This window comes from Phenylobacterium sp. (assembly GCF_046463815.1).
Taxonomy (GTDB): domain Bacteria; phylum Pseudomonadota; class Alphaproteobacteria; order Caulobacterales; family Caulobacteraceae; genus Phenylobacterium.
Genome location: NZ_JBKBRO010000003.1, coordinates 1 through 53840, shown reverse-complemented (window position 1 = coordinate 53840; position 53840 = coordinate 1). Strand labels below are relative to the sequence as shown.

Sequence of the window (53840 nt, the reverse complement as noted above, 5' to 3'; positions counted from 1 at the left end):
GCGCTTCCGTGGGGTGGAGCTGACGGCGAAGCAGATGTCCCGCCTCAAGGAGCTGCGGGGGCAGATCGTCGTGGACAGCAGCGGGCTCACCTTCGAGGAGCAGCTGCGGGACCTGATCGCCAGCCCTGACTGGCAGGAGATGGACCGGCGGACCCGCATCCGCACCGTCCAGCGCCTGCGCGACGACTACCACGACATCGCCATCGAGGCCCTCCGCGAGGAGGACCCCGAGTTCGACCACGCGGTCGGGGCGGTGAAGCTCCGGCGCAAGCTGGAGAAGCAGGGCTACTCGGAGCCCGAGATCAGTGCCGAGCTGCAACGCTTCAAGGAGGAAGTCCTAGGCCAGTGAGTCTGGTCCCCGCGACCCACGTCTCGTACGTGGCGGCTGCGGATCAACGGGAGTTCGACGTGAGCTTCCCGTACCTGCACGCTGACCACGTCGAGGTCGTGGTCGGTGGGATCGTGCAGCCCCTCTCCGGGTACGAGTGGGTCAGCCCCACCCGTATCCGGCTGAAGGTGCCGCCGGTCGCTGGAACCGCAGTGACTCTGCGGCGGCGCACGCCCATCGACCAAGCCATCGTCACCTTCCGCAACGGCTCTGTCCTCACCGAGGAGGAGCTGAACAAGTCCGTCCTCCAAGTCCTGTATGTACAACAGGAGCTGCTCGACCTCTACACGAACAGCCTGGACCGGGCGAAGGTCCGCCTGGGGGACAACCTGGGCGTCATCGTGGACCCGGACGCCATCATGGACCAGCTGGTCCAGATGGTCCTGGCGGACGAGCTGCTCGCCGAGCTGCGTACCCGGATCGACGACATCAACGGCGTCGCTACTGCCCTGATCGAGGAGCAGCTGCGGACGCACAACCTGAAGCAGGGCGTGAACGTCATCCGCGACGAAGTGCGCGTGGTGAAGGACGCCCAAGGCGAGACCGCATCGGTCCTCGACCTCCTGGTCGTCAAGGCACCTGACGGGAACAGCCTGACCCTTCGGGAGGACAAGGTCTACCGGGGGAACGGGGAGAGCCTCGCCCAGACCTTCAGCGCGGTGCAGACGAACATCGACGCCGTGCAGGCCAGCGTCACCGAGCTGGAGAGCGCCACGGTCGGTCCCGAGGGGGCCGTCACGAAGCTCCAGACCAGCCTCGGTGCGTTCGATGAGGTCGGCGGCGGGTTCATCCTGAATGACCTGCTGGTGAAGCGGTCGAACGGCGAGAGCCTGGCCGAGTCCTTCAACGGCATCACGGCCCGCCTGGGCGACGCTGAGGCTGCCGTGGTTGAGAACCAGGAGGCCATCGCCGACGAGGCCTCTGCGCGGGCGACCGCGATCTCCGGGCTCCAAGCCCAGGTCAACGGGTTCAGCTCCAGCATCACCATCCTGCAACAGGTGGACGCCCAGCTGGGTGCCCGCTGGGGCGTCGCGCTGGACGCCAACGGGAACGTCTCGGGCGTCGTGATGAACAACGGCGGCCAGGGCAAGAGCAGCTTCGACGTGGTGGCCGACAGGTTCGCCATCATCAACCCCGGCGCGCCGAACCAGCGCATCGTCCCGTTCTCGGTGGTGGACGGCTACGCCAACTTCGCCCAGCCGATCTCGGTCTACAAGGTCGGGGCCACCCACAAGGCGGTCCTCGGGCCGGGCTTCGGGGCGTCGGGCAACTGCGTCCTGTGGTTCGGGCCGTCGTGGGTCGCGGTCGCTGCGGCCACCATCGACAACTCGATCTTCTGTCTGACCACGGATGGACAGATCAAGTTCCCGACCAGCGGCGGCGGGGGTATCCCTCCCATCGTCCTGAGCGTCCCCTTCAACCAGACCAGCACGACTAGCCGGTCGGTGACGGTGACTCCGATGAACGGCTCGGCCCCTTACAACTGGCGCTGGACCTTCAACGGCCTCGACAGCAACGCCGCCCAGTGGGGCATCAGCGTCGTGTCCACGTCCGGTGTCGCCTCGGACACCTTCACGGTGACCATCAATCAGCGCCCGCCGCCCGGCGAGTTCGTGAACGCCTACCTGACGGTGTTCTGCGAGGACTCCTCTGGGGCGTACCTGCCGTCCACCCGGTCGGTGACCATCCGCTTTAACGGCTAACCCCCCCAACAAGGAACCCTGATGGCTGAGACCATCCCCAGCGCCACCCCGGCGCTGCTGACCCAGCGCATCTCCAACCTGCTCGACTGGGCTGAGACCCGCGACGGAAAGTGGACCGCCTGGGTCACCGGGACCCCCACCGGGGGACCCAGCGGCGACGGTCGCTACCCACTGCCCTACGACGAGGACGAGGACGTTCTCATCGAGTGCCCGGCCCTGCTGGCCGACATGGTCAGCGGCCCGGCCGCTGCGGCCGAGGCTGCCGTCGCGGCGGCCGAGGCCGCCAGAGACGCGGCCATCGCGGCGTCCACCGGGGTCGTCGCCGAGCGCGAGGCGGCGCAGGCTGCGATGAACGCGGCCATCGCTGCTCGCGACCTGGCGCTTTCCTACCGCGATCAGTCGGGCACCCACGCGGCCAACGCTAACGCGGACCGCCAGGCGGCCGAGCAGGCCCGCGCCGACGCCCAGGAGATCCTGGCGACTATCCAGACGACCGTCGAGCAGGTCCAGGGCGTGGGCGAGCAAGCGGCCCAGGTGGCCGCCCATGCCGCCCAGGTGGCCTCGGACAAGGCCGAGGTGGACGCTGACCGGATCGCCGCCCAGCAGGCCGCCGCAGACGCACAGGCGGCTCTGGCGGGCATCCAAGACGTGGCCGAGGACGCCGCCCAGGTGGCGACCGACCGCGTCGCAGTCGAGGCCGTCCTGACGGACGTGACCGCGAGGCAGGCTGACGTGGCCGACAAGGCCGCCCAGGTCGCCGCCGACGTGGACACCGTAGCCGCCGACAAGGCCCTCGTGGCCGCAGACCGCGCCGCCGCCGAGCAGGCCAAGATCGACGCCCAGGCGGCAGCTGCCAGCGTGGATGGCCCGGCCCTTCAGGCGCAGATCGACACCCTGGACGGTCGCGTGGACGCGCACGACACCCAGCTCGTGGAGCTGGCGTCGTCGGCCTCCGACCCCAAGACGATCATGCGCATCATGCTCGCCATCGCGGAGCTGAAGGCGAACCAGTGGGGCACTCCGAACGGCCTGACGGACGACTTCGTGGACCAGGACGGCGTGGACGCGGCGGCGTCTGTTGGCGAGGTCTACGACAGCACCGGTAAGCTGTTCAAGAACACCCCCGCCGTGCCGGGGGATGCCTCCGTCCAGAACGCCACCAGCGGCGACTCGACCGTTTCGGCGTCGTCTGCATACCCAGGATACGGGGCGTACATGGCCTTCGACGGGAGCTATGTCACGGATAGTGGGGGCAACGCCTGGTTCAGCAACGACGGGAACCTGGGCCACTGGATCAAACGCGACTTCACGGTCCAGAAGGCCTGGACCCGCTATTACATCGCCGTCCTTGGTCCCTCCTTAGCCCCAGCGGCATGGAACCTCCAGGGTTCCAACGACAACTCTACGTGGACGACCGTCGATAGTCGCTCAGACCAGACTGGGTGGGCAGCGGGGTCTGCGGGCGAGCGCGAGTTCACCATCGCGAACCCCGGCGCGTACCGCTACTACCGCCTCGTTATCACCGCCAAGGCTGGCGCGGGCGGTTCTGGCGGTGTCTATAGTGTCCAAGAGCTTCGGTTCAGTACCGAGCCGACGCCCGCAGGAGCCCTGGACCTGCGCTCGGTTGCCTACACGGCCCTCGCGTCTCCCACGAAGGCCAGCGCGCTGGTAATCGCCAAGGCCAGCGCCGCCTTCACGCTCAACAGCGACCTCGCAGCTTACGTGAGTAGGGATAACGGCGCGACGTGGACCAAACTCACCCTGACGGCCCGTGAGGCCATATCCGGCTTCACCGTCTACGAGGCCCTCAACACCGACCTCTCGGCCCAGCCGAGCGGAACGGCGATGAGGTGGCGCGTGGTCGGCGCGTCCGGCTGGTCCTGGGAAGTCGGGGCGGTCGCCTTCCTCTGGAACTAATACACACATGCCCACCATCATCGGAAACGCCTCGCTGGGCGGCCTCACGGCCCCCGGCGGGGTCCGCCGGTACATCCCGAAGGTCGTCTTCATGCAGCGAATGGCGGCCTCAGCGCGGATCGCTGTGCGGCAAGCGGCTAAGACCGACCCCTACATCGAGGACTTCCTCGATCTCCTGGCCGCCACCATCGAGGTTAACCTCGACGACCCAGACACCCTGGCTGGCGTCCAGTACCTCGTCGCGTCCGAACTGCTGACCCAGACGGAGGCCGAGGCTCTCCTGGCGTGAGTAGCTTCACTGCTGCGGCGTGGGAGCCGACCGGCGAGAAGGACGAAGGTCGTCCCCTCTACGCCATCCGTGGCGCGGAAGGGGACGGCTTCGACTTCTACATCGGCTACAAAGGCTCCAGCCTGTGGGTCCACGTCCCCGAGGGCTTCCTGACGGACGGTCCCTCGATCCCCGGCATCGTCCGTTGGGCGATCCCCAAGTCCGTCATCGAGAAGACCCTGAAGTCGGCTGCGGTCCACGACCTCCTGTGCGAGGACCCGCGCTTCGAGCGCCACGAAGCCGACGCCATCTTCCTCACCGCCATGTACGCCGAGGGCACGCCCGCCTTCTGGCGCGAGGTCTTCTTCAATGCGGTGAGGACCAACAAGTCCAAGGCCCGCCGTAACCCCGACGAGCTGGTCTTACCCGCCACCTCAAAAGACCGGACTATCCCGTTGTGAAGACTCAAGAAAATGGCCCGCGCTACATGCTCGGTGTCATCTCTGGGAAGATCGACCTGATCCTCCTGAACCAGGCCGAGGAGAAGCGCCAGAACGAGGCGCGCTTCGCCAAGATCGAGGCCCGCCAGGACGCGACCGAGGAAGACGTGGCCGCGCTGAAGCGGGACCGCGCCTGGGTCCTGGGGGCCGCTGCCACGGTGTCGGCGCTCGGCGCGACCGTCGCTGGCTGGCTGGGGTTCGGTAAGTGACCGGCCGCGCCTCCGAGGCGCTGCTCGACCTCCTGCACGGGCTCGCCGCAGACAGCCTGCGGGAGGAGCTGGAGCGCGCCCTGACCCGCGCCCGCGAGAACCCCGACAACCCCCAATGCGCGGTGAACCCGCAGCTCCTCGACAAGGTGCTGAAGTTCCTGGCGCAGAACGGCGTCAACGCCCCCGCGTCCTCCCCCAAGGTGGACCGCCTGGCTGCCCAGCTGGCCGACCTCGATCTCGATGAGGTCGCCCTGTCTCGGCATTAACCCAGAGGCCGCGTTTTCCCAGCCTTCCAGGCCCCTCACGGGTCCGCAGGTACTACCCTAGCTGCCACCCCCGTTGAGGGGCCTGCACGCCCAGAAAACCGGGCCTCGCAGCCCCATCCGAATGAACTCCAAGGACATCCTCCAGAGGAGCTTCCTGAAGTTCCTCTGGTACGTGTTCACGCACGTCCTGATGCTGCCGCAGCCGACGCGCGTGCAGCTCGACATCGCCCGGTACCTAGAGGGCGGCCCGCTCAAGCGGTTCATCCAGGCCTTCCGGGGCGTCGGCAAGTCCTTCCTGACGTGCTGCTACGTGGTGTGGCGGCTCTGGAAGAACCCCAACCTCAAGATCCTGATCGTCTCGGCGAACGAGAAGCTGGCGCTCGAAAACGCCACGCTCATCAAGCTCATCATCGACCACCCGGCGGGCGACGACCTGTGGCCCGAGCTGCGGACCCAGCGCGGCCAGCGGTCCTCGACCATGGCCTTCGACGTGGGCTGCTGCGTCCCCGACAAGTCGCCCTCGGTGAAGGTGGTCGGCATCACCGGCCAGCTGACCGGCTCGCGCTCCGACATCCTGATCTCGGACGACGTGGAGGTCCCGAAGAACTCCGCGACCGAGGCGATGCGCGACAAGCTCCGCGAGCTGACGGCCGAGTACGCGGCCATCGCCAAGCCCGGCTCCGAGATCATCTGGCTGGGCACCCCGCAGTCCCACGAGTCGATCTACCGGGGCATGCGGGAGCGCGGCTACGACATCCGCATCTGGCCCGCCAGGTACCCCACGGCCGACCGTATGGCCTACTACGGGGGGAACCTCGCGCCGCTCCTGCTGGCCGACCTAGAGGCGGACCCGAAGCTCGCCATCCCGGTCGGCACGAAGACCGGCGGCAAGCCGACCGACCCCGCCCGCTTCTCCGACCTCGATCTTCTGTCGCGGGAGGAGGAGTACCGGGAGGCCGGGTTCCTCCTGCAGTACCAGCTCGACACGTCCCTCTCGGACGCCGACAAGTTCCCCCTGAAGACCCGCAACCTGATCGTCCTCGACGTGGACGTGAAGGTCGCCCCGGTGCGGATGGTGTGGGGCAGCGGCCCTGACCAAGTCCTCAAGGACTACGCCAACGTCGGCTTCGACGGCGACCGCCTCTGCCGCCCGATGTGGGTGTCCCCCGACTTCGTCCCCTTCACCGGGTCGGTGATGTACGTGGACCCCTCGGGCCGGGGCCGGGACGAGACCGGCTACTGCGTGACCAAGTTCCTCAACGGCTACGTCTTCGTCCGCCGCTGGGGCGGCTTCAGGGACGGCTTCGGCGAGGAGACCCTCCGAGCCCTGGCGGACATCGCCGCCGAGGAGGAGGCCAACCTCATCATGTGCGAGGACAACATGGGCGACGGCATGTTCCGCCGCCTGCTGGAGCCGTACGTGACCCGCCGCCGACCCACCCCCATCGAGGGGTATAAGGTCACCGGCCAGAAGGAACTCCGCATCCTCAGCGCGCTGGAGCCCGCCCTGGCCCAGCACCGGGTGGTGATCGACGCCACCGTCGTCCGCACCGACCTGGCTAACCCCGAGGTGATCCGCCGGGGCCTCTACCAGCTGACCCACCTGACCTCCCAGCGGGGAGCCCTCAGGCACGACGACCGGGTCGAAGTCCTGGCCGCCGCAGTCAAGCACTGGGCGGACCACATGAACGCTGACGCCCTCAAGGCCGAGGAGGCCTGGAAGCGGAAGCAGGACGAGGCCTGGGAGAAGGAGTTCTTCAAGGGCACCATCCTCGGCCACCACTACCAGAGCCAGGCCAACGGTCCCCGCCGGGCAGCCGGAAGGCAAGTCCGGAGGACAGCCCGCAGGGGAGCCTCAAGGAGGATCAGCTGGTGACCCTCAGGGGATACTCTGGTGGGAGGATGATGAGGTAGAAACCTCAGGTATAAGACCCTTAGGTATACCTATAGGTATTACGTAGAGAGGGGTGGTCTCTTTTCAAGGGGCCACCCCCTCAATCGTTTGGGGGTCACTCACGCGAAACCCCATACGTGGGGACGAGCGCCCGACTTCCCCCCGTAGGGGGTGGTGGTCTCAGGCCCGCCGGGCCGACCCTCTGGGCGGCCTGGAGGCATACACCCTGGCACGATTGGCGGCCGTGCCGATGCCAACCCATTGGAAAGCCTCAGGTTTGATGGCACAGGCTGTGCCAGTGGAGCCGAGAGGCGAGCCGCTGGGCGGCCTAGTGGGTGCCGCTGGGTGTCCGCTGGGCGGCCGATGAGTGCGAGCGCGCCCTTGGGCTGCCCTGCTTTTTTCGACCTGGGTGCGCCCTGCTGGCCGCCCTTGGGGCCGCCTGCTAGGCTGCCCGCATGCTGACGCTGGGCGAGTGTGTGGAGCGCGGGGGTGCGGTTCCTGATCGGCTGCCGCTGCGGGGCGCAACGCTGGGAGGCTGCGGACGACGTGCTGGGCAACCCTGCGCGGACCATCTAGGAACTGCAGTGGCGTGGGTTCTGGCGCTGCGCTTCGTGCGGCGGGCTACCGGCCGTCATGGTCTACGCTTGGGATGCGGGGATGGACCGCCAGCTTGAGCGATGGGGGCCTGAGGGGCTCACCGACTGACCGCGCGTTCGCGCGTACACGAGTGGCGGCCCTGAGGGGTCTCCTGAGGGCTAAGCCATTGATTTTCCTGCTCACGTTTTCGTGATCGAGTTAGCCCAGATACTGGGTTGACCCCGCCTTCGGCATCCGTATCTTGGGGCCATCGACGGACGGCGACACCGCCACCGCCGAGAGGGCCGGAAGGCCCGACGACTTGGCCCACCGAGCGCCCCTGATTGGCAACGGGCTAGGCGAAGAGCCTGTGAGGCGGAAGCCTCCGAAGGACGGGGACACGCGCCATCCCGCTAGAGCCGTAGCCAACCGCGCCGAACGTCTGGCCAATACCTGCATTAACCCAGCCTTTCGGCTGCCCTTCGGGGCGGCCGGGAGGCTGTCTGCCGAGCCGCCTGCGGGCGGTTCCGCTGACAGTCTCAAGGGGAGCCTGAACATGTCCAACGGGGTGATCCTGTACGAAGGCCCTAGCGCCCTCGACGGCGCGCCCATCGTGGTGATCGCTACCGGCCTCGATGGCCGCACCCGGAACGAAAAGACGGGGGCCATGGTCCAGACTTGGATCATGCGCCAGGACGTGCCGCCGCACGTCGCCGTCAAGACGGGCCAGGACGCGAGCGTCTGTGGCGACTGCATCCACCGCCCGGCCAACGGCGGGTCCTGCTACGTCAAGGTCTTCCAAGCGCCGCTCTCGGTCTGGAACGCCTACCGGCGCGGGGTCTATGCCCGCCCGGCCGCGCCCTTCGCCGACCTGTTCGCTGGCCGCATGGTGCGCCTGGGGTCCTACGGTGACCCGGCCGCCGCGCCGCTGGCGCTCTGGCTGGACGTGACCTTCAAGGCCGCTGGCTGGACCGGCTACACGCACCAATGGCGGGTCGCCGAGCCCGGCTTCCAGCGCCTCTGCATGGCGTCCGCTGACAGCCCCGAGGAAGCCCTGGAGGCTCGCGCTGCGGGCTGGCGCACGTTCCGCGTCCGCGCCGACGCCACGGCCGAACCGCTGGAGCCCAAGCGGGAGTTCGTCTGCCCGGCCTCGAAGGAAGCCGGATACCGGACGGACTGCGCCGCCTGCCGGGCCTGCATGGGGACCGCCGCCAAGGCGAAGGCCTCGCCCGTCATCATCGCCCACGGCGCGATCGCCCGGCGCTTCATCGTGCGCCGCGTGGCCGCCGCCGCCTGAAACCTGCATTAGCCCAGAGGTTCGCCCATGGCTGCCCGCCTGTCCAACCCTGTCCTGTTCTACGGCGATCGCATGGCCGCCGTGGACAACGAAGGCTCGATCCTGGCCCTGGCCGTGCGCGAGCCACACCAATGGACTGTCTACACATGGTCCGAAGCCCACGGCTGGCTTCCGAACGTGGGCTGCCGCCTCAAGCGCGAGGCCGAACGCTGGCTTCGCCGCTTCGACCCCAACGCCTGACAACCTGAGAGCAAGCCGATGCCCCGCTTCCGCATCCGCGAGAACGCGCCCACCCGTGACGCCCATGGCCGCCGCTACGGCCCGACCTTCGATCTCCTGCAGAGCGACGGGCCGGGCTGGCGCTTCGTGGCCGCCTTCGGGGATCGCGAGGCCGCCGAGGCTGCCCGCATCGCCCGCCAGCGCCTGTGGTCGGAGGCCGCCCGCTGGGCGGTGGCTGCCTGATGCGCCGCCCTAGCCAAGCCGCGCCCGGCCGCCGGGTCTACGCCTACCGCAACCTGCACAAGGGGTGCTGGTCGCTCCGCGCCCTGGACGGGCCGGATCGGGGCCGCGTGATCGCGCACGCTGACGACGTGGCGCTCGCCGCCTGCGAGTTCCGGGTCTCCGAGAAGGTGCGCCAGCGCGTCCTGCGGGAGCGCAAGAAGTACGTCCACGCGGGGGTCGTCGGGCACGTCCTGGCCGCCGCGCCTGACTACCAGCGGGCCGGGAAGCGGCTCCGCTACAATCCCTACGAGGGACCCTCTTTCACCGCCGATGGCGCGCCTGTCCGCGCCGCCGATGTCGTCCGCCTGGGTGCGGACGGCCGATGCCAAGCATGGGGAACCGCCCAATGAAGATCGCTGAGAAGCCGCTGCGCGTCCTCGTGGCGTGCGAGTTCTCGGGCACCGTGCGCCGCGCCTTCGCCGCGCTGGGGCACGACGCCTGGAGCTGCGACCTCCTGCCTGCGGAGGATGGCAGCAACAAGCACATCGTGGGCGATGCCCGCGCCTACCTGAACGACGGGTGGGACCTGCTCATGGTCGCTCACCCGCCCTGCACCCGGCTCTGTAACTCGGGTGTCCGCTGGCTGTTCGCGCCCCCGCCCGGCCGCACCAGCGAGGAGATGTGGGCCGAGCTGGAGGAAGGGGCCGCCCTGTTCTCAGCCTTCTGGAACGCTCCCATCGAGCGGGTCTGCGTCGAGAACCCGATCATGCACCGGCATGCGAAGGAGCGGATCGCGAACTACCAGCCGCCCGCGCAGTTCGTGCAGCCCTGGTGGTTCGGCGAGCCGGTCTTCAAGTCCACCGGACTGTACCTACGCGGCCTGCCGCCGCTGGTCCCGACGAACGCCCTGACGCCGCCCGAGCCGGGCACCGAGGAACACAAGCGGTGGTCCCGCATCCACCGCGCCTCGGGCTGGGGCAAGAACGCCGAGACCCGCTGGCGCGAACGCTCGCGCTTCTTCCCAGGCATCGCCCGCGCAATGGCCGAGCAATGGGGCGGGGATGCCGAAGCTGGCCTGATGGAGGCTGCCTGATGGCCCGCTACGCCGAGGACCAGGACCCCACGATCTACGATCTGATCGACGAGGGGATGGACGACAACATCGACCTCATCATGCGCCAGCTGTTCACGGACGAGGACGTGGACGTGATCGTCCGCGCCCTCACGCTCTACGCCATGGCGCTCGCCAAGGAACACCCTCGGCGCGCCCGAGCGGAGGCCGTGCTGGCCGCCATCAAGGGACCGGAGGCATGAGCGCCTTCGACCGCCGAGCGTACGAGGAGGACGGGCACTGGCTCGCCCTCCGCTACGAGTGCGACTGCGGCACCACCTGGCACGACGAGTGGTCCTGCGAGGTGGACGACGAGTGCCCGAGCTGCGGCACCGACTGCAGCCCGACCGACAGCGAGGAGCTGGAGGTCGAGGCCTGATGCAAGACGCCTTGTCGATCCGGCGGGCCACCGACGAGCTGATCGCCCAGGCCCGCACCATGGAGCCGCTGAAGGCGGCCCGAGAACTGCGGGAGCGCGCCCGCCGCGCGCACCGCGCCATGTACCGCTGCAAGGGGGACGCCTTCGCCCTGGCCGAGGCGCGCGAGCGCCTGGACGCCGAGGCCGACCGCCTCCTCGCCACCCTGCACTAGGAGACACCGATGTTCATCGTGACCGACGCCTACGGGCGTTCCCTTGGGCTGCCTGCCTATCGCTCGCGCCGCGCTGCCGCGCAGGCTGCTCGCTCCCTGCGGATGGTCTGCGGGGGCCGGTATGCGGTGCGCGAGGCTGGCCGATGATGGACCGCCACCGCTGGATCTTCCTGGCCCTCGCCCTGGTCGCCTTCGCGGCGGCCCTCTGGATCGCCCTCAACCCGACCGCTACGCCATGACCCTCGCCATCTTCCGCTTCACGCACCACGACCCCGAGCAGCACTTCTTCAACGTGCTGGTGGACCTCGACGTGGTCGGGGCCGACGCGCCGACGCTCCTCGCTCGGGCTCGGGACTACGCCTACGAGCTGAACGACTTCTACACGGCGGACTTCGCCGCCGCCTTCATCCAGGCGAACCGCAACGGGCCGGGCTCGGTCTGCATGCTGCCCTCGGGGAGCTGGCAGGCGAGCGCCCCGGCGGACGTGGAGTTCGTCTTCACGACGGTCCAGCTCAAGACCGGGCACGTTCGCGTCTTCGGGGAGGCCTCGTTCTGGGACCCCGACACTGAGGAGTGGCGCATCGTCAAGTTGTGGGATGCCCCACTCAAGCGTGTAGAACAACGAGACGCAAGGGTGGAAGCTTGACCAATGCTGACGAGGGAGTCAGGTTTCGGGATAAGCCCAGAGGCTGTCTTGACGAGGCTTCTGGGCTAGTGCATCAAACGAGAGTGACTATGGCTACTTCCACGCCGCCGCCCAGAATGGGGGCGATCTTGGTGGCGGCTCTTGCCGCCCTAGGGCTCACAGTAGTGGGCTTGTTCTGGAAGACTTTCGTCTGGGTAGCGGCGGCGCTATCGGCGCTGCTGATCCTGGCGATCATCCTCCGAACGTCTGGCAGGAAATCAGGGCGACTGCCTTAGCGGCTCTCACCTGACTTCGACATTAACCTGCCAACGGGGGGAGGATGGACATCATCTCGCCTGAGGCCATCAGTGAGGTGGCCTTGCAACTGACGACTACGAGTACGACCAAGGGTGTACGGGACAATGGTACTCACCAAGGGCCAAGCGGAAGCTCAAGCCTCGACCGACCAGGGGGGCTCCGACAAGCTTCTCTCGACTTCCGCAGACGCCTTCGAGCACTTGGCGGCGGTGATGCAGATCATCGCTGAAGCGGTGCCCGCACGCTGCTCTACGCGCCAAGTGCTGGCGTTCTGCATCATCGTCTACGCCAACGCGAAGGGTCAGTCCGTGACCCTCTCTCAGGTGCGTGAGACGGCGGGCGAAGGCCTGGGCCAGAGCATCGAGAAGACCATCCAGATGTTCTTCGCACCCTCCAAGCAGCAGCCCGACGCGCTCGGGTGGCTGGAACAGGAGGTCGATGAAGACGACCGCCGCAAGAAGTACCTGAAGCTGACTGCGCGGGGTCGCCACGTCGCGAACGAGATCACTCGCGCGCTCGCCGACTAACCAGCGGCTGACCTAAGGGAGAACCAGATGCAGCTACGCCGGAAGCCCTCCGGCGTCTGGGTCGTCGACTACCTCGACGACAAAGGCAGACGCCGCCGAGTTTCCACCGGGTGCAAGGACAAGCGGGAAGCCCAGAAGCGAGCCCGCGAGATCGTCAACGGCATCGACGTGCCGCCCGCACCGGACGAGCAACCCCCACGTCCCGGCTCGGCCGAAGCGAAGGGCACGACGATGGCACAGCTGTTCGATCTGTGCTGCAAGGGCCAAGGCCCCTGGTCGCCCCGCCGCGCCAAGTCCCAGAGGACCATCGCTTCCAACATCAAGATCCTCTCGGGGCTGATCGGGTCCATGCCGATCACGGAGGTGACCTACCAGCACCTCCGTCAGCTTCAACGGGACCTGTTCGCTCGGGGCTACGCCCCTGCGACCGTGAAGCGGAAGATGGATGCGGTCGGTCGGGCACTCACCTTCGCCGAGGAGGAGGGCCTGATCCCCGTCCGCCCGAAGATGCCGCAGACCGAGGTGGACAACATCCAAGAGCGCATCCTCGACGAGGCCGAGGAGGTGGCGGTGTTCGCCGCCATCGAGAAGCGCGTGAAGGCCGAGCCGTCCCGGCAGTGGCTCCGCTTCAAGCACCTGATCCGGTTCCTGCTGGACACCGGGTGCCGCCTCAGCGAGCCGCTGCAGGCAACCACGGGGTGGATCACTGCCCACCAGGGCGAGCCCGTGATCGAGATACCCGGATGGGCGACGAAGACCGGGAAGGGCCGCACGGTCCCCCTCACCGCAGCCATCGTGGAGAGCCTGCCGTACCTGCGGATCACGGCGGTTAACGACCGCCTGTTCGACATGAAGCCAGCCAACGTCTGGTACATGTGGAACACGATCCGCGAGGACGTGAAGGCGCAGAACCCGAAGCTGAACATCGACGATGTGAAGCTGCACACGCTGCGCCACACCTGCCTGACGCGCCTGCTGCGTGGCGGCTTCCCGCTCCACAAGGTCAGCATCTGGGCTGGCCATGCGGACGTGAAGATCACCATGGACCGCTACACCAAGGTGAACTCGGGCGAGCTGCTGGAGGGGGCGGGCATCCTCAACCGGGCGTCCGCAGGTTCCCATCTTAAGGTGGTGTCTGCATAAGCGCAGATACTGCGCCATCGAGGGTGACAATCTTAGCCCAGCCAATCGTGCCAGATTGGCACCCCAAGGTGCCAAAAAGTGTAATGAAAACAGAGGGGGGATGGCGGTGACGGAGGGATTCGAACCCTCGATACGCTTTCACGTATGACGATTTAGCAAACCGTTGCCTTCAGCCACTCGGCCACGTCACCAGCTCGCCGGGCGGAAGACCGCCCCGCAAGGAGGGGCGTTATTAGCGGACCCGGGCCGATCTGCCTAGACGGTCCGGCAGGGCAAAACACGCTTTCGGGCTCAGCCCTGGCTCAACCCTGGGCCAGCCACTGGCGCGCCTGGCGCTGGGCCTCGGCGACCTCGTCGGACGCCATCTCGTCGGCCAGTTCCTTGCGGTAGACCTTGGCCTCGACCGAGCCGCGCATGGCGGCCAGGTTGAACAGCATGTGGGCCGAGACATAGTCCAGCGGCGCGCCGCCCTGTCCGGTGGAGTAGAGCAGTCCCAGGCGGAACAGCTCGTCGCCCGTCGCGTCCGGCTTCGGGAGCGGCAGGCCTTCGCTCTTCATCTCCATGCTCGCCAGCATGTTTCGCTTCCCTGTCGCGGCCGGAGGACCCGGTTCTCGGGACCCTTCCCCGGCTCTGCGAAGCACAGGAAACCAAGCTTAAGCTGAACGGATGGTTAAACGGGCTGTTGTCGGCGCTTCATCTCAAGACAAGACCACAGAATTCGGCGTCTCGACTGGCGGGTTCCCTCGGCGGCGGCCCGCCGAGGTTCACCATTCTGGGTAACTGGACTACCGCGCCCGCTGGCCGAACAGCACGCGGCGGGCCTCCTCGGCCTCCTTGCCCGAGGCCTGCAGGCCGGGGCCGCGGCGCAGGTGGTCGCCCCTGGCCAGCGCCCGCTTCACCGCATCGCGGGCCAGCACCCGCTCGTGCCAGGCCTTCACGTTCGGAAACTCGTCCAGGTGGATGCCGAGGACCGGCCAGGCGGAGGCCCAGGGCGCGGTCGCCATGTCGGCGATGGAATAGTCGCCGGCCAGGTAGTCACGGCCGGCCAGGCGCTTCTCCAGCACGCCGTAGAGGCGGTGGACCTCGTTGGAATAGCGGTTGGCGCCATAGGCCAGATGGCGCTGGTCCCTGGTGACGGCGGGCGCGTAGTTGCGGAAGTGGTTGGCCTGGCCGCTGTTGGGGCCGAAGTTGGCCATCTGCCACATCAGCCATTCCTCGACGGCGACGCGGCCGCGCTCGTCCGCGCCGTAGAACTGGCCGGTCTTGCGGCCGAGATACTGGAGAATGGCGCCGGATTCGAAGACCGAGATGGGCTGGCCGCCGGGGCCGTCCGGATCGACGATGGCCGGCATGCGGTTGTTCGGGCTGATCGCCAGGAACTCGGGCTTGAACTGGTCGCCACGGCCGATGTTCACCGGCACGATCTCATAGGGCAGCCCCATCTCCTCCAGCGCGATGGTCACCTTGTGCCCGTTGGGCGTGGGCCAGTAGTGGACCTCGATCGGCTGAGCCATGGCGTTCCTTTCGTCTCGTTCTTCCGGAGAGCCCTCGCCGCCTAAGATGGCGGCCCGCACGCCTGTGGCAAGCCGCCGCAGAGATGTTCCCCAGCGTAAGCCGGCTCTCCGCCACGAACGAACTTGCGTTCAGACCCAGTTCAGGCGTTTGCGGAGACAAAGGAGCCTCGAGGACGCCAACTTTGGAAAGTCTGCAGCGATGAGACGCCTGCTCCTGACGCTCGCCGCGCTGGCGGCGACGGCCGGCGCGCCGTTCGCCGTCGACGCCGCGTTCGCCAAAGACAATGGCCCCAGGGGCAGGGGCCACGGCGGCGGAAGCTGGAAGGGCGCCCAGGGCCATGGTCGCGGCCCGGAGGGCCGGCGCTGGGAGCGCCCGGACTACGGCAGCCCGCCGCCGCCCCTACCGCCCCGGACCGTGCGGCCGGGCGGCTACCTGCCGCCGCAATACCGGGGCGCCCCGGTCGAGGACTATCCGCGCTACCGGCTGAGGCCGCCGCCCGAGGGCTACGCCTGGCGGCGGATGGGCGACGCCTTCGTCCTGATGGACCGCAACGGCCGGGTCTTCGACATCATCCCAGACTAGGTTCCCTTCCCATTCACGGGGGGACCGTTCGCCGAGGCGAAACCGAAGAGCGAATAGTGGGAAGGGCGAACCGCAGGCCCTGAATCAGGCGCCGTGCGCACCGCCTTCCCTCTCCCGCGAGCGGGAGAAGATCGGAGGCGTCAGAGGCCCAGCTTCGCCTTCAGGAGCTGGTTGACGGCGCCCGGGTTGGCCTTGCCGCCGGTCGCCTTCATCACCTGCCCCACGAACCAGCCGATGGCCTGGGGCTTGTCCTTCACGGCGGCGGCCTGGCCGGGATTGGCGGCGATCAGATCGTCGACGATCTTCTCCAGCGCGCCGGTGTCGGACACCTGGGTCAGGCCATGCAGCTCAACGATCTCGCGCGCGCCGCCCTCGCCCGCCCACATGCGCTCGAACACGTCCTTGGCGATCTTGGACGAGATCGCGCCCTCCTCGATGAGCTGGACGAGCTCGGCGACGGCGGCGGGGCCGATGGGCGATTCCGCGAAGTCCTGGGCGGTGGCCGAAAGCCTGGCCGCCAGGTCGTTGGTCACCCAGTTGGCCACCAGCTTGGCGTCGCGCCCCCTGGCCGCGGCTTCGTAGAAGTCGGCCTTGGCCCGATCCGAGATCAGCACGCCGGCGTCGTAGGCCGACAGGCCGTACTGCGCCTGGAAGCGGGCCTTCTTGGCGTCGGGCAGCTCGGGCAGCTCGGCCTCGATCTTCTTCACCCAGGCCGGGTCCAACTCCAGCGGCAGCAGGTCGGGATCGGGGAAGTAGCGGTAGTCATGCGCCTCTTCCTTCGAGCGCATGGACCGCGTCTCGCCCTTCGTGGGGTCGAACAGGCGGGTCTCCTGGTCGATCTTGCCGCCGTCTTCCAGGATCTCGATCTGCCGGCGCGCCTCGTACTCGATCGCCTGCTGCATGAAGCGGAACGAGTTGACGTTCTTGATCTCGCAGCGCGTGCCCAGGTGGCTGAAGTCGCCGGTCTGGCGGTACTTCTCGTAGGCGCCGGGCCGGCAGACCGAGACGTTCACGTCGGCCCGCAGATTGCCCTTCTCCATGTCGCCGTCGCACGAGCCAAGGTAGATCAGGATGGTCCGCAGCTTCTTCACATAGGCCGCCGCCTCGTCCGACGAGCGCATGTCGGGCCGCGACACGATCTCCATCAGGGCCGTGCCGGCGCGGTTCAGGTCGACATAGGTGAAGTTCGGATCCTGGTCGTGCAGGCTCTTGCCGGCGTCCTGCTCCAGGTGCAGCCGCTCGATCCGGACGGTGAAGGTGGAGCCGTCGTCGCGCTCGACGATGACCTCGCCCTCGCCCACGATCGGGTGCTCGTACTGGCTGATCTGATAGCCCTGCGGCAGGTCCGGATAGAAGTAGTTCTTCCGGTCGAAGCGGCTCTTCAGGTTGATCTGAGCCTTCAGGCCCAGGCCCGTGCGGATCGCCTGCTCCACGCAGTGACGGTTGATGACCGGCAGCATGCCGGGCATGGCCGCGTCCACCAGGCTGACCTGCTCGTTCGGCCCCGCGCCGAATCCCACTGCCGCACCGGAGAACAGCTTGGCGTGAGAGGCCACCTGGGCGTGGACCTCGAGGCCGAGGACGATTTCCCACGGGCCGGTGCGGCCCTGGATCAGCTTGGCGTTTGCGACTTCGCTCATGGCCGCTTCCCTAGCGCCGCGCGGCCGGAAGGTGAAGGCCGCTCACACAGCCTCTTGCGCAAAGGCCACGAATTGGACTCAAGCTGCGGCGCAGCCTAACGGCGTTCACATACCCCGGGGGAAGGAAGACCCATGAAGACCATCGCTCTCGCCGCCGTCGCCGCGGCCCTGATCGCGGGCCCCGCGCTCGCCCAAGACCATTCGGCCCATGCCGCGGCCCAGGCGACCGCCACGACCGGCGGCCTGTCGGTGGAGAACACCCCCATCGGCGACATCATCAAGAACGAGCAGGCCAAGGCCGCGCTCGAGAAGGCCATCCCGGCCATCGCCCAGTTCTACGACCAGATCAGCGGCATGACGCTGGCCCAGGTGGCGCCGATGAGCCAGGGCGCGCTGGATGACGCAAAGCTCAAGGAAATCCAGGCCGAGTTCGACAAGATCAAATAGGGGCGTCTTCTCCCTCCCCTCGATGGGGAGGGTGGATCCGGCGAAGCCGGAGACGGGTGGGGTGGCTGCACGGCGCCCCACCCCGCTCGCCTCCCGGCGAGTCGCCCTCCCCACAAGGGGGAGGGAAAGCTCAGTTCACCACCACTTGCTGGGCTTGGCCTTGAAGTCGGCGGCCTTCTCGATGGCCGAGCCCAGCGAGAACAGCGTGCCCTCGTCGAGATTGCGGCCGATGAGCTGGAGGCCCAGCGGCAGGCCATTGGCGTCGACGCCCGCCGGAACGCTCATCCCCGGCAAGCCGGCCAGGTTCACCGTCACGGTGAAGATGTCGTTCAGATACATGGCCACCGGATCGTCCGACTTCTGCCCCAGGGCGAAGGCGGCCGACGGCGCGGTCGGGGTCAAAAGGGCGTCCACCTTCTCCCAGGCCTGGTCGAAGTCGTCGGCGATGCGCCGGCGGACTTTCAGCGCCTTCAGGTAGTAGGCGTCGTAGTAGCCGGCCGACAGGACATAGGTGCCGATCAGGATGCGGCGCTTCACCTCGGCGCCGAAGCCCTCGGCGCGGGTGTTCTCGTAGGTCTCGGTGAGGTTGCCGCCCTCGGCGCGCAGGCCGTAGCGCATGCCGTCGTAGCGGGCGAGGTTAGAGGACGCCTCGGCCGGCGCGATGATGTAGTAGGCCGGCAGCGCGTACCTGGTGTGCGGCAGGCTGACCTCGACGATCTCGCAGCCGGCCTCCTTAAGCCAGGCGATCCCCTGCTCCCACAGCTTCTCGATCTCGGGCGGCATGCCGTCGACGCGGTACTCCTTCGGGATGCCGACGCGCAGGCCCTTGACCGACTTGCCGCAGAAGGACGCGAAATCCGGCGTCTCGACCGGCAGGCTGGTGGAGTCCTTCGGGTCGTGGCCGGCCATGGAGTGCAGCAGGATCGCCGCGTCCTCGACCGTGCGGGCCATCGGACCGGCCTGGTCCAGGGACGAGGCGAAGGCGACGACGCCCCAGCGCGAGCAGCGGCCGTAGGTCGGCTTGATGCCCACGGTGCCCGTGAAGGCCGCCGGCTGGCGGATGGACCCCCCGGTATCGGTGGCCGTGGCGCCCAGGCAGAGCTCGGCGGCGACCGCAGCGGCCGATCCGCCCGACGAGCCGCCGGGGGTCAGTTTGGCGTTGCCGCCTTCCGCCCGCCAGGGGTTGACCACCGGCCCCCAGGCCGAGGTCTCGTTGGACGAGCCCATGGCGAACTCGTCCATGTTGAGCTTGCCCAGCATGACCGCCCCGTCGCGCCACAGGTTGGCGGTGACGGTGCTCTCGTAGGTCGGCTTGAAGCCCTTGAGGATCTTGGAAGCCGCCGTGGACTCCACGCCCTCGGTGCAGAAGAGGTCCTTGATGCCCAGCGGCGCGCCATCCAGGCGGCCGGCCTCGCCGCGCGCCCGACGCTCGTCCGAGGCCTTGGCCATGTCGAGCGCGCGGTCCGGCGTCTCCACGACGAAGGCGTTCAGCGCGCGGGCGGCCTCGACGGCCTCGATGTGGGCGCGGGTCAGTTCGACCGAGGAGAAGGACTTCGACGAGAGGCCGTCCAGCGCGGCCTTGAGCGTCAGCGAGGTCAGCTCGGCCATTACTCGACCACCTTGGGCACGACGAAGAAGTTCTTGGCGGACTTGGGCGCGTTGGCGAGCACCTTGGCGGGATCGCCGCCGTCGGTGACCACGTCCTCGCGCATCGGAAGGGTCGTTTCCACCGACGTGGTCATGGGCTCCACGCCGTCGGTGTCCACCTCGGCCAGCTGCTCGATCCAGTTCAGGATGCCCGAGAGCTCCTTCGCAAGCGGCTCCAACCTGTCTTCCGGCTCGGCGATCCGCGCGAGCCTCGCGACCTTGCGCACGGTCGCGGCGTCGATGGCCATGACCATCCCTCCTTGAGTACGAGCGCGTGGGTTAGCCGTGCGGCGCAGCATTTTGCAAGCTAAGAGGGGCCGATGGCCGTCATCGATCTCCTCGAATTGCCCAAAGCCGCGCCGCCGAACACGCCCCTGGTGGGCCTGGACCTGGGCGAGAAGACCATCGGCGTGGCCGTCTCGGACGCCACGCGCATGGTGGCGAGCCCGCTGGAGCTGATCCGCAAGAGCAAGTTCACCGACGACGCGAACGCCCTCTTCAGGCTGATGGATAGCCGGCGGGCCTCGGGGATCGTCATCGGCCTGCCGGTGAACATGGACGGGACCGAGGGGACGCGCTGCCAATCCAACCGCGCCTTCGCCCGCAACCTGCTGCGCCTCAAGCCCGACCTGCCGATCGTCTTCTGGGATGAGCGGATGTCGACCATGGCCGTGAACCGGATGCTGGTGAACGAGGCCGACATGACCCGCGCCCGCCGCGCCGAGGTGGTCGACAAGATGGCCGCCGCCTGGATCCTCCAGGGCGCCCTGGACCGGCTCCGAAACCTCTGACGCCGCTTGGCTTCCGGCCCGGCGCGGCCTATGACGCCGCTTTGATGAGCGGCGCACCCACCGGCCTGAACGAGGTCCTGCAGCGGACCTTCTCCTTCCCCAAGCGCCATTTCCTTTCCGCGACGGACCTGAATGAGGTCGAGGTGAGCAACCTGCTCGACCTCGCCGACGGCTTCGTCAGCCTGAACCGCCAGACCTCGAAGAAGCTCGACCTGCTGAAGGGTCGGACGCTGATGAACCTGTTCTTCGAGAACTCCACCCGGACCCAGAGCTCGTTCGAGCTGGCCGGCAAGCGGCTGGGCGCCGACGTGGTCAACATGAGCCCCCGCTCCTCCTCGATCTCCAAGGGCGAGACCCTGATCGACACGGCGGTGACGCTGAACGCCATGCAGCCGGACCTGCTGGTGATCCGTCATTCGTCGTCGGGCGCGGCCTCCCTGCTCTCCCAGAAGGTGGGCTGCTCGGTGATCAACGCCGGCGACGGCCAGCACGAGCACCCGACCCAGGCCCTGCTGGACGCGCTCTCCATGCGCCGGGCGTTCGGCAGGATCGCGGGGCTGAAGGTGGCGATCTGCGGCGACGTGCTGCACAGCCGGGTCGCCCGCTCCAACATCGCCCTGCTGCAGATGCTGGGCGCCCACGTGCGCCTCGTGGGGCCGCCGACCCTGATCCCGCCCGCCGCCGACCGCTGGAACGTCGAGGTGTTCCACGACATGCGCAGGGGCATCGCCGGCTGCGACGTGGTGATGATGCTGCGCCTGCAACTCGAGCGCATGGACGGCGTCATGGCCCCCTCGCAGCGGGAGTATTTCCGCTTTTACGGCCTGGATCGCGAGAAGCTGGCCCACGCCGCCCCGCACGTGCGCGTCATGCATCCCGGTCCCATGAACCGCGGCGTCGAGATCGACTCCGAGGTGGCCGACGACCTGTCGGTCAGCCTGATCCAGGACCAGGTCGAGATGGGCGTGGCCGCCCGCATGGCCGTGCTGACCTCGCTGGCCGCGCGCCTGGACAACGACCGATGACCGCCGGCCGCCCCATCGCCTTCACGAACGTCCGCCTGCTGGACCCCGCGTCCGGCTATGACGGCCCGGGCGCCGTGGTCGTCACCGAGGGCGTGATCGCCGACATGGCCAAGGGCCAGGACCTGGGCGCCCTGTCCAAGGACGTCGAGGTGGTGGACGGCGCAGGCAAGCTCTTGCTGCCCGGCCTGATCGACATCCGGGTCAAGACCGGCGAGCCGGGCGCCGAGACCAAGGAGACGCTGAAGTCCGCCGGCCGGGCCGCCGCGGCGGGCGGGGTCACCACCATCGTCGTCCAGCCGGACACCCATCCGGTCGTGGACGAGCCCTCGGTGGTGGACTTCATCCTGCGCCGGGCCCGGGACATCGAGCTGGTCAACGTCTATCCGGCGGGCGCCGCGACCAAGGGCGCCCAGGGCGAGCGGATGGCCGAGATCGGCCTGATGCACGAGGCCGGCTGCCTGTACGTGACCGACGCCGACCGGCCGATCGTCAACTCCAAGGTCTTCCAGCGGGTGCTGGCCTACGCCAAGGCCTTCGACACCCCGGTGGCCCACCGCCCGGCCGATCCCTGGCTGTCGCCGGGCGCGGCCGCCACCTCGGGGGAGTTCGCCGCCCGCATGGGCCTGCCCAGCGTCCCGGCCATCGCCGAGAAGATCATGCTGGAGCGCGACCTCGCCCTGGCCGAAGTCACGGGCGCGAAGCTGATCGTCGACCAGCTCACCACCGGCGCGGCGCTGGAGAGCTTCGAGCGGGCGGTGAAGCGGGGGGTGAACGCCACGGCCACCACCTCGATCAACCACCTGTCGTTCAACGAGATCGACATCGGCGACTACCGCACCTTCTGCAAGCTGGACCCGCCCCTGCGGAGCGAGGACGACCGCCAGGCGGTGATCGACGCCGTGGCCTCCGGGCTCATCAAGGTGATCGTCTCGGCCCACGCGCCGGCGCCCGCCGAGGACAAGCGCCTGCCCTACGACGAGGCCGCGCCCGGCGCCGTGGGACTGGAGACCCTGCTGTCGGCCCTGCTCGCCTTCCACCACGAGGGCCGCATCCCGCTGATGGACCTGATCCGCACCGTCACCAGCGCGCCGGCCGAACTCTTGGGCTTGCCCAGTGGCCGGATCGCCAAGGGCGCACCGGCCGACCTCGTGCTCGTGGACCCGAACGCCCCGGTGGTGATCGACGCCGACAAGCTGACGTCCAAGTCCAAGAACTCGCCCTTCGACGGCCGGCGCCTGCAGGGCAAGGTGCTGCGCACGGTGGTGGACGGGCGGACGGTGTTTGGGGGTTAGTCCCACCGCCTTGTTCTCTTTTTGTTCTTGCCCTTGGAGAGCAGCGCTGCTAGTCTGCGTGCTTGGCTCAGGGGGTGAAGATGGCTGGAATGCCTCGGGGTGAAGCGCGGACGGTTCCTGATCCGGACGGCGACCTTTACGATGAGATGTGCCTTGGGCAGCGAGCCTTCAACGATGCTCGGGAGGCGGAACTGTGCCGCCGCTCAACCGCGAGGAAGATCAAGGAGACGGCAGAAACGACAGGAAAGGTCCAGAAGGCTGCGGAGTTGGGCTCCGCGATGTTCGCCGTCCTGTCGGGCGCCGACGACGATCTGAAGGCGGCGGAGGCAATCAGAAAATTCGGGGGCAAGCTTGGCCCGGCCCTCTCGCTGACGGCGGCGACAGCGGGCTATCGTGCGGATCGCCAACGCGGCGTCCCCAAGGACGAGGCGCTTATTCGCAATGGTGGGGGGTTCGTGCTCGGTCAGACACTCGGAAAGCTGGGCGCCGTCAGTTTTGGCGCGGCCGCCCTACCCTTTGCTCGAAGGAATCCGGCGATTGTTCCCGCTGCGGCAGGTGTAGGCGAGTATGTTGGCGGTTGGGATGGCGAAAACATCGCGAAGGACCTCGCGGCTGGCTGGAGCGGCCTGAAATCGACCGCCCGCGACGTCGGCGGGACGACGCTTCGCGGCGTCGCCGCGATGAATGAGCCGGCGCCCCATGTCGGTCGCGGCCGACTGGGAGCGGACCCGCATGGCCGTTGGTGAGCGCGTCGTGATCGGCCGGGTGGCTCCGGTGACCACTTGGCTGATCCTTCTGAGCTCCATAGCCCTCGTCGCGCTGCTGCTCTGGATGGCGCTGGTGCGAGGCTACTATCACCCTCGCTATGAGGGGCGGCAACTCGGCGTCCTTTACTTCCTGCCGGTCCTGATCCCCCTGGGCGGCGTTATTGGATTCTTCGGCCACCGGATTTTCGCGCTGCTCTTCCGGCGGGGCGCGGCGCTCTACATCGACGGGGGCGTTCTGCTTAACCCTCCGAGGACGTCTAAAGGCGTCCCGCTCGAAGACATCTCGCGCATCACGGTGGACCCCGACCAGATCTTCGTCGGGATCGCCGCGAGCTTCGCGATCGTCACGCGGCAGGGCCAGGAGTTTTCGTTCGCAGCTCTCTTCTATCGGGAAACGGCCGAAGCCATGGCGATCGCCCTGAAGGAGGAGCTCAAACGCCGCGGGCTGCAAGTCGGCCCGATTGTACATGAGTGGGATACTGGCCCGACGCCGCAAAGCGGCTAGTTCCCCGTCGGCACGACGCTCGCGGTCTCGACCATCAGCACGACGGTGCGGCCCCGGGCGTGGGGGAAGTGCATGACGCCCTTGGGCACGGTCAGCCCCTGCCCCGGCTCCAGCACCACCGTGCGGCCGTCCTCCAGGTCGATGTCGAGCCGGCCCTCGACCACGTAGAAGAACTCGTCCTCGTTCTCGTGTTTGTGCCAGTGGAAGTCGCCGTCCAGCACGCCCGGCGCACCACGGACCCGTTCACCTGGGTCAGCGTGCGGTTCCACCAGGGCTGGGTCGCCGCCGCCAGCGCCGCCACGTCGATGTGCCGGCCCTGTTCGAACATGACCTCCGTCTGGATGTCGTAGGCCTTGGCGTCCATGGCGGCTCCTTTAGGTTGAGCTTCACAGCTTGGGTGCGGCGGGGGCGAGCGCAAGGGCCGGTCGACCGGCGGCGGCCTCAGCGCGCCTGTTCTCTTTTTGTTCTTGATTATCCGGCCGGATGCCGCTAAGATTGCAATTTGGCGGCGGATCGCGTGCGGCGATCCTGAGGCGGGGGAGAAGCATGGCTGGAAGTTCGAGAACCCAACCGCAGACGGTCCCGGACCCGGACGGCGAGGCTTACGACAGGATGTGCCGCAGGCAGCGGGCCTACAACGAGACCCAGGAGGCCTGCGTCGCGCGGAGGCGTGCAGAAACGCTGGACACCGCCGACAAGGTCAATTCCGTGGCGGGCGCCGTTCCTGCCATCACGCACGATCTGGGAGAGGCCCGCGCGGCCAATGCGGCTCGCAAGGTGACGGGTGTAATAGGAAATGTGACGGCTCCGATCGTCGGGGCAGCCGGCTATGACGCGGATCGCAAGGCGGGGATTCCGGTCGATGAGGCGGCCATTCGAAATTACGGCCCCTGGGCCGCCGAAGCGGTGGTCGGGCTTCTCACCAAGGGTCGGTCGCTTCCGGCGGCCGGAGCCGCCGAACTCGGCGTCTCGGCCCTTTCCTCCCCCGTCTTCGACCGCCTGGCGAACGGTTGGCGGGGACTCAAGGATCACGTCAGGGATGATCCCTATTGGCGAGACCGGGCGATGCGGGCGACCGATCCGTTCTACTTGATGAGAGCCCTGGGTCAGCGCCGATGACAACGCCTCCCGGCGCGATCGTGATTGGCGAGCTGTCCCGCGCCAACATCGTGGCGATGGCCATCTTCACGACGCTGATCGCCGTCGGCGGCGGCGCAGTCATTCTGGAGCCTATTTGGACCTCGAATCCGCATCCGGAACCGGGCGCTCTCTTCACGGCCCTGGCGGCGCTGATCTTTTTCGGCTGGATGTGGCTCGCAGCCCTGAACATGGCGCGCAAGGCCATCGCCAACGACGGCGTGGGCCTTTATGTCCAGGAGGGCGTTCTGCACGACGTGCTGACCGGCCGGACTGTCAGGTTGGACAGCATACGGGCCGCCTACCGGGAAGCGCCGCGGGGAGTCTTCAAGACGAGCCTCGCCTTGGAGACCGAGCTCGGCCGGCCGGAAAACCGCGCGTATTCTCCCTATGGGGGATATCACCAATTGAGCGCGGGACCTTTCGTGTACCGGACGCCGATCTCCGTCATGCTGGAGCGTCTCGAGGCCTGCGGCGTGAAAGTGAAGGGCTCGAAGACGGACCTCATCGGAGCATGACGCACGCGCGGCGCGCGGCTAGGACTGGAGTCGCAATGCGGGGGAGCGCGCCATGTCGGACATCATGATGCTGCTGGGGGCCGTGGCCCTCGGCGGGTACCTTCTGGGATCGATCCCGTTCGGGGTCATCGCCGCCAGGCTGGGCGGCGCGGGCGACCTGCGGTCCATCGGCTCGGGCAACATCGGGGCGACCAACGTCCTGCGCACAGGCCGCAAGGACCTGGCCCTGATCACCCTGCTGGGCGACGGCGGCAAGGGCGCCGTGGCGGTGCTCGTCGCCTACCTGATCGCCAGGAACGCCGGGACGGGACAGCAGGCCCTGCTGACCGCCGTGGCCGGCACCTGCGCCTTCCTGGGCCACCTGTTCCCGGTGTGGCTGGGCTTCAAGGGCGGCAAGGGCGTGGCGACGTTCTTCGGCGCCCTGCTGGCGGCGGCCTGGCCGGTGGGCGTGCTAGCCGGGGCGACCTGGCTGGTCGTGGCCTTCCTGTTCCGGATGTCGTCGCTGGCGGCCCTGGTGGCGGCGGCCCTGGCCCCCGTCTACGCCCTGCTGGTCGGCCGGCCCGAGCCCATCGCCGTCATGGCCCTCTTCATGGCCGTGCTGATCTACGTCCGCCACGCGGCCAATATCCGCCGCCTGCTGAAGGGCGAGGAGCCGCGCATCGGCGGGGGCAAGAAGACCGCCGAATGAAGGATTGGGCTTGATCCGCACGCTCACCGACGCCCAGCGGCGCGACTGGCTGCGGCTGGCCCGCACCGAGAACGTCGGGCCGGTCACCTTCGCCCAGTTGATCGGCCGCTTCGGCGAGCCGGCGCTGGCGCTGGCCGCCCTGCCCGACCTCGCCCGGCGCGGCGGGCGGATGAGCGGGCTGAGGATCGCGAGCGAAGCGGAAGCCGAGCGTGAGTTCGCCGCCGGCGCGGCCCTGGGCGCGCGCCTGATCGCCGCGTGCGAACCGGACTTCCCTCGGGCGCTGGCCGCCCTCGACCCGCCCCCGCCGCTGATCTGGACGCGCGGGAACCCCGCCCTGCTGGACCGTACCTGCGTCGCGGTGGTCGGCGCGCGGGTGGCCTCCGCGGGCGGGCAGCGCTTCGCGCGGGGCCTGGCCGCCGACCTGGGTCGGACCGGCCACGTGGTCGTCTCGGGGATGGCGCGGGGCATCGACGGCGCGGCGCACGAGGGCGCCCTGCCGACCGGCACGGCCGCCGTCCTGGGCGGCGGGATCGACGACGTCTATCCGCCCGAGCACCGGGATCTCTACGACCGCATCGCGGCCGAGGGCTGCGTGGTCTCGGAAAGCGAGCCCGGCCGCGCGGCCGTCGCCCGCGACTTCCCCCGCCGCAACCGGATCATCGCCGGCCTGTCCCGCGCCGTGGTGGTGGTGGAGGCCGAGCTCCGGTCGGGCTCGCTGATCACTGCCCGCCTGGCCGCTGAGCAGGGCCGCGAGGTGCTGGCCGTCCCGGGTTCGCCGCTCGATCCCCGCGCCCGGGGGACCAACGACCTGATCCGCCAGGGAGCCGCCCTGTGCGAGGGTGTCGACGACGTGCTGCGCGCCCTGGAGGGCCTGCGCGGCTTCGAGGCGCCCGAGCCGCCCGCCTTCCAGCCCGCGCCGGAACCGGAACCGGACGACAAGCTCAGGAAGCGGGTGGCGGAACTCCTCTCTCCGACCCCCGTCTCGCGCGACGAACTGGTGCGGGCCACGGGCGCGCCGGCTCCCGCCGTCTTCGCCGCCCTGGTCGAACTGGCGCTGGCCGGCCGGGCCGAACTGCTGCCCGGCGGAATGATCAGTCAGGCGTGAGCCCCTTTAGGGGCTCGCCGAAAGTCGCTTTCGCGGGCCGTTGACAGGGGCTAGAGGCCGCCCCCACCTTCCGCGCCTCTTTGGGGACCAGACCGCCTAAATGAACGTCGTCATCGTCGAGAGCCCGGCCAAGGCCAAGACCATCAACAAGTACCTGGGCTCCGACTACAAGGTGCTCGCCTCGTACGGCCACGTCCGCGACCTGCCCGCGAAGGACGGCTCGGTGCGCCCGGACGAGGACTTCGCCATGTCGTGGGACGTGGACGCCAAGGCCGCCAAGCGCCTGTCCGAGATCGCCGAGGCCGCCAAGGGCGCCGACCGCGTGATCCTGGCCACCGACCCAGACCGCGAGGGCGAGGCCATCAGCTGGCACGTGTTGGAGGTCCTGCGGAAGAAGCGGGCGCTCAAGGACGCCAAGGTCCAGCGGGTGGTGTTCAACGCCATCACCAAGGCGGCCGTGACCGAGGCCATGGCCAATCCGCGCGACCTCGACATGGAGCTGGTCGAGGCCTACCTGGCCCGCCGCGCGCTCGACTACCTGGTGGGCTTCACGCTCTCGCCAGTGCTGTGGCGCAAGCTGCCGGGCGCCAAGTCGGCCGGGCGCGTGCAGTCGGTGGCGCTGCGCCTGATCGTCGACCGCGAGCTCGAGATCGAACGCTTCAGGACCCAGGAATACTGGACCGTCGAGGCCGAGGTGGCGGCCGGCGGCGATCCCTTCACCGCACGCCTCGTGAAGCACGAGGGCAAGCGGCTCTCGAAGTTCGACCTCGCCAACGAGACGAGCGCCTTCGCAGCCCGCGACGCGGTGAAGGCGGCGTCCTTCAGGATCTCGGCCGTCGAGCGCAAGCCGGGCCGGCGCTCCCCGCCCCCGCCCTTCACCACCTCGACCCTGCAGCAGGAGGCCGCCCGCAAGCTCGGATTCTCGGCCCAGCGGACCATGCAGGCGGCCCAGAAGCTCTATGAAGGCGTCGACATCGGCGGCGAGACGGTGGGCCTCATCACCTACATGCGGACCGACGGCGTGCAGACCGCGCCGGAGGCGCTGGACGAGGCGCGCACGGTGATCGGCGGTCTGTATGGCAAGGAGTACGTGCCCGAGAAGCCGCGCTTCTATTCGACCAAGGCCAAAAACGCCCAGGAGGCGCACGAGGCGATCCGCCCGACGAGCCTGGCGCGCAATCCCGGCAAGCTGCGGCTCGAAGGCGACCTCGGGCGGCTCTACGAGCTGGTCTGGAAGCGGATGATCGCCTCGCAGATGGAAAGCGCCCGCATCGAGCGCACGACCATCGACCTGGACAGCGCCGATGGCCGCACCGGCCTGCGCGCCACCGGCCAGGTGGTGACCTTCCCCGGCTACCTCGCCGTCTACGAGGAGGGCCAGGACGACCCCGAGGATGAGGAAGGCGGCCGCCTGCCCCAGGTGGCGGAAGGCGCCCAGGCGACTGTCCGCTCCGCCAAGGCCGACCAGCACTTCACCGAGCCGCCGCCGCGCTATTCCGAAGCGAGCCTCGTGAAGAAGATGGAGGAGCTCGGCATCGGCCGGCCCTCGACCTACGCCTCGATCCTGGAGCGGCTGCGCGACCGGGCTTACGTGCGGATGGAGAAGCAGCGGTTCGTGCCCGAGGACCAGGGCCGGATCGTCACCATCTTCCTGGAGGAGTTCTTCAAGAAGTACGTCGAGTACGACTTCACCGCCGACCTGGAGGACCAGCTCGACCAGGTTTCGGCCGGCGACCTCGACTGGAAAGTGCTGCTCAAGAACTTCTGGGCCGACTTCAACGCCAAGGTCGGCGAGCTGGGCCAGATCGGCACCCGCGAGGTGATCGACGCCCTCGACGAGAGCCTGGCCTCGACCCTGTTCCCGCCGAACGCCGACGGCTCGGACCCGCGGACCTGCCCGCGCTGCGGCAGCGGCCGGCTCAGCCTGAAGCCCAGCCGCACCGGCGCGTTCATCGGCTGCTCGAACTATCCGGAATGCCGCTTCACCCGACCGTTCGGCCCGCCCGACGCGGAAGGCGCCGAGGGCAACGGCGACCGCGACCTGGGGACCGACCCGGCCACCGGCGAGACGGTCTGGCTAAAGTCGGGCCGCTTCGGCCCCTACGTCCAGCTCGGCGAAGGCGAGAAGCCCAAGCGGTCGAGCCTGCCCAAGGGCTGGAGCGCGGCGGACATGGACCGCGAAAAGGCCCTGCGCCTGCTGCGCCTGCCCCGCGAGGTGGGCCCGCACCCCGAGGACGGCCAGCCGATCCTGGCCGGCATCGGCCGCTACGGCCCCTTCGTCCAGCACAACGGCACCTACGCCAACCTGCCGAGCGTGGACGAGGTGTTCGAGGTGGGCGTGAACCGCGCCGTGGACCTGATCGCCACCAAGCGGGCCGGCGCCAAGCGCGGCGCCGACGCCGAGGCGCTGAAGGACCTGGGCGCCCACCCGGCCGACGGGCAACCGGTCCGCGTCCTGGCCGGCCGCTACGGGCCTTACGTGAAGCACGGCTCCACCAACGCCACGATCCCCAAGAACGCCGATCCCAGGGCGCTCACCATGGACGAGGCGGTGAAGCTGCTGGCCGAGCGTGAGGCCAAGGGCGGCGGCAAGAAGAAGCCCGCGCGGGGCGCAAAGGCCTCGCCCAAGGCCAAGAAGGCCTCGGCGAAGAAGGCCTCGGCGAAGAAGGCCAAAGCCGAGGACTGACACGGAGTAAGGCCCGGGCGGTGGCGTTGTGCTAAGCACCAGCGATGGCCCGTCCCCGCACGCCCAAGCCGACCCGAGTCCCGCCGAAGCTCCCCCAAAAGGCTTCTCTGGGCCTTCCCGACCGGGAGACCCTGCTGAAGTTCATCCGCGAGAGCGGCGAGACGGACAAGGCCGCCATCGCCCGCGCCTTCCGCCTTAAGGGCGCCGACCGCCGCGCCCTGCGCGTGATGCTGAACGAGATGCAGGACGCAGGCACGCTATCCCGCCGCAGCCGGCGCGGCTTCGCCGAGACCGGCGCCTTGCCCGAGGTGGGCGTGGTGGACGTGGTCGAGCGCGATCCCGACGGCGACCTGCTGGTCAGGCTGACCAAGGGCGAGGACGCGCCGCTGGTGGCCCTGGCGCCCGGCGGCGACGTGGTCGGACACGCCCCCGGTCTGGGCGACCGGCTGCTGGTGCGGTTCGTCAGGCTGGAGAACGGCGAGTTCGAGGCCCGGCTCATCAAGCGCCTGGGCCAGAGCGCCCATCGGGTGCTGGGGGTGGTCCGCAAGGCGCGCCGCGAGGTCCGCGTGGAGCCCGTCGACCGCCGCTCCAAGGACACCCTGGTGCTGGACGATCCCGGCGACCTGCGGGACGGCGACCTGGTGGTGGCCCAGGTGAGCGGCGCCGCCGGCCGCTATGGGCCGCACCGGGGCAAGGTGCTGGAGGTGGTGGGCCGCGAGGACGAGCCGCGCGCCGCCTCGCTGATCGCCATCCACGCCCACGGCATCCCCACCGGCTTCTCCCAGGCCGCCGAGGCCGAGGCGGAAGCGGCCGAACCGCCGACGCTGTCGGGCCGCGAGAACCTGCGCGAGGTCCCGCTGATCACCATCGACCCGGCCGACGCCCGCGACCACGACGACGCGGTCTACGCCCATCCGGACGAGGACCCGAGGAATCCCGGCGGCTGGGTGGTCTGGGTGGCCATCGCCGACGTCGCCGCCTACGTCCGCCCCGGATCGGCCCTGGACAAGGAGGCGCGCGAGAAGGGCAACAGCGTGTATTTCCCCGACCGGGTGGAGCCGATGCTCCCCGAGCGGCTGTCGAACGGGCTTTGCTCGCTGCGCGAGGGCGAGAACCGCGCCTGCCTCGCCGTGCGGATGGTGTTCGGCGCCGACGGGCGCAAGCGGTCGCACCGCTTCGTGCGGGGCCTGATGCGTTCGGCCGCCAAGCTGGCCTACGAACAGGCCCAGGCCGCCATCGACGGCAAGCTCGACGACAAGACCGGCCCCCTGCTGGAGACGGTCCTGAAGCCGCTGTGGGCCGCCTACGCCTGCCTCAAGAAGGGCCGCGACGCCCGCTCCCCGCTCGCCATCGAGAGCCTGGAGCGGAAGATCCACATCGACGAGATGGGCCGGGTGGCCTCGATCCTGCCGCGCGAGGCGCTGGAGGCGCACCGGCTGATCGAGGAGTTCATGATCCAGGCGAACGTCTGCGCCGCCGAGACCCTGGAGCAGAAGAAGACGCCGCTGATCTACCGGGTCCACGACGCCCCCAGCCAGGAGAAGATCTTCGCCCTGGTGGACTTCCTGGCGACCCTGGGCATGCCCTGGACCAAGGGCGAGGCGCCGCGCACCGAGCGTTTCAACCGCCTGCTGGAGGAGACCCGCGACGGGCCCAACGCCGAGATCGTCAACGAGGTGGTCCTGCGCACCCAGATGCAGGCCCACTACAACACCGAGAACATCGGCCACTACGGGCTGAACCTGGCCAAGTACGCCCACTTCACCTCGCCGATCCGCCGCTACGCCGACCTGATCGTCCACCGGGCGCTGATCACGGCCCTCGGCCTGGGCAAGGACGGCCTCTCCGAGCGCGACATCGCGCAGATGAAGGGCACGGCCGAGCAGATCACCTTCGCCGAGCGGCGGGCCATGGCCGCCGAGCGCGACGCCACCGACCGCTACGTCGCCGCCTTCCTGTCGGACCAGGTCGGCGCGGAGTTCGCGGGCAAGATCACCGGCGTCACCCGCTTCGGCCTGTTCGTGCGCCTGGCCGAGACGGGCGCGGACGGCCTCGTCCCCGTCTCCAGCCTGGGCGGGGAATATTTCATCCACGACGACCGGGCGCACGCCCTGGTGGGCGAGCGCACGGGCGCGCGCTGGCCGCTGGGGATGAGCGTCCAGGTGCGGCTGCGCGAGGCCACGCCGATCACCGGCGGCCTCCTGTTCGACATGCTGAGCGAGCCCGCCCCGCCCGACCGCACGGCGCCGCGGCCTCGCCTGGGCGTTCGGGCCCGCGGCGACCGCAGGCCCGGCGGCGGCTTCAAGGGCCCGCCCCGGGGGAAGCTGCACGGCGGCGGCGCGGGCCGCACGCCGAAGAGCAGGGGCAAGAAGACCCGCCCCAAACGTTGAGGGGGGTCGTTGACGGTGGAAGCTTGACGCTGGGACAGCCTTCCCTCGCCGGCCGTCGGGCTCATACAGTTGTTCGATGTCCGACGCCCCGATACTGCCCCTGAAACCCGAAGGCCCGCCCCGCGTCACGGGCCAGAAGGCCGTGCGCCCGAAGAGCGCCGCCACGGTGATGATCGTCCGCCGGGACGGCCCCAAGCCCCGCGTGCTGATGGGCAAGCGCCATGGCGGCCACAGTTTCATGCCCGACCGCTGGGTGTTCCCGGGCGGCCGGATCGACCGCTCGGACTACCGCGCCCCCTTCGCCACCGACCTGCGGCCCGAGGTGGCGGGCCTGTTCGACGCCTATCTGAAGCCCGGCAAGGGCCGCGCGCTCGCCCTGGCCGCCGTGCGGGAGACCTGGGAGGAGACCGGCCTGCTGCTGGCGCGGCCCTCGCCGGGGCGTCCCGGCGCCGGCCCATGGCGCGAGTTCGTGGCCCAGGGGGCGCTGGCCGACCTGGACGCCCTGGACGTCATCGCCCGCGCCATCACCCCGCCCATGGTGGCCAAGCGCTTCGACACCTGGTTCCTGCTTGCCGACGCCGAACGGCTGATGAGCCTGGAGCGCCAGTCCGACTGCGGCGAGCTGGAGGAGATCGCCTGGGTCGACTTCGACGAGGCCGCAGACCTGCCGCTGCCGACCGTCACGCGGCTGATGCTCAAGGAAGCCGCGGCCCGCATGGAGGACCCCTCGCGGCCCAAGCCCTTCCTGCGGTACCGTGACCGCGCGGCGGGGCGGCCCGCCTATCTCTGAGGCGCGGCATTGACTTCCGGCCGCGGATTCGTATTTTCCGCGCCTCTTACGAACACCCGCCGGCGGTGCGATCCCGTTTGGCCCCGCGTTTAAGGACCGACCATGGCGAAGCCCGCCTCCATCAAGATCCGCCTGAACTCGACGGCCGACACCGGCTTCTTCTACGTGACCAAGAAGAACGCCCGCACCAAGACCGACAAGATGGTGCTGAAGAAGTACGACCCGATCGTGCGCAAGCACGTCGAGTTCAAGGAAGGCAAGATCAAGTAGGCTGACGAAGCCTCTGATTTTGTTGTGAAGACGCCCGGCCTCACCGCCGGGCGTTTTTCGTTTCCCTCCCTGTCTGGGGAGGGTGGCGAGCGCAGCGAGACGGGTGGGGAATAGTCGATCGGGCTCGGCGGTTGGGAGAGGCCTACCCCACACTGGCCGCTCACGCGGCCTGTCCCTCCCCATCAAGGGAGGGAAATTAGGCCGCCCGGGCGATCACCCGGTTGCGGCCGCTGGACTTGGCCTCATAGACGGCCTCGTCGGCGCGCTTGAGCAGGGCCTGGGCGCTGTCGCCGGGGCCGGCGCTGGCGGCCACGCCGATGGAGATGGTCACCGACAGCAGCTCCTCGCCGCCCTGGACCCGGAACGGCGAGCCCGCCACGTGCAGGCGGATGCGCTCGGCGATGCGGCCGGCGTCGTCCAGCGAGGTGTCGGGCATGACCACCACGAACTCCTCGCCGCCATGGCGCACGGGCAGGTCCACGGCGCGGACGTTGGAGGCCAGGCGCACGGCGAACTCGCGCAGCACCTCGTCGCCCACGTCGTGGCCGAAGCTGTCGTTGATGCGCTTGAAGTGGTCGATGTCGATGACCAGCAGGGCCACCGGGTCGCCGCCGGCCAGGGAGCGCCGCATCAGGGCCTCGAGCTGGCCCTGCATGTAGCGGCGGTTGTGCAGCCCCGTGAGCTGGTCGGTGACGGCCAGCTCCAGCGAGTGGTCGAGGTTGTTACGCAGGTAGTCGGTGTAGCGCTTGCGGCGGATCTGGGTGCGGGCCCGGGCGGCCAGTTCGCCGGGGTCCACGGGCCGGGCCAGGATATCGTTCACCCCGATCTCCAGGGCCTTCACGACGCGGTGGCGCTCGTCGAAATCCACCACCGCCAGCACGGGCAGGCCGCGGGTGGCCTCGTCCGAGCGGATCTGGGCCGCGAGCCTGAGGCCGTCGAAGGCCTTGGCCCCGGCGTTGACGATGACCAGGTCGACCGGGCCCTTGGCGGTCAGCAGCGCCTTCTCCAGGTCTGTCTCGACCACCGGGCGGTGCTCGACGGCCAGCTCGGCGCAGACGCGCTGGGCCTGGCGGGCGTTGTCGTCCACGATGAGGATGCGGCCGCCGCCGCCGCCCAGCCGCGAGGCGGCCCCGGCGATCACGCCCATGCGCCGGCCCGAGGCCTCGCGCTCGCGCAGCTCGTCGATCACCGCCTTCAGCCGGGTGAGGCTGCGCACCCGGGCGAACAGCATGACGTCGTCGATGGGCTTGGTCAGGAAGTCGTCGGCGCCCGCCTCCAGGCCCGCGATGCGGTCGGACCGGCCGTCGAGGGCGGTGACCAGCACGACGGGGACGTGGCGTGTCTCGGCGTCGTCCTTCAGCCGGCGGCAGACCTGGAAGCCGTCCATGCCGGGCATCATCACATCCAGCAGCACGATGTCGGGCCGCTCGGAGGCGGCCATGGCGAGCGCCGTCGGCCCATCGGACGCCGTCAGCACCTCGTAGTACTCGGCCGAAAGCTTGGCTTCGAGCAGGCGGACGTTCGCCTCGATGTCGTCCACCACGAGGATGCGGGCGGACACGGCGCTAGTCCAGCAGGCGGCGGATGGTGTCGAGGAAGTGCGAGACCGAGATGGGCTTGGAGATATAGGCCTCGCAGCCGCCTTCGCGGATGCGCTCCTCGTCGCCCTTCATGGCGAAGGCCGTCACGGCCACGACGGGGATGTGGGCCAGCTCCTCGTCCTCCTTCAGCCACTTGGTGACCTCGAGGCCCGAGATCTCGGGGAGCTGGATGTCCATGAGGATCAGGTCAGGGCGATGCTCGCGGGCGAGCGACAGCGCCGCGAGGCCCTCGCGGGTCTCGAAGATTTCGTAGCCCTGGGCATCGAGCAGATCATGAAAAAGCTTCATGTTCAGCTCGTTATCCTCGACGATGAGGACCTTCTTGGCCATACGGGACCCGGCGCTCTCCTCGGGTCCGGCGCGAACACTCGAGCCTTCCCCACCTGATCCGCGTTGATCCCACGAGATATCCTTAAACTTCGTTAGCCGCGTTTGGACGCCACCTTGACCGCCCCCCTGACCACCCCCCTGACCAGCCTGGCCGTCGCCGCCCCGTCGCTTGAATCCCTTGGACTTTCCAAGGCGCGCCCCCTGGTGCTCGTGGACGTGGACGAGGTGCTGGGCCTCTTCATGCAGGGCTTCGGGGACTTCCTGGCGAGCCGGGGGCTGGAGTTCCGAATCGACCGCTTCGCCCTCTTCCAGAACATCTACGAGCCGGGCGCCGCCGAGCACCTGGACCTCGCGAAAGGCCAGGCCCTGTTCAACGAGTTCTTCCGCACCCATTGCCACGAGATCGAGCCCGCGCCCGGGGCCATCGCGGGCCTGAACCGGCTGGCGAAGGGCGCCGAGATCCTGATCCTGTCCAACGCGCCGGCCGAGGCCGAGCGCCTGCGGGCCCACTGGCTGGAGCGGCACGGCCTGCCCCATCCCCTGATCCTCAACGTCGGGCCGAAGGGCCCCATCGCCGCAGGCCTGGTCGGTCAGACCCCGCATCCCACGGCCTTCGTGGACGACCTGCTGCCGAACCTCGATTCGGTGGCCGAGCATTCGCCCGCCACGGCGACCTTCCAGCACGTGGCCGACACGCGCCTGCAGCCGCTGGCCCCGCGGTCCGAGCGGCACCCGCGCATCGACGACTGGGCCGAGCTTGCCGAGGCCATCGAGGCCGCCATCCGCCGCTGAGCGTGGTAAGCGGGCGGCCATGTCCGACCCCATCCGAATCTGGCTCGCCGTCGCCTACGCCGCCCCGTTCCGCGTGGGCGGCTGGGCCTTCGTGCGCCGAGACGCCGCCGGCCTGGCGGGCCTGGCCGCGGGCGAGCGCCGCCTATCGGGCGGCCGCGCCCCGCTGCTCGCGCTCGCCGCCGCGCTGAAGGACCTGCCCAAGGGCGCCGAGGTCGAGCTCGTCACCTCCGACGCGGGCGTCGCCGCCGCACCCCGCATCCTGGCGCCCCAGCCGGGCGAGGAGCCCCCGACCGAGGACCTTGACCTGTGGGCCCAGCTCTCCACGGCCCTGAAGGACCGCCGCGTGCGGATCGTACGCGAGGCGCCGCAGCCGGGACGCCCCCTCGCCTTCGCCGCCGCCTGGGCCGAGCAGGCCCGCGAACGCGCGAAGAACGGCCCCTTCGCCTTCGCCATCCCCAAGCCCAACCTCGCCAGGTCCGGCGCCTGAACGAGCGGCGAAGGAACAAATCAGGTATACGCGGGAGCATGATCCGCTTCGGCGTGGATTTCGGCGGGACCAAGATCGAGGCCGCGGCGCTGGACGCCGAGGGCCGGTTCCAGGCGCGTGTGCGCGTCCCCTCGCCGCCGGACTACGACGCGGGCCTTGAGGCCGTGCGCGAGCTCGTCGCCGAGGCCGAGCGACAGGCCGGCGCGACGGCGACCCGGATCGGCGTCGGCGGTCCCGGATCGCCCTCGTCCGCCACGGGGCTGATGCGCAACGCCAACTCCACCCAGCTCAACGGCCGCCCGTTCCCGACCGACCTGGAGCGCGTGCTGGGCCGGTCCGTGCGCTACGCCAACGACGCCAACTGCCTGGCGTTGTCCGAGGCGACGGACGGGGCCGGCGCCGGGTTCGGCGTGGTCTTCGCCGTCATCCTGGGCACGGGCGTCGGCGGCGGGATCGCCGTGGAGGGCCGCCCCGTCCAGGGCCGCAACGCCGTGGCCGGCGAGTGGGGCCACTCGCCCCTGCCCTGGCCCGCCGATGACGAGCGGCCTGGCCCCGAATGCTGGTGCGGCCGGCGCGGCTGCCTGGAACAATGGGTCAGCGGCCCGGCCTTCGCCCGCGACGCCGGCCGCCCCGCCGAACAGGCCGCCGCCGAGGACGGACCGGCGCTGGCCCGCTACATCGACCGCCTGGGACGCGGCCTGGCGGTCATCGTGGACGTGCTCGACCCCGAGGTGATCGTCCTGGGCGGCGGCATGTCGAACGTGGACGCGCTCTACGACCGCCTGCCCGGGGCCATCGCGCCCCATGTCTTCTCCGACGCCTTCGACACGCCGGTCCGCAAGGCCCTGCACGGCGACTCCTCGGGCGTCCGTGGCGCGGCCTGGCTCTGGCCCCTGGAGCCGCCCCGGTGAAGGCGCTGTGCCGGGACTGCTTCTGGACCGGCGAGGCGCCCCTGCGCCGCTGTCCGACCTGCGGCTCGCCCCGAATCGTGGCCCACGAGGAGCTGGACGAGCTTTGCATCGCCCACATGGACTGCGACGCCTTCTACGCCAGCGTCGAGAAGCGCGACCGGCCCGAGCTGCGGGACGTGCCGGTCATCGTCGGCGGCGGTAAACGCGGCGTGGTCACCACCTGCTGCTACATCGCCCGCATCAAGGGCGTCCGCTCGGCCATGCCGATGTTCAAGGCGCTGAGGGCCTGCCCCGAGGCCGTGGTCATCAAGCCGGACTTCACCAAGTACCGCGCCGAGAGCCGGCGCATCCTGGGCATGGCCGCCGAGCTGACGCCGCTCGTCCAGAACCTGTCCCTGGACGAGGCCTGGATGGACCTGTCCGGCACCGAGCGCCTGCACGGCGCGCCGCCGGCGCTCACGCTGGCGAAGCTCCAGGCCCGCATCGAGGCCGAGACGGGGCTGACCGTCTCCATCGGCCTGGCGCCCAACAAGTTCCTGGCCAAGATCGCCTCCGACCTCGACAAGCCCCGCGGCTTCTCGGTGATCGGCGCGAGGTCGGCCCAGGCGTTCCTGGCGGGCAAGCCGGTCGGCATCCTGCCCGGCGTGGGCCCGGCCATGGTCGCTTCGCTGGAAAAGGCGGGCTACCGCACGGTCGGCGACCTGGCCCGCGTGGACCGCAAGGTCCTGGCCGAGCGCTGGGGCGCGCATGGCCTGCGCCTGCACGACCTCGCCCACGGCCGCGACAGCCGGACCGTCAATCCCAACGAGGAGCGCAAGGGCATCAGCGCCGAGACCACCTTCAACGAGGACCTGAGCGCCGTCGCCGACCTGGAGGACCGCCTGGCGCCCCTGTGCGAGAAGGTGGCGCGCCAGGCTCGCGCGGGCGGGGTCGCGGGCCGCGTGGTGACGCTGAAGCTCAGGACCACGGACTTCCGGATCGTGACACGGCGGCGCACGCTGCCCGTGGCCACCCAGACGGCGAAGACCCTGTTCGCGGTCGGGCGCGAGCTGCTGGCGAAAGAAGCCGCCGGCCGTCCCTGGCGCCTCATCGGCATCGGGATCGCCGACCTGGTGGACGCCGAGGCCGCCTCGGCCGACTTCTTCGCGGAGGCCGAACGCAAGGCCCTGGCCGGCGAACGGACCCTCGACGCCATCCGTCAGAAATTCGGCAAGGACGCGGTGACGTCCGGCCGTATGCTCAAATCCAAGGCGCTCAACGAAGAGTGATCGGCGGCGCAACCCGGCGTGGCGGCGCGCCGGCGCGGGTTGACGTTCATCGTGGACCGTGACGATTCGACCCTTCCAAATGCGCCCATCTTCCATATCTAATCCTTGGAGGGCGCGTCGTCGGCTGCGCCAGGAGATCGGTTGATGAGCGAACGGAAGGAAGGTGACTCCGGCGCCGGCGTTCGCTCGGCGGTCATCACCCAGACGAAGCCGAAGACGCAGAAGCCCGCCATGTACCGGGTTCTGCTCCTGAACGACGACTACACGCCGATGGAGTTCGTCGTGTACGTACTTGAGCAGTTCTTCAACAAGTCGCGTGAAGACGCGACTCGCATAATGCTCCATGTCCATCAACACGGCGTGGGCGTTTGCGGGGTCTACACATACGAAGTAGCGGAAACCAAAGTGGCCCAGGTCGTTGATACGGCGCGGCGGCACCAACATCCGCTGCAGTGCACCATGGAGAAGGATTAAGGCCTCTTGCCTTCATTTTCGCGCCAGCTCGAAGAGTCCCTGCACCGCGCGGTCGCTTACGCCAATCAGCGAAAGCATGAATACGCTACGCTAGAGCACCTGCTGCTCTCGCTCGTCGACGACGAGGACGCCGCCGGCGTCATGCGCGCCTGCGACGTGGACCTCGGCGCGCTCAGGACCACCCTCACCAACTACGTGGACAACGAGCTGCGCTCGCTGGTCGTGGACGACGGCGAGGACGCCAAGCCCACGGCGGGCTTCCAGCGCGTCATCCAGCGCGCGGTCATCCACGTGCAGTCCTCCGGCCGCGAGGAGGTCAGCGGCGCCAATGTGCTGGTGGCGATCTTCTCCGAGCGCGAGAGCCACGCCGCCTACTTCCTGCAAGAGCAGGACATGACCCGCTACGACGCGGTCAACTACATCGCCCACGGCATCGCCAAGAAGGCCGGTGCGTCCGAGGCCAAGCCCGTCAAGGGCTCGGAGGACGACGAGAAGCCCGCGGTGAAGACCGGCGGCGAGGCGCTCGAGGCCTACTGCATCAACCTCAACGAGAAGGCCAAGCAGGGGAAGGTCGACCCGCTGATCGGGCGGATGGCCGAGGTGGAGCGCTGCATCCAGATCCTCTGCCGCCGGACCAAGAACAACCCGCTGCTGGTGGGCGATCCCGGCGTCGGCAAGACCGCCATCGCCGAAGGCCTGGCCCGCAAGATCGTCAACAAGCAGGTCCCGGAAGTCCTCGCGGGCGCCACCATCTTCTCGCTCGACATGGGCGCGCTCCTGGCCGGCACCCGCTACCGCGGCGACTTCGAGGAGCGCGTGAAGCAGGTCGTCAAGGAACTGGAGAACCACCCCGACGCGGTGCTGTTCATCGACGAGATCCACACGGTGATCGGCGCGGGCGCCACCTCGGGCGGAGCCATGGACGCCTCCAACCTGCTGAAGCCCGCCCTGGCGTCCGGCACGCTGCGCTGCATGGGCTCAACGACCTACAAGGAGTTCCGCCAGCACTTCGAGAAGGACCGGGCGCTGGTCCGGCGCTTCCAGAAGATCGACGTCAACGAGCCCACGATCGACGACACGATCAAGATCCTCAAAGGGCTGAAGACCTACTACGAGGAGTTCCACAAGCTCCGCTACACCAACGACGCCATCAAGGCGGCGGTGGAGCTGTCGGCCAAGTACATCACCGACCGCAAGCTGCCGGACAAGGCGATCGACATCATCGACGAGGCCGGCGCCTCACAGATGCTTCTGACCGAGGGCAAGCGGAAGAAGACCCTGGGCGTGAAGGAGATCGAGGCGGTCGTCGCCAAGATCGCCCGCATCCCGCCCAAGTCGGTGTCCAAGTCCGACACCGAGGCGCTGAAGCAGCTCGAGGGCGACCTGAAGCGCGCGGTCTACGGCCAGGAAGAGGCCATCGAGCAGCTCTCGGCGGCCATGAAGATGGCCCGCGCCGGCCTGCGCGACGCCAACAAGCCGATCGGCTGCTACCTGTTCACCGGCCCCACCGGCACCGGCAAGACCGAGACGGCCCGGCAACTCGCCGGCACGCTCGGCATCGAGCTCTTGCGGTTCGACATGTCGGAATACATGGAGCGCCACACGGTCAGCCGCCTGATCGGCGCGCCGCCCGGCTACGTGGGCTTCGACCAGGGCGGCCTGCTGACAGACGCGGTCGACCAGCACCCACACGCGGTGGTCCTGCTGGACGAGATCGAGAAGGCTCACCCGGACGTCTACAACATCCTCCTGCAGGTCATGGACCACGGTCAGCTGACCGACTCCAACGGCAAGAAGATCGACTTCCGCAACGTGGTCCTGATCATGACCACCAACGCCGGCGCCGCCGACGCCCAGCGCAACGCCATCGGCTTCGGCCGCGGCAAGCAGGACGACGAGGTGGAAGAGGCGCTGAAGCGGCAGTTCACGCCCGAGTTCAGGAACCGCCTGGACGCCATCGTGCACTTCCGCGCGCTGACGCCCGAGATCATCCGCCAGGTGGTCCAGAAGTTCGTGATGCAGCTCGAGGCCCAGCTGGCCGACCGGCACGTCACCATCGAAACGGACGACGAGGCCACCGACTGGCTGGCCAAGAACGGCTTCGACGAACTCTACGGCGCCCGGCCGCTGGCCCGGGTCATCCAGGAGAACATCAAGAAGCCCCTGGCCGACGAGATCCTGTTCGGCCGGCTCACCAAGGGCGGCCACGTCAAGGTGGTGCTCAAGGACGGCAAGCTGGCGTTCGAGATCGAGGGCCAGACCCGCGAGCCCGGCGCCCCGGTCATCGAGACCCCCGAGGCCGAACCGGTGGATTGACCTGACGCGCCCTTCTCCCCTTGCGGGAGAAGGTGTCGCCCGAAGGATGACAGATGAGGAGTCGCACGGCACGTCCGCGCGGCCCCTCTTCGTATCAGGCTTCTGAGAAACCACTCATCCGACCGGCTCCGCCGGCCACCTTCTCCCGCAAGGGGAGAAGGACGGGTCAGCTGATCTTCGCCGCGATCTGTTCGGCCAGCGCCTTGAGTTCGTCCATGTCGGCCACGCCGCCCGAAGCGTGGCGGCCCAGCGCCACATTCTCCCACCGGGGGATGATGTGGACATGCAGGTGATAGATGGTCTGCCCGGCGGGCGCCCCGTTGAACTGGGTGATCACGAGGCCGTCGGGGTTCAGCGCCGCGCGCACGGCCTTGGCCACCCGCTGGACGCCCAGGATCAGGTGCGAGAGGCGCTCGGGCTCCTCCTCCAGGAGGTTGCGGGCCGTCGAATGCTTGGGGATCACCAGCGTGTGCCCCTTGGACTGCGGGAAGGCGTCCATGAACGAGAAGACATGATCGTCCTCGAACACCCGGGCGCAGCCCATCTCGCCGCGCAGGATCTTCGCGAAGATGTTGTCGGGGTCGTAGGTTCCGTCCAGCATGGGCCGCTCCTGGTAAGGCCTAGGGTCGTAGCAAATCAGCCGTCCTGCCGGAACGGCGAGAACTCCTCGGCCAGCCACTCGATCTCCTCCTCCACGCCCGCCCGCTCCTGCTCCAGGAAGCGTTCGACGGGGCCACGCAGGGCCGGGTCGGCGATGTAGTGGGCGGAATGGACGGCGGTCGGCAGGTAGCCGCGGGCGATCTTGTGCTGGCCCTGGGCGCCGGCCTCGACGCGGGCGAGGCCGCGTTCGATGGCCCATTCGATAGCCTGGTAGTAGCAGAGCTCGAAGTGGAGGAACGGGACGTCCTCCACGCAGCCCCAGTGGCGGCCGTAGAGGCAGTCGTCGCCGATCAGGTTCAGCGCGCCCGCGATCCAGCGCCCCTCGCGCCGAGCCAGGATCAGCAGCACGCGCGCGGCCATCCGCTCGCCGAGTTCCGAGAAGAAGGCCCGCGTCAGATAGGGCCGCCCCCACTTCCTCGAACCGGTATCCATGTAGAAGCCGAAGAAGGCGTCCCAGTGCTCCTCGGTCAGGTCAGCGCCGGTCAGGCGGACGATCTCGACGGTCCTCTGGGCGTCCCGGCGCTCGCGCCGGATGGTCTTGCGGCGGCCGGAGGAGAGCGCGGCCAGGAAGTCCTCGAAGTCGCGGTAGCCGCGGTTCTCCCAGTGGTACTGCTGGCCCTCGCGAAGCCCCAGGCCCTGTTCGCCCATCCAGGCCCACTCCTCGCGGGTCGGGAAGTTCACATGCAGCGACGAGGCGCCGTAGCGCTCGCAGACGGTCAGCGCCCCGCCCAGGAGCAGCCCCCTCGCCTCGCCCGCGTCCACGTCCGGCCGCACCAGCAGCCTGGGCCCCGTCACCGGCGTGAACGGCGCCGCCGACAGGAGCTTGGGATAGTAGCGCCCGCCGGCCCGCTCGTAGGCGTCGGCCCAGGCATGGTCGAAGACGTACTCCCCCTGGCTGTGGGACTTCAGGTAGAGCGGCATCACGGCCGCCACCCGGCCCTCCGCATCCTCGACCGACAGGTGGTGCGGCCCCCAGCCCTGTCGCTCCACGGCGCAGTTCGTCTGCTCCAGGGCGTCCAGGAAGTCGAAGAGGACGAAGGGATTGCCCAGGTGGGCCGGGTTGGCGGCGCAGGCGTCCCAGGCCTCGCGGCCGATCTCGGCGATGCGGCGGGACACCTTCACCGCCGGCTTGAGGCTCACGCCCGGAACCCCTCGAAGATCAGGTTGTCGCAGCCGTCCTTGACGGCCTCCCACTGCTCGGGCCGGCGCACCGTCCAGGCGACCACCGGCATCCCCTCCGCCCGCAGTTCGGCGGCCCGGGCGCTGGGCAGCATGTCGAGGCCGAGCGCCAGGAAGTGCGGCCGGGCGATGGCGACGTGCTCCAGGTTCGCCAGGGCCGCCCGCTGCTCGGAGCCCATGTGCTCGGCGTTGGCGTAGGAATAGCTGTCGAGGCCGCGCAGGACGTTCGGATAGCGGTCGGCGAACCAGGCGTGGGAATAGGGGTTGAAGCCGATCACGCAGAGCGGGCCGTTATGGTCGGCGATCACCTCGTGCACCCGCTGCTCCAGCGGCCCGACCTCGCCGTAGGGGGTCTTCAGCTCGATGTGGACCATGGCCCGCCGGCCGACCAGCGCCAGGGTCTCCAGCAGCGTGGGGATCTTCTCGTCCGAACCCTTCAGGCGAAGCTCGGCGAGATCGGCGGCCGTGCGGTCGCGCAAGCGGCCGGCCTGGCCGGTCATCCGCTCCAGCGTGTCGTCGTGGAACACCACCGCCTCGCCGTCGGCCGAGAGGTGGACGTCGAGCTCGATGCCATAGCCCGCGGCGCAGGCGGCCTGGAAGGCGCCCAGCGAGTTCTCGGGCGGGCCGTCGGGGCTCCAGAGCCCCCGGTGCGCGATCGGCGGGTGGAAGAGAAGGTCCCAGGCCTCGCCGAAGCGGTCCCTCACGAGAGTTGCACCACCGCGTCGACCTCGACGGCGAAGTTGAGCGGCAGGCGATAGACGCCCACGGCCGAGCGGGCGTGGCGGCCCGCGTCGCCGAAGGCCTCGACCATCAGGTCGGAGCAGCCGTTCACCACCTGGGGGATGTCGAAGAAGCTGGGGCCGGCCTGGACAAAGCCGCCCAGCTTCACCACCCGGACCACGCGGGACAGGTCGCCCTCGCAGGCGGCCTTCATCTGGGCGATCAGGTTGATCCCGCAGAGCCGCGCGGCGGCCTTAGCGGTCTCGGCGTCCACGTCCTCGCCCACGATCCCCTTGATCCCGCCCGAGGCGTCCACCGACACTTGGCCGGAGATGTGCAGCAGGTCGCCGACGCGCACGAAGGGCACGTAGTTGGCGACAGGGGCGTTGGGCTGCGGGAGGGTGATGCCCAGCTTGGCCAGGCGGTCTTCGACTTGCGACATGGCCGAACCTGTAGCGCCCGGCCGGCCATGAGAAAAGGGCCGGCCCTCGCGGGCCGGCCCCTCAATTACGCGGGTACTGAACGGGTCGCCGTTTAGCGGACGGCCTGCAGCTTCTCGACGACCGCGGTGACGCGTTCGTTGAGGGGCTTCATGGAGTCCTTCACCGAGGCCGACACGGTCTCAGACATCTTGCCGACCTCGGCCATGTAGGTCTCGAGGGCGGTCTTGGCGAAGGCGGTCTGCAGCTCCATCACCTCCTGGACGCTCTTGGCGCCGGCGAGCGAACGGGCGGCGTTCACCTGATTCTCGAAGGCGGCCTTGGAGAAGGCCATGGCCTGGGCGCCCAGGGCTTCGGCGCCCTTGGTGGCGGCGGTCACCGAGGCGATCACGGCTTCCAGGTTCTTCTTGGAGTGGGTGTTGGCTTCGTTCAGCGCGGCCAGGGTCTTCTCGACGCCGTCCTTGAAGGCGACGTTGGTGGCGGCGGTGAACTGTTCGACGGTGGTCTTCGCGGCTTCGGCGGCGGCCATGGTGCGAACTCCTGACAGGAGGGTGGGGTGGAACGCGGCAGGCGACTTTCGGGGCGCAGGGCCCCAACGAACGTGCTCCCTTCTCTCATGCTGCAGTGCAGCAGTCAAGCAAATTTTGTGCACTGCACAATGGCCGGCCTGCCCACTTCGTCCACAGGCGCGGCATTTCGCCCGTTCAACTCCTGTTTACTCTGATGAAAGGCTACGGCTGTCATTGTAGCGAGTCTCACGGCGGCGCTCGCGTCGCCTCAACGCTTTGAAACGACGGACGGAAGCATGTTCCAGCACGCCCGCCGCCTTGTGCTCTCCCTGGGCGTGGCCGCCATGGCCGCGTTCGGCGCCCTCGCCCCCGCGGCGCAGGCGCAGGTCCCCTACCAGCGCCTGGCCCAGACCTCGTCGAAGTACGCCGCCATCGTCGTGGACGCGAAGACCGGCGAGGTCCTGTACGAGAACCGCGCGGACGCGCTGCGCTATCCGGCCTCGATCACCAAGGTGATGACGCTGTACCTGACGTTCGAGGCGCTGGCGTCGGGCAAGATCGACCTGGACGACCGGGTGGTCTTCTCGCCGCGCGCAGCGGCCCAGGCCCCGACCAAGCTGGGCGTGCGGGCCGGCGATTCCATCTCGGTCGACGAGGCGATGAAGGCGCTCGCCACCAAGTCGGCGAACGACGCCGCCGTGGCCCTGGCCGAGAAGCTGGGCGGCACCGAGCAGCGGTTCGCCGCCCTGATGACCCTGCGCGCCCAGGAACTGGGCATGACGAACACCCACTTCGCCAACGCCTCGGGCCTGCCCGACAGCCGCCAGACCTCGACGGCGCGCGACATCGCCATCCTGTCGCGGGCGGTCATGCGGGACTACCCGCAGTACTACAAGCTGTTCAGCACGACCTACTTCAACTTCCGCGGCCAGCAGCTCCGCAACCACAACGGCCTGCTGCACCGCATGTACGGCGTCGACGGCCTGAAGACCGGCTACACCAACGCCTCGGGCTTCAACCTGGCCGTCTCGGCCGTGCGCGACGGCCGCCGTCTGATCGCCGTGGTCCTGGGCGGCCCCACCGTCGCCAGCCGGGACGCCAGCGCCGAGAGCCTGCTGCTCACCGGCTTCGACGTGATGAACCGCCGCGCGCGGGGCGAGGACATCCGCGTCGCCCAGAACTTCTTCGAGGCGCCCATCACCATGGCCAGCGCCCAGACCTCCCGCGAACAGGGCGACAACGACGACGGCGACATGAAGATCGTGCTGGCCTCGACCGCCCCGCCGATCCGCGCCTCCAAGATCGAGATCGTCGAGGGCAAGAAGGCCGCCCAGGGCAAGTGGACGGTCCAGGTGGGCTCGTTCAACTCGCGCTCGGACGCCAAGGAGCAGCTCGCCATCGTCGAGAAGAAGTTCGGCCAGCACTTCAGGTCGGCCAAGGGGCTGACGGAGAAAGCCGGCGGCAAGTATCGGTCGCGCTTCTCGGGCTTCACGGAGAAATCGGCCAAGGCCGCCTGCCAGGCGCTGAAGGCCAAGAAGCAGCCCTGCATGGTCCTGGCGCCCAGCGCCTGACCGGGGAGCTGCATGGGGGCAAGCGGCGCCGTCCTCCGCAGGGGCGGCGCCGTTTTCGTTCGGGGCTACTTCGAAAGCAGGCGGTCGCGGGCAGCGTTGAGCTGGGCGGCCAGTCCCGCCGTGCCGCCCCGGTCGGGGTGGGCGAGGCGCATCAGGCGCGTGTAGGCCGCCTGGATCTCCTCGCGGGTCGACCCCTCCTCCACCCCCAGGATGCGGCGCGCCTCGGCGACGCTCATGCGGCCCGAGGACGCGGGCGGCGGGGCCATGCCGGCGCGCCGCGTCGAGACGGCGAAGCCCAGGCCCACCACCACGAGCACGATGGCCGAGCCCCAGGCGCCGCGCACGCCGAGCCACGCCGCGCCGGTGAAGGCCGCCAGGGCGAAGGCGCCGGAAAGGAAGCGCCACTCCCGCCGTTTCAGCACCGGCTTTCGGCGACCGCTCGCCGCCAGGAAGAGCGCCAGGGCCACGAAGCCCAGGGCCAGATAGAGCATGCGGCTATTCCGCCGCGATCTTCTCGCTCTCGTCCAGGCCCGTGAAGCCCAGGGCGCCCATCAGCGCCCGCAGCTCCTGGCGCGCGGCCACGTGCTGTAGCGACATGGCCACCGGCCGGATGGTCGGCGACAGGTCGGCCACGGTCAGGCCGAACGGGAAGAGTTCGCGGTAGATCACCCGGTCGCGCAGGCCCGGCCCCACGCGGAAGCCCACCTTGCGCGACAGCGCCTCGACGCGCTCGTCCAGGCGCTTGCGGTTGCGCGCCTCGGTGGGGGCCAGGCGGTTGCGCAGCACCACCCAGTCGATCTGCTTGCGGGTGGCCGTGGCGCGGGCCTTGCGGCTGTTCCACACGGTCTCGGAATACAGGCTGTGGCGCTTCAGTTCGAGGGTGACCGGGTCGACCACGCCCAGCATGTCGAAATCCACGAAGCTGTCGTTCATCGGCGTGACGATGAGGTCGGCCAGGCCGTGGGCGGCGCGGCTGATGGCCGTGTCGCTGCCGGGGGTGTCGATCAGCACGAAGTCCGCCTTGTCCGCCACCTCGGCGAAGGCCGCCTCGAAGCGGGCGAGCTGGTCGGCGTCGGGCGCCTTGGCGAGCGCGTCGCCGGCGCCGCTGATCTCGTGCTCGGCCGGCATGGGCGCCTCGGCGCCGTTGGCGGCCAGCCAGGCCTTCCGGTTGGCGAAGAAGCGGTTCAGCGTCTGCTGGCGCAGATCGAGGTCGAGGACCGCCACCTTGGCCCCTCCATGCAGAAGGGCCGTCGCGATATGGATGGCGATGGTGGACTTGCCCGCCCCGCCCTTCTCGTTGCCCACCACGATGACGCTGGCCTGACCCATCGCCCCAAAACTCCCACAGTCCCGAGCCGTCGACCGACTCACCTGCGCTACGTGAGCGCGCCGCGAAGAGTCGCGTCAACGCGCCCGTGGTCGCGGCCCTGTGGATGGACTTGCGGGCCGCCTCTGGCCATAAGCCGCCCATGCCTCTGCCGATCGTCCGCACCGTCGCCGACCTGCGCGCCCAGGTTTCCGCCTGGAAGCGGGCGGGCGAGCGCGTGGGCTTCGTCCCCACCATGGGGGCCCTGCACGAGGGGCACCTGTCGCTGGTGCGCCTGGCGCGCACCAAGGCGCAGCGGGTCGTGGCCAGCGTGTTCGTCAACCCCACCCAGTTCGGCCCGAACGAGGACTTCGAAGCCTATCCGCGCGACGAGGCTCGCGACGCCCGGCTTCTGGAGAGCGCCGGCTGCGACCTCCTGTTCGCGCCCACGGTCGGCGAGATGTACCCGCGGGGCTTCTCCACCACGGTGACGGTGGCGGGCGTCTCGGAACCCCTGGACGGCCAGGCGAGGCCCGGCCACTTCCAGGGCGTGGCCACGGTCGTCAGCAAGCTGCTGAACCAGGCCCAGCCCGACGTCGCCGTCTTCGGCGAGAAGGACTACCAGCAGCTCCAGGTGATCCGCCGGCTCGTGCGCGACCTGGACATGCCGGTGGAGATCGTGGGCGCGCCCACGGCCCGGGCGGAGGACGGCCTCGCGCTGTCCTCCCGCAACGCCTATCTGACGCCCGAGGAACGGCAGACCGCGGCGCGGCTGAACCAGGCCATGCGCGAGGCGATCGCCACCCTTCGCGACGGCGGCCGGATCGACGCCGCCGAGGCCGCCGCCGTGGAGGCCCTGAAGGCCGCCGGCTTCGGCCGGATCGACTATGTGGAGGTCCGCGACGCCGAGGACCTGTCGCGCCTGGGCCCGGGCCCGCTGGGAGGCCGGCCGGCGCGCATCCTGGCCGCCGCCGTCCTGGGCCGCACGCGCCTCATCGACAACATGGCGGTCTGAGACCGCCCGCCCGTCAGACCCTTACCAGGCGCCGGCCTCGCGGAGCTGGCGGGCCAGCTCGGGCGGAATCTCGCCGAACGCCTCCTCGTCCAGGTCGGGCGGGGCATCCCTGGCCTCCAGATAGCGCCAGCCCTGGAACGCCCGCCGGGGCGTCGGCGCGACCCGCACGAGGTCCGGGTCCAGCGTCACCTCGCAGCGGGCGTTGGGCCCCTCGCCCACCGTGTCGATGGCCAGGATGCGCTGGCGGCACAGGATCACGCCCCTGAACACCCGATAGACCGACCCGCCGTCGGTCATTTCGGCCGCCCGCTTGGGCGTCTGGCGGGTGCGCAGGATCCAGGGCTCGCCCGGGCGGCTATGGGCGTTGCGCCAGGCCAGCAGGTCCTCGATCCCGTCGCAGCCGACCACCAGCTTGATCATGTGCAGGGGCATGGCGGCCCGTCCGCGCGCCTCAGCCGGCGGTCCAGCTCGGCTTGCGGCGTTCGAGGAAGGCGCGGACGCCCTCCTGGCCTTCCTCGCCCACCCGGGCGGCGGCGATGCGGTGGGCGGTCATCTCCATCAGGCGGTGGTCGATGGCCCGGCCGTGGACCTCGGCCACGAGGCGCTTGGAGTCCGCCACCGCACCCGGCGCGCAGGACAGGATGTGGTCGATGACCCGGTCCATCGCCTTGTCGAGGCCCGCGGCGCCCTCCACCACCTCGGTGATCAGGCCGATCTGCTCGGCGTAGGCGGCGTCGAAGGTCCGGGCGGTGGCGAAGAGGCCGCGCGCGGCGCGCGGGCCGATGGCCTGGACGACATAGGGGCTGATGGTGGCCGCCACGAGGCCCAGGCGGACCTCGGAGAAGGCGAACTTGGCGTCGGCGGTGGAGATCGCCAGGTCGCAGGCGGCCGCGAGGCCCGCCCCGCCGCCGAAGGCCGCGCCCTCGACCAGGGCCACGGTCAGGGCCGGGATGTCCCACAGGGTCTTCAACATCACGGCCATCTGCATGGCGTCGTCGCGGTTGTCGGCCTCGGTGCGGTCGGCGGCGGCGCGCATCCATTCCAGGTCGGCGCCGGCGCAGAACGTGCCGCCCGCGCCCCGGATGAACACCACACGCACGTGCTCCTGGCCGTGCAGCGTCCGGAACGCCTCCTCCATGGCCGAGATCAGGTCGGCGTTGAACGCGTTCTTCCGTTCCGGGCGGTTCAGGGTCACGATGACCACGCCCTCGGCGGTGGCATCCAACCGCACGAGATTCGAGGTGGCGCTGACGTCGGCGCCTTCGACCAGCGGATCGGCGATGGGATTGGACATGGGCGGGACTCCTTCTCCGGGGAAGCTGATAGCCCCGGGCGGGCGACGGCGCTAGGCTTCCCCATGCTGCCCGAGATACCGGCCGATTCTGCGCTGGCCCGCCTGTTCCGCCGGGAACGGGCGCGGGAGGCGACGATCTGGTTCTCGCTGCCGGGCGGACAGAAGCTCTACGCGGCCGGCGAGGCGGCCGACCACCTCTATATCGTGCGCACCGGCCGGCTGGGCGCGTTCCGTCGCGAGGAGGGCCAGGAGCCGCTGTTCCTGGGCGTCATCCGCCCGGGCGAGCCGGCCGGCGAGATGGCCCTGGTGGCCGGGGTGCCCCATTCCGCCGACGTGGTGGCGCTCCGGGATTCCGAGATCTTCGCCCTGCCCCGCGACGTCTTCCTCGACGCCTGCGAGGAGGACGCCTCGGTGATGACTGAGCTCGCCCGGCTGATGATCCTGCGCACGCGACAGGCGGCCACGCGGGGCCCCATGGGCGAGCCCTCGGTGTTCGGCTTCCTCCCGGTCGGCCAGCCGGGGATGCTCAGGCCCACGGTGGAGCGCCTGGAGCGCGAGATCGCCAGCCTGGGCTATTCCGTCACCACCGTCGGCGCCGAGGCCGCCAGCGCGCCCACCGAGTGGTTCTCCGAGGTGGAGCGCACCCACGACTTCGTCCTCTACGTCGCCGAGACCGAGGACAGGGGCTGGCGCCAGGTCGTGACCCGGCAGGTGGATCGCCTCTTCCGCATCGGGCGCGGCGACAAGGGGCCGCCCCGGGACGCCGGCGCCGACCTGGCGGGCTCCCCCTTGCAGGGGCAGCAGCTCGTGGACCTGATCCTGCTGCAGCCGGCGGGGACGGTGCGCCCCCGCGGGTCGGAGGCGTGGCTGGACGCCACCGGGGCCGCCCGCCTCTTCCACCTGCGCCGCTCCACGGCCGAGGACATCCAGCGGCTCGCCCGGGTGCTGACCGGCCAGTCCGTGGGCCTGGTGCTGTCGGGCGGCGGGGCGCGGGCCTACGCCCACATCGGCGCGGTCAAGGCCCTGCGCGAGCGCGGCGTGCCCATCGACTTCGTGGGCGGCGTCTCCATGGGGGCCATCGTGGCCGCGGGGGTGGCCATGGGCTGGGACGACGCCGAGATGGACCGCCGCATCCGCGAGGCCTTCGTGGACACGAGCCCCCTCGACGATATCGCCTTTCCGATCCTGGCCATGACCCATGGCGTCAAGGTCAGCGACCGCCTGGCCCACCACTTCGCCGACGTGAACATCGCCGACCTCTGGCTGCCCTTCTTCTGCCTGTCCTCGAACCTGACCACCGGCGCCTACCAGCTCCACCGGCGCGGCCTGCTGCGCAAGGCGCTCCGGGCGACCATCTCGCTCCCCGGCGTCCTGCCCCCCGCCACCGACGGGGTGAACGTCCTGGTGGACGGGGCGGTGATGAAGAACTTCCCCGCCGACGTCATGCGCGCGGGCCAGCTCGGCCCCATCGTCGGCGTGGACGTGACCACCGCGCGCAGCATCACCGCCGAGGACGTGGCCCGGCCCTCCTCCATCTGGCGCTGGTTCCGCACCGGCGAGTGGCGAAACGGCCCGCCCATCGTCTCGCTGTTGATGCGCACGGCCACGGTCTCGACGGGCCGGGATCTGGCGGCCGCGCGCGAGGCCACCGACGTGCTCGTCATGCCCGACGTGGCCAAGATCGAGATCCGCGACTGGAAGGCCTACGACACGGCCGTGGAGGCGGGCTACCGGGCCACCCTGGAGGCGCTCGACAAGCTGCCCCGACCGGTCACCGAGCTGCGCCGCCGCCCCAGCTTGCGCGAGGAAGCGTCAACGCGCCCGCTCTCGGCGCCTCTTCGCGCGGCGCCCTCGGCTGCGGCGGAATAGCGCCCTTGAGCCGTTTGCGCCCCCGCCCGGCGCGCCCCATATTCGGACTGTCCTGTTCAACAGCTGAAAGGAGGTGATCCAGTGTCTCATAGTTCCACCCGTAGTTCGGTGACCGTGACCTGGGCCTCCGCTTTCGGAGCCCGCGCCTAAGTCATTGCTTTGGCATAGGTTCGGCGCCGTTCCGCGGACCGACTATGGAAAGGCCGCCCCGACAACGGGCGGCCTTTCGCGCATCCGCCTCGCGCGGAAACCCGCTTTCCTTCCCCAGCGCCACCGCAGTATGGCCCCCGGCCATGACCGACGCCGTCTTCGAAGTCTCCGGCGCGCCGCCGCACATGATCGCGCGCGCCACGGAATGGGCCGCCGGCCCCTGGAACCCCGGCATGATGCACGGCGGCGCGCCGTCGGCCCTGGTCGCCTGGGCGGCCGAGCAGGTCGAGGCCCCGGGTCCCATGCGCATCGCGCGCCTGACCATCGACCTTCTGCGGCCCGTGCCGGTGGGCGGACTGGGCGTCGAGACCGAGGTCCTGCGCCAGGGCCGCAAGATCCAGCTCGTGCAGGTCCGCCTGACCGCCGGCGGCGTCGAGGTGACCCGCGCCCAGGTGCTCAAGGTCCGCACGGCGGAACTCGACCTGCCGGGCGACTACCTCCCCGCGCTGGACGCGCCGCCGCCGTCCGAGTGCGGAGTGACCAGTTCGCGGCCGGGCTCCATCAACAAGTTCGGCGACAATTTCGAGATGCGTCGCGTGCGCGGCGGCTTCGAGGTTCCCGGCCCAGGAGCCGTGTGGTTCCGGCAGCACCGCCCGACCGTCCTGGGCCAGGCCATCAGCCCAGCCATGCGGGCGGCGGCCGTGGCGGACTTCACCAACGGGATCTCGTCGATCCTGCCTTTCGACGCCTGGACGTTCATCAACGGCGACCTGACCGTCAGCTTCGCCCGCGCGCCCCGGGGCGAGTGGATCCTGTCGAACGCCGAAAGCTGGATCTCGCCCGACGGGGCGGGCCTGGCGATCACGCGGCTGGCCGACCTGGACGGCTATTTCGGCAGCGCGACCCAGTCCCTGGTGATCGAGCCGCGCTAGTGGGCCACGCAGGCGGCCTGGGTCACCGAGACCACGCTGTCCTGCTTGAACCGGGTCTTGTAGGCGGCCCGCACCGCGTCCATCCGCCTGGGCGCCCCGTCGGCCGGCAGGACGATCAGCACCACCTTCTGCGCCTCGCGGATCAGGGCGTTCTCGGGCCCACGCCACTGGGCGCCGCCGTCCAGCACCGTGACGCCGTCGGGGAACCGCGTGGTGATCTCCTGGTCCACGAAGCGGCCGAGCTCGGCCGCCTGCAGCGGGCGACCCGCCGCCTTGCCGCCCAGGAAGAGCTGGGCCGTGCGCAGGCGCTCCTGGCCGGCCGGACAGGCCGCCTGTTCCACCGTGCTCGCGCAGCCCGCGAGCCCCGAGGCCAGAGCCAGAAGAAGCGCCCCCCGCCGGATCATCCCCCCAACAGCTCCCGTCCGATCAGGTAGCGCCGGATCTCGT

Annotated in this window: 62 protein-coding genes and 1 tRNA gene (1 of these 63 running past the window's edge); 44 read left to right on the top strand and 19 right to left on the bottom strand. The window is 69.5% G+C overall.

What is annotated here, in order from left to right; translation table 11 throughout:
• The 19 genes from ACK4TT_RS02450 to ACK4TT_RS02360 all read left to right on the top strand — a co-directional run.
• Window positions 1–349 carry the 3' portion of a hypothetical protein gene (locus ACK4TT_RS02450; RefSeq protein ID WP_410212309.1) on the top strand. The gene continues 3503 nt to the left of window position 1, outside the view, so 349 of the gene's 3852 nt are visible here — the last part of the coding sequence; its start codon lies off the left edge, out of view; its stop codon occupies window positions 347–349.
• Window positions 346–2091, top strand: coding sequence for a phage tail fiber protein (locus ACK4TT_RS02445; protein WP_410212308.1), 1746 nt, complete (start codon window positions 346–348; stop codon window positions 2089–2091). Before ACK4TT_RS02450 ends, ACK4TT_RS02445 begins: the two co-directional genes overlap by 4 nt.
• A gap of 21 nt (window positions 2092–2112) precedes the next feature.
• Window positions 2113–4008 (top strand): discoidin domain-containing protein, encoded by a 1896-nt coding sequence (locus tag ACK4TT_RS02440; RefSeq protein WP_410212307.1) that lies wholly within the window; start codon window positions 2113–2115, stop codon window positions 4006–4008.
• A gap of 7 nt (window positions 4009–4015) precedes the next feature.
• On the top strand, window positions 4016–4297 hold the full coding sequence (locus ACK4TT_RS02435; protein ID WP_410212306.1) for a hypothetical protein: 282 nt from the start codon (window positions 4016–4018) through the stop codon (window positions 4295–4297).
• Window positions 4294–4737: a DUF1353 domain-containing protein gene (locus tag ACK4TT_RS02430; RefSeq protein ID WP_410212305.1), complete on the top strand. Its 444-nt coding sequence runs from the start codon at window positions 4294–4296 to the stop codon at window positions 4735–4737. The genes ACK4TT_RS02435 and ACK4TT_RS02430 overlap by 4 nt, the downstream gene beginning before the upstream one ends.
• Window positions 4738–4763: 26 nt before the next feature.
• On the top strand, window positions 4764–4985 hold the full coding sequence (locus ACK4TT_RS02425; protein ID WP_410212304.1) for a hypothetical protein: 222 nt from the start codon (window positions 4764–4766) through the stop codon (window positions 4983–4985).
• Complete coding sequence (locus ACK4TT_RS02420) at window positions 4982–5251, top strand: hypothetical protein (protein WP_410212303.1); 270 nt, start codon at window positions 4982–4984, stop codon at window positions 5249–5251. The genes ACK4TT_RS02425 and ACK4TT_RS02420 overlap by 4 nt, the downstream gene beginning before the upstream one ends.
• 121 nt (window positions 5252–5372) lie before the next feature.
• Complete coding sequence (terL, locus tag ACK4TT_RS02415) at window positions 5373–7127, top strand: phage terminase large subunit (protein WP_410212302.1); 1755 nt, start codon at window positions 5373–5375, stop codon at window positions 7125–7127.
• 1150 nt (window positions 7128–8277) lie between these two features.
• The gene (locus tag ACK4TT_RS02410) at window positions 8278–9018 is read left to right on the top strand and encodes a hypothetical protein (protein ID WP_410212301.1); all 741 of its coding nucleotides are present in this window, start codon (window positions 8278–8280) and stop codon (window positions 9016–9018) included.
• A gap of 27 nt (window positions 9019–9045) precedes the next feature.
• The gene (locus ACK4TT_RS02405) at window positions 9046–9258 is read left to right on the top strand and encodes a hypothetical protein (protein WP_410212300.1); all 213 of its coding nucleotides are present in this window, start codon (window positions 9046–9048) and stop codon (window positions 9256–9258) included.
• 18 nt (window positions 9259–9276) lie between these two features.
• Window positions 9277–9480 carry a hypothetical protein gene (locus ACK4TT_RS02400; RefSeq protein ID WP_410212299.1) on the top strand — a complete coding sequence of 68 codons (204 nt, stop codon included), beginning with the start codon at window positions 9277–9279 and terminating at the stop codon, window positions 9478–9480.
• Window positions 9480–9869 carry a hypothetical protein gene (locus tag ACK4TT_RS02395; protein ID WP_410212298.1) on the top strand — a complete coding sequence of 130 codons (390 nt, stop codon included), beginning with the start codon at window positions 9480–9482 and terminating at the stop codon, window positions 9867–9869. The genes ACK4TT_RS02400 and ACK4TT_RS02395 overlap by 1 nt, the downstream gene beginning before the upstream one ends.
• The gene (locus ACK4TT_RS02390) at window positions 9866–10552 is read left to right on the top strand and encodes a hypothetical protein (RefSeq protein ID WP_410212297.1); all 687 of its coding nucleotides are present in this window, start codon (window positions 9866–9868) and stop codon (window positions 10550–10552) included. The genes ACK4TT_RS02395 and ACK4TT_RS02390 overlap by 4 nt, the downstream gene beginning before the upstream one ends.
• Window positions 10552–10773, top strand: a complete 222-nt coding sequence (locus ACK4TT_RS02385) for a hypothetical protein (RefSeq protein ID WP_410212296.1) — start codon at window positions 10552–10554, stop codon at window positions 10771–10773. Before ACK4TT_RS02390 ends, ACK4TT_RS02385 begins: the two co-directional genes overlap by 1 nt.
• On the top strand, window positions 10770–10949 hold the full coding sequence (locus ACK4TT_RS02380; protein ID WP_410212295.1) for a hypothetical protein: 180 nt from the start codon (window positions 10770–10772) through the stop codon (window positions 10947–10949). The genes ACK4TT_RS02385 and ACK4TT_RS02380 overlap by 4 nt, the downstream gene beginning before the upstream one ends.
• The gene (locus ACK4TT_RS02375) at window positions 10949–11161 is read left to right on the top strand and encodes a hypothetical protein (protein WP_410212294.1); all 213 of its coding nucleotides are present in this window, start codon (window positions 10949–10951) and stop codon (window positions 11159–11161) included. Before ACK4TT_RS02380 ends, ACK4TT_RS02375 begins: the two co-directional genes overlap by 1 nt.
• A 235-nt stretch (window positions 11162–11396) precedes the next feature.
• The gene (locus ACK4TT_RS02370) at window positions 11397–11807 is read left to right on the top strand and encodes a hypothetical protein (RefSeq protein WP_410212293.1); all 411 of its coding nucleotides are present in this window, start codon (window positions 11397–11399) and stop codon (window positions 11805–11807) included.
• Between the two features lie 401 nt (window positions 11808–12208).
• Window positions 12209–12631, top strand: coding sequence for a hypothetical protein (locus ACK4TT_RS02365; RefSeq protein ID WP_410212292.1), 423 nt, complete (start codon window positions 12209–12211; stop codon window positions 12629–12631).
• 27 nt (window positions 12632–12658) lie between these two features.
• Window positions 12659–13774 (top strand): tyrosine-type recombinase/integrase, encoded by a 1116-nt coding sequence (locus ACK4TT_RS02360; RefSeq protein ID WP_410212291.1) that lies wholly within the window; start codon window positions 12659–12661, stop codon window positions 13772–13774.
• Window positions 13775–13875: 101 nt separating this feature from the next.
• On the opposite strand, the gene ACK4TT_RS02355 is transcribed toward ACK4TT_RS02360, so the two are convergent.
• The 3 genes from ACK4TT_RS02355 to ACK4TT_RS02345 all read right to left on the bottom strand — a co-directional run bounded on the left by ACK4TT_RS02355 (window position 13876) and on the right by ACK4TT_RS02345 (window position 15288).
• Window positions 13876–13965: transfer RNA gene (locus ACK4TT_RS02355), tRNA-Ser, on the bottom strand.
• Window positions 13966–14076: 111 nt separating this feature from the next.
• On the bottom strand, window positions 14077–14349 hold the full coding sequence (locus ACK4TT_RS02350; protein WP_410212290.1) for a sel1 repeat family protein: 273 nt from the start codon (window positions 14347–14349) through the stop codon (window positions 14077–14079).
• 210 nt (window positions 14350–14559) lie between these two features.
• On the bottom strand, window positions 14560–15288 hold the full coding sequence (locus ACK4TT_RS02345) for a glutathione S-transferase family protein (RefSeq protein WP_409641019.1): 729 nt from the start codon (window positions 15286–15288) through the stop codon (window positions 14560–14562).
• 199 nt (window positions 15289–15487) lie between these two features.
• On the opposite strand from ACK4TT_RS02345, the gene ACK4TT_RS02340 reads away from it, so the two are divergent.
• Window positions 15488–15871 (top strand): RcnB family protein, encoded by a 384-nt coding sequence (locus ACK4TT_RS02340; RefSeq protein WP_410212289.1) that lies wholly within the window; start codon window positions 15488–15490, stop codon window positions 15869–15871.
• Window positions 15872–16011: 140 nt separating this feature from the next.
• Here the strand turns inward: ACK4TT_RS02340 and gatB are convergent, their stop codons facing one another.
• Window positions 16012–17511, bottom strand: coding sequence for an Asp-tRNA(Asn)/Glu-tRNA(Gln) amidotransferase subunit GatB (gatB, locus tag ACK4TT_RS02335; protein WP_409641025.1), 1500 nt, complete (start codon window positions 17509–17511; stop codon window positions 16012–16014).
• Window positions 17512–17643: 132 nt separating this feature from the next.
• Here gatB and ACK4TT_RS02330 point away from each other — a divergent pair, with 132 nt between their 5' ends.
• The gene (locus ACK4TT_RS02330) at window positions 17644–17958 is read left to right on the top strand and encodes a hypothetical protein (RefSeq protein ID WP_409641028.1); all 315 of its coding nucleotides are present in this window, start codon (window positions 17644–17646) and stop codon (window positions 17956–17958) included.
• Window positions 17959–18093: 135 nt separating this feature from the next.
• On the opposite strand, the gene gatA is transcribed toward ACK4TT_RS02330, so the two are convergent.
• Window positions 18094–19566, bottom strand: coding sequence for an Asp-tRNA(Asn)/Glu-tRNA(Gln) amidotransferase subunit GatA (gene gatA / locus ACK4TT_RS02325; protein WP_409641030.1), 1473 nt, complete (start codon window positions 19564–19566; stop codon window positions 18094–18096).
• A complete protein-coding gene (gene gatC, locus ACK4TT_RS02320; RefSeq protein WP_409641033.1) occupies window positions 19566–19853 on the bottom strand; it encodes an Asp-tRNA(Asn)/Glu-tRNA(Gln) amidotransferase subunit GatC in 288 nt (95 codons plus the stop codon). The genes gatA and gatC overlap by 1 nt, the downstream gene beginning before the upstream one ends.
• Window positions 19854–19925: 72 nt before the next feature.
• Here gatC and ruvX point away from each other — a divergent pair, with 72 nt between their 5' ends.
• From ruvX to ACK4TT_RS02295, 5 genes are all read left to right on the top strand, one after another.
• On the top strand, window positions 19926–20396 hold the full coding sequence (ruvX, locus tag ACK4TT_RS02315; RefSeq protein ID WP_409641036.1) for a Holliday junction resolvase RuvX: 471 nt from the start codon (window positions 19926–19928) through the stop codon (window positions 20394–20396).
• A 44-nt stretch (window positions 20397–20440) separates the two neighbouring features.
• Window positions 20441–21421: an aspartate carbamoyltransferase catalytic subunit gene (locus ACK4TT_RS02310; protein WP_409641039.1), complete on the top strand. Its 981-nt coding sequence runs from the start codon at window positions 20441–20443 to the stop codon at window positions 21419–21421.
• A complete protein-coding gene (pyrC, locus tag ACK4TT_RS02305; RefSeq protein ID WP_409641042.1) occupies window positions 21418–22713 on the top strand; it encodes a dihydroorotase in 1296 nt (431 codons plus the stop codon). Before ACK4TT_RS02310 ends, pyrC begins: the two co-directional genes overlap by 4 nt.
• Window positions 22714–22793: 80 nt before the next feature.
• A complete protein-coding gene (locus ACK4TT_RS02300; RefSeq protein WP_409641044.1) occupies window positions 22794–23459 on the top strand; it encodes a hypothetical protein in 666 nt (221 codons plus the stop codon).
• Complete coding sequence (locus tag ACK4TT_RS02295) at window positions 23413–23985, top strand: hypothetical protein (RefSeq protein WP_409641047.1); 573 nt, start codon at window positions 23413–23415, stop codon at window positions 23983–23985. Before ACK4TT_RS02300 ends, ACK4TT_RS02295 begins: the two co-directional genes overlap by 47 nt.
• On the opposite strand, the gene ACK4TT_RS02290 is transcribed toward ACK4TT_RS02295, so the two are convergent.
• On the bottom strand, window positions 23982–24254 hold the full coding sequence (locus ACK4TT_RS02290; protein WP_409641050.1) for a cupin domain-containing protein: 273 nt from the start codon (window positions 24252–24254) through the stop codon (window positions 23982–23984). The two genes, ACK4TT_RS02295 and ACK4TT_RS02290, sit on opposite strands and share 4 nt — an antisense overlap.
• Before the next feature lie 277 nt (window positions 24255–24531).
• On the opposite strand from ACK4TT_RS02290, the gene ACK4TT_RS02285 reads away from it, so the two are divergent.
• The 8 genes from ACK4TT_RS02285 (at window position 24532) to rpmG (ending at window position 33569) form a co-directional block, all read left to right on the top strand.
• On the top strand, window positions 24532–25104 hold the full coding sequence (locus ACK4TT_RS02285; protein ID WP_410212288.1) for a hypothetical protein: 573 nt from the start codon (window positions 24532–24534) through the stop codon (window positions 25102–25104).
• Complete coding sequence (locus ACK4TT_RS02280) at window positions 25101–25640, top strand: hypothetical protein (protein WP_409641056.1); 540 nt, start codon at window positions 25101–25103, stop codon at window positions 25638–25640. The genes ACK4TT_RS02285 and ACK4TT_RS02280 overlap by 4 nt, the downstream gene beginning before the upstream one ends.
• Window positions 25641–25692: 52 nt before the next feature.
• Entirely contained in the window at window positions 25693–26328 is a 636-nt protein-coding gene (plsY, locus tag ACK4TT_RS02275; protein WP_409641059.1) for a glycerol-3-phosphate 1-O-acyltransferase PlsY, read from the top strand.
• 10 nt (window positions 26329–26338) lie between these two features.
• The gene (dprA, locus tag ACK4TT_RS02270; RefSeq protein ID WP_409641062.1) at window positions 26339–27433 is read left to right on the top strand and encodes a DNA-processing protein DprA; all 1095 of its coding nucleotides are present in this window, start codon (window positions 26339–26341) and stop codon (window positions 27431–27433) included.
• Window positions 27434–27533: 100 nt separating this feature from the next.
• Window positions 27534–30119 carry a type I DNA topoisomerase gene (gene topA / locus ACK4TT_RS02265; protein WP_410212287.1) on the top strand — a complete coding sequence of 862 codons (2586 nt, stop codon included), beginning with the start codon at window positions 27534–27536 and terminating at the stop codon, window positions 30117–30119.
• Between the two features lie 44 nt (window positions 30120–30163).
• Window positions 30164–32509 carry a ribonuclease R gene (gene rnr, locus ACK4TT_RS02260; protein ID WP_410212286.1) on the top strand — a complete coding sequence of 782 codons (2346 nt, stop codon included), beginning with the start codon at window positions 30164–30166 and terminating at the stop codon, window positions 32507–32509.
• Between the two features lie 76 nt (window positions 32510–32585).
• Window positions 32586–33299: an NUDIX hydrolase gene (locus ACK4TT_RS02255; protein WP_409641070.1), complete on the top strand. Its 714-nt coding sequence runs from the start codon at window positions 32586–32588 to the stop codon at window positions 33297–33299.
• Between the two features lie 102 nt (window positions 33300–33401).
• Window positions 33402–33569 carry a 50S ribosomal protein L33 gene (rpmG, locus tag ACK4TT_RS02250; protein ID WP_012521869.1) on the top strand — a complete coding sequence of 56 codons (168 nt, stop codon included), beginning with the start codon at window positions 33402–33404 and terminating at the stop codon, window positions 33567–33569.
• A 196-nt stretch (window positions 33570–33765) separates the two neighbouring features.
• Here the strand turns inward: rpmG and ACK4TT_RS02245 are convergent, their stop codons facing one another.
• A complete protein-coding gene (locus ACK4TT_RS02245) occupies window positions 33766–35130 on the bottom strand; it encodes a PleD family two-component system response regulator (protein ID WP_410212285.1) in 1365 nt (454 codons plus the stop codon).
• A gap of 4 nt (window positions 35131–35134) precedes the next feature.
• Entirely contained in the window at window positions 35135–35500 is a 366-nt protein-coding gene (locus ACK4TT_RS02240; protein WP_409641077.1) for a response regulator, read from the bottom strand.
• A gap of 114 nt (window positions 35501–35614) precedes the next feature.
• On the opposite strand from ACK4TT_RS02240, the gene ACK4TT_RS02235 reads away from it, so the two are divergent.
• The 6 genes from ACK4TT_RS02235 to clpA all read left to right on the top strand — a co-directional run bounded on the left by ACK4TT_RS02235 (window position 35615) and on the right by clpA (window position 41748).
• Window positions 35615–36292: a hypothetical protein gene (locus ACK4TT_RS02235; RefSeq protein WP_409641080.1), complete on the top strand. Its 678-nt coding sequence runs from the start codon at window positions 35615–35617 to the stop codon at window positions 36290–36292.
• A gap of 19 nt (window positions 36293–36311) precedes the next feature.
• Complete coding sequence (locus ACK4TT_RS02230) at window positions 36312–36779, top strand: hypothetical protein (protein ID WP_410212284.1); 468 nt, start codon at window positions 36312–36314, stop codon at window positions 36777–36779.
• Window positions 36780–36817: 38 nt separating this feature from the next.
• Window positions 36818–37690, top strand: coding sequence for an ROK family protein (locus ACK4TT_RS02225; RefSeq protein WP_409641085.1), 873 nt, complete (start codon window positions 36818–36820; stop codon window positions 37688–37690).
• Complete coding sequence (locus ACK4TT_RS02220; RefSeq protein WP_410212283.1) at window positions 37687–38958, top strand: DNA polymerase IV; 1272 nt, start codon at window positions 37687–37689, stop codon at window positions 38956–38958. The genes ACK4TT_RS02225 and ACK4TT_RS02220 overlap by 4 nt, the downstream gene beginning before the upstream one ends.
• Before the next feature lie 144 nt (window positions 38959–39102).
• Window positions 39103–39432, top strand: a complete 330-nt coding sequence (gene clpS, locus ACK4TT_RS02215) for an ATP-dependent Clp protease adapter ClpS (protein WP_012521861.1) — start codon at window positions 39103–39105, stop codon at window positions 39430–39432.
• A 6-nt stretch (window positions 39433–39438) separates the two neighbouring features.
• Window positions 39439–41748: an ATP-dependent Clp protease ATP-binding subunit ClpA gene (gene clpA / locus ACK4TT_RS02210; protein WP_409641091.1), complete on the top strand. Its 2310-nt coding sequence runs from the start codon at window positions 39439–39441 to the stop codon at window positions 41746–41748.
• A gap of 166 nt (window positions 41749–41914) precedes the next feature.
• Here the strand turns inward: clpA and ACK4TT_RS02205 are convergent, their stop codons facing one another.
• The 5 genes from ACK4TT_RS02205 to ACK4TT_RS02185 form a co-directional block, all read right to left on the bottom strand.
• Window positions 41915–42349, bottom strand: a complete 435-nt coding sequence (locus ACK4TT_RS02205; protein WP_409641094.1) for an HIT family protein — start codon at window positions 42347–42349, stop codon at window positions 41915–41917.
• Window positions 42350–42384: 35 nt separating this feature from the next.
• Entirely contained in the window at window positions 42385–43548 is a 1164-nt protein-coding gene (locus ACK4TT_RS02200; protein ID WP_409641097.1) for a GNAT family N-acetyltransferase, read from the bottom strand.
• Entirely contained in the window at window positions 43545–44291 is a 747-nt protein-coding gene (locus tag ACK4TT_RS02195) for a glycerophosphodiester phosphodiesterase (protein ID WP_409641100.1), read from the bottom strand. Before ACK4TT_RS02195 ends, ACK4TT_RS02200 begins: the two co-directional genes overlap by 4 nt.
• Window positions 44288–44749: a RidA family protein gene (locus tag ACK4TT_RS02190; protein ID WP_409641103.1), complete on the bottom strand. Its 462-nt coding sequence runs from the start codon at window positions 44747–44749 to the stop codon at window positions 44288–44290. The genes ACK4TT_RS02195 and ACK4TT_RS02190 overlap by 4 nt, the downstream gene beginning before the upstream one ends.
• 92 nt (window positions 44750–44841) lie before the next feature.
• Window positions 44842–45276: a phasin family protein gene (locus ACK4TT_RS02185; protein ID WP_410212282.1), complete on the bottom strand. Its 435-nt coding sequence runs from the start codon at window positions 45274–45276 to the stop codon at window positions 44842–44844.
• 276 nt (window positions 45277–45552) lie between these two features.
• On the opposite strand from ACK4TT_RS02185, the gene ACK4TT_RS02180 reads away from it, so the two are divergent.
• Entirely contained in the window at window positions 45553–46827 is a 1275-nt protein-coding gene (locus ACK4TT_RS02180) for a D-alanyl-D-alanine carboxypeptidase (RefSeq protein ID WP_410212281.1), read from the top strand.
• Between the two features lie 65 nt (window positions 46828–46892).
• Here ACK4TT_RS02180 and ACK4TT_RS02175 read toward each other — a convergent pair whose 3' ends face one another.
• Both ACK4TT_RS02175 and ACK4TT_RS02170 read right to left on the bottom strand, forming a co-directional pair.
• Window positions 46893–47318, bottom strand: a complete 426-nt coding sequence (locus ACK4TT_RS02175) for a J domain-containing protein (protein ID WP_409641112.1) — start codon at window positions 47316–47318, stop codon at window positions 46893–46895.
• A gap of 4 nt (window positions 47319–47322) precedes the next feature.
• Window positions 47323–48156, bottom strand: coding sequence for a division plane positioning ATPase MipZ (locus ACK4TT_RS02170; RefSeq protein WP_410212280.1), 834 nt, complete (start codon window positions 48154–48156; stop codon window positions 47323–47325).
• 140 nt (window positions 48157–48296) lie between these two features.
• Between ACK4TT_RS02170 and panC the strand changes: the two genes are divergently transcribed.
• Entirely contained in the window at window positions 48297–49148 is an 852-nt protein-coding gene (gene panC / locus ACK4TT_RS02165; RefSeq protein WP_410212279.1) for a pantoate--beta-alanine ligase, read from the top strand.
• Between the two features lie 21 nt (window positions 49149–49169).
• Here panC and ACK4TT_RS02160 read toward each other — a convergent pair whose 3' ends face one another.
• Complete coding sequence (locus ACK4TT_RS02160; protein ID WP_409641121.1) at window positions 49170–49580, bottom strand: DUF1489 family protein; 411 nt, start codon at window positions 49578–49580, stop codon at window positions 49170–49172.
• Window positions 49581–49599: 19 nt separating this feature from the next.
• Window positions 49600–50442, bottom strand: a complete 843-nt coding sequence (locus ACK4TT_RS02155; protein WP_409641124.1) for an enoyl-CoA hydratase-related protein — start codon at window positions 50440–50442, stop codon at window positions 49600–49602.
• A gap of 63 nt (window positions 50443–50505) precedes the next feature.
• On the opposite strand from ACK4TT_RS02155, the gene ACK4TT_RS02150 reads away from it, so the two are divergent.
• Entirely contained in the window at window positions 50506–52311 is a 1806-nt protein-coding gene (locus tag ACK4TT_RS02150; protein ID WP_409641127.1) for a patatin-like phospholipase family protein, read from the top strand.
• Between the two features lie 293 nt (window positions 52312–52604).
• The gene (locus tag ACK4TT_RS02145; RefSeq protein WP_409641130.1) at window positions 52605–53393 is read left to right on the top strand and encodes a thioesterase family protein; all 789 of its coding nucleotides are present in this window, start codon (window positions 52605–52607) and stop codon (window positions 53391–53393) included.
• Here the strand turns inward: ACK4TT_RS02145 and ACK4TT_RS02140 are convergent.
• Window positions 53390–53797: a DUF3574 domain-containing protein gene (locus ACK4TT_RS02140; RefSeq protein ID WP_410212278.1), complete on the bottom strand. Its 408-nt coding sequence runs from the start codon at window positions 53795–53797 to the stop codon at window positions 53390–53392. The two genes, ACK4TT_RS02145 and ACK4TT_RS02140, sit on opposite strands and share 4 nt — an antisense overlap.
• Window positions 53798–53840 lie beyond the last annotated feature (43 nt).

Bases quoted from the DNA above. Each gene is read 5' to 3' on its own strand.
- ACK4TT_RS02440 (WP_410212307.1), top strand. From the start codon at position 2,113: ATGGCTGAGACCATCCCCAGCGCCACCCCGGCGCTGCTGACCCAGCGC.
- ACK4TT_RS02435 (WP_410212306.1), top strand. From the start codon at position 4,016: ATGCCCACCATCATCGGAAACGCCTCGCTGGGCGGCCTCACGGCCCCC.
- ACK4TT_RS02425 (WP_410212304.1), top strand. From the start codon at position 4,764: ATGCTCGGTGTCATCTCTGGGAAGATCGACCTGATCCTCCTGAACCAG.
- terL (WP_410212302.1), top strand. From the start codon at position 5,373: ATGAACTCCAAGGACATCCTCCAGAGGAGCTTCCTGAAGTTCCTCTGG.
- ACK4TT_RS02410 (WP_410212301.1), top strand. From the start codon at position 8,278: ATGTCCAACGGGGTGATCCTGTACGAAGGCCCTAGCGCCCTCGACGGC.
- ACK4TT_RS02405 (WP_410212300.1), top strand. From the start codon at position 9,046: ATGGCTGCCCGCCTGTCCAACCCTGTCCTGTTCTACGGCGATCGCATG.
- ACK4TT_RS02400 (WP_410212299.1), top strand. From the start codon at position 9,277: ATGCCCCGCTTCCGCATCCGCGAGAACGCGCCCACCCGTGACGCCCAT.
- ACK4TT_RS02395 (WP_410212298.1), top strand. From the start codon at position 9,480: ATGCGCCGCCCTAGCCAAGCCGCGCCCGGCCGCCGGGTCTACGCCTAC.
- ACK4TT_RS02390 (WP_410212297.1), top strand. From the start codon at position 9,866: ATGAAGATCGCTGAGAAGCCGCTGCGCGTCCTCGTGGCGTGCGAGTTC.
- ACK4TT_RS02385 (WP_410212296.1), top strand. From the start codon at position 10,552: ATGGCCCGCTACGCCGAGGACCAGGACCCCACGATCTACGATCTGATC.
- ACK4TT_RS02380 (WP_410212295.1), top strand. From the start codon at position 10,770: ATGAGCGCCTTCGACCGCCGAGCGTACGAGGAGGACGGGCACTGGCTC.
- ACK4TT_RS02375 (WP_410212294.1), top strand. From the start codon at position 10,949: ATGCAAGACGCCTTGTCGATCCGGCGGGCCACCGACGAGCTGATCGCC.
- ACK4TT_RS02370 (WP_410212293.1), top strand. From the start codon at position 11,397: ATGACCCTCGCCATCTTCCGCTTCACGCACCACGACCCCGAGCAGCAC.
- ACK4TT_RS02365 (WP_410212292.1), top strand. From the start codon at position 12,209: ATGGTACTCACCAAGGGCCAAGCGGAAGCTCAAGCCTCGACCGACCAG.
- ACK4TT_RS02360 (WP_410212291.1), top strand. From the start codon at position 12,659: ATGCAGCTACGCCGGAAGCCCTCCGGCGTCTGGGTCGTCGACTACCTC.
- ACK4TT_RS02350 (WP_410212290.1), bottom strand. From the start codon at position 14,349: ATGCTGGCGAGCATGGAGATGAAGAGCGAAGGCCTGCCGCTCCCGAAG.
- ACK4TT_RS02345 (WP_409641019.1), bottom strand. From the start codon at position 15,288: ATGGCTCAGCCGATCGAGGTCCACTACTGGCCCACGCCCAACGGGCAC.
- ACK4TT_RS02340 (WP_410212289.1), top strand. From the start codon at position 15,488: ATGAGACGCCTGCTCCTGACGCTCGCCGCGCTGGCGGCGACGGCCGGC.
- gatB (WP_409641025.1), bottom strand. From the start codon at position 17,511: ATGAGCGAAGTCGCAAACGCCAAGCTGATCCAGGGCCGCACCGGCCCG.
- ACK4TT_RS02330 (WP_409641028.1), top strand. From the start codon at position 17,644: ATGAAGACCATCGCTCTCGCCGCCGTCGCCGCGGCCCTGATCGCGGGC.
- gatA (WP_409641030.1), bottom strand. From the start codon at position 19,566: ATGGCCGAGCTGACCTCGCTGACGCTCAAGGCCGCGCTGGACGGCCTC.
- gatC (WP_409641033.1), bottom strand. From the start codon at position 19,853: ATGGCCATCGACGCCGCGACCGTGCGCAAGGTCGCGAGGCTCGCGCGG.
- ruvX (WP_409641036.1), top strand. From the start codon at position 19,926: ATGGCCGTCATCGATCTCCTCGAATTGCCCAAAGCCGCGCCGCCGAAC.
- ACK4TT_RS02310 (WP_409641039.1), top strand. From the start codon at position 20,441: ATGAGCGGCGCACCCACCGGCCTGAACGAGGTCCTGCAGCGGACCTTC.
- pyrC (WP_409641042.1), top strand. From the start codon at position 21,418: ATGACCGCCGGCCGCCCCATCGCCTTCACGAACGTCCGCCTGCTGGAC.
- ACK4TT_RS02300 (WP_409641044.1), top strand. From the start codon at position 22,794: ATGGCTGGAATGCCTCGGGGTGAAGCGCGGACGGTTCCTGATCCGGAC.
- ACK4TT_RS02295 (WP_409641047.1), top strand. From the start codon at position 23,413: ATGTCGGTCGCGGCCGACTGGGAGCGGACCCGCATGGCCGTTGGTGAG.
- ACK4TT_RS02285 (WP_410212288.1), top strand. From the start codon at position 24,532: ATGGCTGGAAGTTCGAGAACCCAACCGCAGACGGTCCCGGACCCGGAC.
- ACK4TT_RS02280 (WP_409641056.1), top strand. From the start codon at position 25,101: ATGACAACGCCTCCCGGCGCGATCGTGATTGGCGAGCTGTCCCGCGCC.
- plsY (WP_409641059.1), top strand. From the start codon at position 25,693: ATGTCGGACATCATGATGCTGCTGGGGGCCGTGGCCCTCGGCGGGTAC.
- topA (WP_410212287.1), top strand. From the start codon at position 27,534: ATGAACGTCGTCATCGTCGAGAGCCCGGCCAAGGCCAAGACCATCAAC.
- rnr (WP_410212286.1), top strand. From the start codon at position 30,164: ATGGCCCGTCCCCGCACGCCCAAGCCGACCCGAGTCCCGCCGAAGCTC.
- ACK4TT_RS02255 (WP_409641070.1), top strand. From the start codon at position 32,586: ATGTCCGACGCCCCGATACTGCCCCTGAAACCCGAAGGCCCGCCCCGC.
- rpmG (WP_012521869.1), top strand. From the start codon at position 33,402: ATGGCGAAGCCCGCCTCCATCAAGATCCGCCTGAACTCGACGGCCGAC.
- ACK4TT_RS02240 (WP_409641077.1), bottom strand. From the start codon at position 35,500: ATGGCCAAGAAGGTCCTCATCGTCGAGGATAACGAGCTGAACATGAAG.
- ACK4TT_RS02230 (WP_410212284.1), top strand. From the start codon at position 36,312: ATGTCCGACCCCATCCGAATCTGGCTCGCCGTCGCCTACGCCGCCCCG.
- ACK4TT_RS02225 (WP_409641085.1), top strand. From the start codon at position 36,818: ATGATCCGCTTCGGCGTGGATTTCGGCGGGACCAAGATCGAGGCCGCG.
- clpS (WP_012521861.1), top strand. From the start codon at position 39,103: ATGAGCGAACGGAAGGAAGGTGACTCCGGCGCCGGCGTTCGCTCGGCG.
- ACK4TT_RS02205 (WP_409641094.1), bottom strand. From the start codon at position 42,349: ATGCTGGACGGAACCTACGACCCCGACAACATCTTCGCGAAGATCCTG.
- ACK4TT_RS02190 (WP_409641103.1), bottom strand. From the start codon at position 44,749: ATGTCGCAAGTCGAAGACCGCCTGGCCAAGCTGGGCATCACCCTCCCG.
- ACK4TT_RS02185 (WP_410212282.1), bottom strand. From the start codon at position 45,276: ATGGCCGCCGCCGAAGCCGCGAAGACCACCGTCGAACAGTTCACCGCC.
- ACK4TT_RS02180 (WP_410212281.1), top strand. From the start codon at position 45,553: ATGTTCCAGCACGCCCGCCGCCTTGTGCTCTCCCTGGGCGTGGCCGCC.
- ACK4TT_RS02175 (WP_409641112.1), bottom strand. From the start codon at position 47,318: ATGCTCTATCTGGCCCTGGGCTTCGTGGCCCTGGCGCTCTTCCTGGCG.
- ACK4TT_RS02170 (WP_410212280.1), bottom strand. From the start codon at position 48,156: ATGGGTCAGGCCAGCGTCATCGTGGTGGGCAACGAGAAGGGCGGGGCG.
- panC (WP_410212279.1), top strand. From the start codon at position 48,297: ATGCCTCTGCCGATCGTCCGCACCGTCGCCGACCTGCGCGCCCAGGTT.
- ACK4TT_RS02160 (WP_409641121.1), bottom strand. From the start codon at position 49,580: ATGCCCCTGCACATGATCAAGCTGGTGGTCGGCTGCGACGGGATCGAG.
- ACK4TT_RS02155 (WP_409641124.1), bottom strand. From the start codon at position 50,442: ATGTCCAATCCCATCGCCGATCCGCTGGTCGAAGGCGCCGACGTCAGC.
- ACK4TT_RS02150 (WP_409641127.1), top strand. From the start codon at position 50,506: ATGCTGCCCGAGATACCGGCCGATTCTGCGCTGGCCCGCCTGTTCCGC.
- ACK4TT_RS02145 (WP_409641130.1), top strand. From the start codon at position 52,605: ATGACCGACGCCGTCTTCGAAGTCTCCGGCGCGCCGCCGCACATGATC.
- ACK4TT_RS02140 (WP_410212278.1), bottom strand. From the start codon at position 53,797: ATGATCCGGCGGGGGGCGCTTCTTCTGGCTCTGGCCTCGGGGCTCGCG.